Source organism: Undibacterium sp. GrIS 1.8 (assembly GCF_040544445.1).
In the GTDB taxonomy this organism is placed as follows: domain Bacteria; phylum Pseudomonadota; class Gammaproteobacteria; order Burkholderiales; family Burkholderiaceae_D; genus Undibacterium.
On sequence record NZ_JBEONQ010000012.1, the window covers coordinates 1 to 57,671 of the forward strand.

A 57,671-nucleotide genomic window follows, 5' to 3' on the forward strand; every position below is an offset into this window, starting at 1 on the left:
CCAATACTGGGATCGGCGGCATTACCCCGAAACAAAAGCTAGCACTTGCCGCTTAGCCTCTACTTATCGGCCGCATTAAAAATGGGGGGATTACCTAGGTACCAATGTATTGCATTTAAGCGCATAGTCGACTCTCTTTTTTACTAGCTCTACCTGCTTCTCAAATATGTCAGTTGGATTTTTAATTCGGTTAGCAATAAAAATTATCGCGTCAGGTATAGATACTTCATCCAAAAAATCAGGGACATTTTTTTCGATTGGATTGTTTCTGTCTTTCAATCGCATTCGGTTTTTTTTGGGAGCCATTTTTAATGCTAACATAATGTTTTCTCGTTCATTTAGAAAAATCAGGCTGCCTTATCAAAATCACCTAAAACAATACCATTTATTGTCAAAGCGTCAAGATAATCCGCCCATGCTTGCATCATTTTTCGCCTTTCTGGGAGGTGTTCTGCATAGTTATAGGCAGCGCGGACTTGGTCTCGCTCTCCGTGCGCAAGTTGTCGCTCGATAGCGTCTCGATTCCAACCTTGTTCATTTAGAAGAGTCGACGCCATACTTCTAAAACCGTGTCCCGTCATTTCCTCCGAGCTGTAGCCTAATCTGCGCAGGGCGCCGTTGATTGTATTTTCGCTCATAGGACGATCTTTTGATCTTGCTCCAGGGAATAGATACTTTTCATCTCCCGTTAATGGTTTGATATCGTTGAGTATTTTTAACGCTTGGGTAGAGAGTGGCACGATATGCAGTGTACGCATCTTCATTTTCTCGGCGGGAATGCGCCATTCAGATGTTTCAAAATTAAATTCTGTCCACTCTGCGTGACGCAATTCTCCGGGGCGCACAAATAACAGCGGAGCAAGTTGTAAGGCACATTTAGTAACAAAGGTGCCTTCATAGCCATTGATCACATGTAATAAACTAGCAACGGCTTTAGGCTCGGTGATTGTGGGATGGTGTTTTTGCTTCGTTGGGGGAATTGCGCCTTTGAGGTCTGCTGAAATATCGCGTTCGGCGCGTCCAGTAGCAATCGCATAACGAAAGATTTGACCGCAATTTTGCAAGATCCTATGCGCTGTTTCAATTGCGCCTCTGCCTTCTACTCGTCGTAGCGTTTCCAATAGTTCTGGAGCTGTTATGTATTTGATATCTTTCTTGCCTAGCCAGGGGAATATATCAGCGTCAAGTCGATTAATGATTTTTGACGCATGATTTGCCACCCAGTTTGGGGAGTATTTTGAAAACCATTCGCGAGCAACGGTTTCAAACATACTTGTTGCATCAATAATTGCTGCTGACTTTTTGGCTTTCTTATGTGCAAGAGGATCGATACCTTCTGCAACGAGTTTTCTAGCGGCATCTCGTTTATCACGCGCTTCCTTGAGGCTAACTTCGGGATATACGCCGAGAGCCATTAATTTCTCTTTGCCATGGAGCCTGTATTTGAGGCGCCAGTATTTAGAGCCATTCACAGCGACCTCTAAATAAATGCCTCGTTCGTCGGCGAGACGAAAGGGCTTCTCAGTTGGTTTTGCCGTGCGGACTTGGATATCGGTGAGTGGCATGGGGGTATATCTCCCTAAGATATGTCGAATTTTTCTGGTGTACCCCCAAATATTCCCCCTGATACCCCCGGATGTCAATGGATGACATTGAACGTTAAAACATAAAAAAACCGCAGTCTCCTAGGAGATTTGCGGTTTTTTGTATTGCTTTAAACATCTTAAAACATGTAATTGGTGGAGACGGCGGGAATCGAACCCGCGTCCAGAAGTACTCTACAGACAGTTCTACATACTTAGTGCTGCCATTTAATTTAATCCATACGACGCGGACGCACACGCTTCGGCTGGACGAGTTGCCTATTATTTAGCCATTAGCCAAGTAACCCGACTTATAGCGATTCCCTATGAATGACTCTACTGCTGTTGCCAGCCCGCCCTAGGGAAGAAACGGTGTAGAGTTAGCAAGCAATTAAGCTGCTAATGCGTACGAGTTATCGTTTGCAGTTAGATAGTTCTGATTGTATTTACGAGGTAGTCAGGCCTCGGTATGCCCTGCGCTGCTTTGCAACCCCTGTCGAAGCCAGGTCGTCCCCAAACAGAGTTGTATTGTAACGCGTAACTAGGCGATGCGGTAATAATGCGTAATCTAATTAACTGTTTGAGCATGCTTGGCACGAATCAGCTCCAGCAGCTCTAGAGGGGAATCGACTATGCCACCAGCTTTCCAGTGGGTTGGTTCTACTGCGCCACAATATCCCCACGCTGCAGCAACCGTGTACATGCCTGCGGCGTTTCCAGCCTGGATATCTCTCAAATCGTCTCCAACATACCAACAATTCTGAGGTTTGATCTTGATTCGGCGCGCGGCTTCTAAAAGTGGAGCCGGGTGTGGCTTAGGGTGCGCTGTGGTATCTCCAGAAATGATGCACGCTGCATTTTGTAAGCCAATCAACGGGATTAGCAAATCGGTAAGCCGAGCTGCTTTATTCGTCACAACTCCCCAAACGATACCTAACTCTTCTAATCCTTTTAACAAATTTTGGATGTTTGTAAAAAGCTTGCTTTGATCAGCGATGTTATTTGCGTAGTTTTCTAAAAACTCTACACGCATTGCGTCGTACTCTGGGTGGTCTGGAATTACGTCAAATCCGGCTTTGAGGAGACCGCGTGCGCCGGCCGAGGCAAAAGGGCGCAGGCTTACGTATGGACTTGGTAACAATTGACGTTTACTGCGCATTAGATTGACTGCTGCCGCTAGATCGGGAGCTGTATCAGCTAATGTACCATCGAGGTCGAACAAAACTGCGAGGGGAGCTTGCATAGATTAATTTACTCTTATATCTGTCACATTGTATTAATTTGCTGTCGAGGATCGTAAGTCTGGACTTGATAGCCGGAAGTGACCATCCGCTAAGCAGGACGAGTGCAGGCTACGAGATAGTTGACGCTAGTGTCAAGATTAAGGGAGTAAATTTTTGTCAGCGGGTTGTAACCCATGCCTCTGAATGTATCGACTTGCAGGCCAGCGTTGCGAATGGCTTGCGACAGCTCGGCCGGAGTAATAAACTTGGCATAATCATGGGTTCCTTTTGGGAGCAGTTGCAGTAAATATTCTGCACCGATGATCGCAAACAGATACGATTTAAGATTGCGGTTAAGTGTGGAGAAGAAAACTTGCCCACCTGGTTTTACTAACGCAGTACAAGCTTGGATGACGGATGCAGGATTAGGGACATGTTCCAGCATTTCCATACAGGTGACTACATCATATTGTGCAGGTTCACGAGCAGCAATGTCTTCCGCAGCAATCTTCTCATAACGTACGCTGACGCCAGATTCTAGTCCGTGCAAGTCTGCGACCTTTAATGCTTTCTCAGACAAATCGATGCCTGTTACGTTGGCACCTTTTTTAGCCATCGATTCCGCTAATATTCCACCGCCACAGCCGATATCAATTACTTTTTTTCCGATGAGCGGGATTCGACTATTAATCCATTCAAGACGAAGTGGGTTTATTTCATGCAAAGGACGAAATTCAGATGTGGGATCCCACCAGCGATGAGCTAAGTCACTAAATTTTTGAATTTCTGCTGGATCGACGTTTTGAGTTGACATAATATTGGGCAAATGACTTTGCCACCTTACTTATAAAAGCATTATTGTAGGGCATATTTCGTCAGCGCATATAAGCTGCAGCAGCAATGAAAAAACCCTACCTAGGCAGGGTTTTGAGTAATTAGCCGGCCCGAGGGCAAACAAATTATTTTACGTTACGTGTACCAACAACTTCGATTTCTACGCGACGATTTTGTGCACGGCCTTCAGCTGTTTTGTTGTCAGCAACAGGTTGTTTTTTGCCTTTGCCTTCAGTGTAAACACGATTAGCTTCAATACCTTTGCTCACCAAATAAGCTTTAACAGCTTCTGCGCGTCTTACCGACAGTTTTTGGTTGTATGCATCGGAACCAACAGAATCAGTGTGACCAACAGCAATAACTACTTCGAGGTTAATACCTTGAAGCTTAGATGCCATGTCATCCAATTTTGTTTTTGCTTCAGATTTCAACACTGCTTTGTCGAAATCAAAGAATGCATCTGCCGCGAAAGTAACTTTCTCGGAAGTTGGCGCAGGTGGCACAACTACCGCAGGAGCTGGTGCTACCACTGCTGCAGGAGCTGGTGCTGGTGCAACAACTGGTTCTGGCTTAACTAGGGGGGCATCGCAACCTGGAACAGCATCTGCTGGTGTCCAGTAACCTGTACGCCAGCACAAACCAAACGGATCACGAACAATAACGCCACGACCATCTTGAACGTAAGCACTGTTTGGTGTGCTTGCTTTGATGTCCGTCATGTCTTGCGCGGATGCTGAAAAAGCGGCTACTGAGGAAGCTGCGATAACGAGTTTTACTAAATTTTTCATATTTCTCCTCTCGGGTGAGATTTCTATCGCAGAATTAACTGCGCGAATTGCTGCATAAAATCGGATACTACCACGTGCTTGATTACAATACTATTTCAGTATCAATTTCTGACAATGAATTCATACTCTTACATCAATCATTTTGCCATAAGACAGATTGGCGAGCCAAAATTGTTAAATTAAGAAAGTAACATTTTGTGTGCGTGTCGTCTTTTAACAACCGACCTCGCCGCACGAATACGCTTAGACCTCATATCATTCGTTATTTTAACACCTAGATGTTTGTCTTGAAATCGCTTGGTCTTGAATGCTTAGCTTAAACGCAAAATTAAGTCCTGGTAAATATTTATACCTATTTATTGCGCAAATAAGTTCAAGGAGAGTCGTTACTATTTTTGTATTGTTCATTGATGATGCTTAGAAAGTGTTCAATATATAAAAAAGCACTCTAAGCAATTCGCTAATGCTCATTTAATATGGAATCTTGCGTATGGGCTTGCTTAGCAACGATCAATACTTACTATGATATAACTGATTATCACCTTGGTAGCTAAGTTCAAAAACCACATGAACAGCATGATTGGCATGTTAAAATCAATAGCTAAGCGTTGAAAATAGATGGCTAAATTTTCATATTCGAAGGTCTTTTAAGTTGTAGTTTTTAGGCACGAGTTTGATTGCAAGTCATTTTCAACCCATCGTTATTTAACCAAGCTCTAAATTGCCGGCCCGCCAATGGATCAATTCGCTAAAGAAACACTCCCGATTTCCCTTGAAGAAGAAATGCGCAAGAGCTACCTCGATTACGCCATGAGCGTGATCGTTGGTCGTGCCTTGCCGGACGTACGTGATGGCTTAAAGCCTGTGCACAGACGCGTGTTATTCGCCATGCACGAAATGAACAACGTGTATAACCGTCCATTTGTAAAATGCGCACGTGTAGTTGGTGAAGTCATGGGTAAATATCATCCCCACGGTGATGCATCAATTTATGACACTTTGGTACGGATGGCACAGGATTTCTCCTTGCGCTACACCTTGGTCGACGGTCAGGGTAACTTTGGTTCGGTGGATGGCGATAATGCTGCTGCGATGCGTTATACCGAGTGCCGACTAGATAAAATCGCCAATGAAATTCTGGCTGATATCGAAAAAGAAACCGTCGATTTTGTTCCTAACTATGATGGTAAAGAGCGCGAGCCGTCAGTATTGCCGACGCGCATTCCTAACCTGCTGATCAATGGTGCCTCCGGTATTGCGGTTGGTATGGCGACCAATATTCCGCCGCATAATATTACTGAAATCATTAATGGTGCCTTGCATGTCTTGCGCAATGCAGATTGCACAATTGACGAACTGATCGAAATTATTCCTGCGCCAGATTTCCCTACTGGCGGGATTATTTATGGTGTCTCTGGCGTGCGTGACGGTTACCGCACGGGGCGGGGGCGCGTAGTAATGCGTGCTAAGACGCATTTTGAGGAATTTGGTAAAGAAAATCGTACTGCTCTGATCGTCGATGAGTTGCCTTACCAAGTAAATAAAAAATCTTTGCTAGAACGAATCGCTGAGTTGGTGCGAGATAAAAAACTCGACGGTATCTCTGATATTCGTGATGAGTCAGATAAATCCGGTATGCGCGTTGTGGTTGAATTGAAGCGCGGTGAAGTACCGGAAGTTGTGCTCAATAATTTGTACAAGCAAACCCAATTACAAGATACTTTCGGCATGAACATGGTGTCATTGGTAAATGGTCAGCCAAAGTTATTGAACTTGAAGCAGATGCTGGATTGCTTCCTGTCACATCGTCGTGAAGTTGTAACGCGTCGCACTGTATTTGAGCTTCGTAAAGCTCGTGAGCGCGGCCACGTGCTGGAAGGTCTGGCAGTTGCGTTAGCAAATATCGATGACTTCATTGCCATCATCAAAGCTGCACCGACACCGCCATTGGCTAAGTTGGAATTGATGAATCGTGCTTGGGATAGCTCCATGGTGCGTGAGATGTTGATACGCACTGCTGCTGATAATCCTGCTGGTATCGATGCATTCCGTCCAGAGAATTTACCTAAGCATTACGGTATTCAAAAAGATGGTTTGTACAAACTGTCCGACGATCAGGCGCAAGAAATTTTGCAAATGCGTTTGCAACGCTTGACTGGTCTGGAACAAGATAAGATCGTTAACGAATACAAAGACGTCATGTCTGTCATCGCTGACTTGCTGGATATTTTGTCCAAGCCCGAGCGTGTTACCGTCATCATCACTGATGAGTTGACAGCAGCGCGTAATGAATACGGTGAAGGCAACAAAGACGTACGCCGCTCCGAGATTACACACAATGCCACAGATTTAGAAACCGAAGATCTGATCACGCCAGTCGATATGGTGGTCACGCTCTCACACACCGGTTACATGAAGTCGCAGCCATTATCGGAATATCGTGCGCAAAAACGCGGTGGTCGTGGCAAGCAAGCGACAGCGACAAAAGATGATGACTGGATCGAACAATTGTTCGTGGCAAATACGCATGATTACATCTTGTGCTTCTCGAACCGCGGTCGCCTCTACTGGTTAAAAGTTTGGGAAGTACCGCAAGGTTCTCGCAATTCACGCGGTAAGCCTATCGTGAACATGTTCCCATTGCAGGACGGCGAAAAAATTACAGTGATCTTGCCACTATCTGGTGACAACCGCAGCTTCCCTGAAGATCACTATATTTTCATGGCGACCAGTCTTGGTACCGTGAAAAAGACACCGCTGAACGATTTTAGTAATCCACGTAAAGCCGGCATTATTGCAGTCGATTTGGATGAAGGCGATTTCCTGATCGGTGCTGCACTGACTGACGGCAAGCACGATGTGATGCTGTTCTCAGATTCCGGTAAAGCGGTGCGCTTTGACGAGAACGACGTACGTCCTATGGGACGTACTGCACGTGGTGTGCGTGGTATGAATTTGGAAGAGGGGCAGCAAGTCATCGCATTGTTGGTTGCTGAGAATGAGCAACAGTCAGTCTTGACGGCCACTGAAAACGGCTTTGGCAAACGTACTCCAATTTTGGAATATACACGTCATGGTCGTGGCACTAAAGGCATGATTGCGATCCAGACTTCTGAGCGTAACGGTAAAGTTGTAGCAGCAACCTTGGTCGACACCAATGATGAAATTATGTTGATCACTACGGGTGGTGTCTTGATCCGTACACGGGTATCTGAAATCCGTGAAATGGGACGTGCAACGCAAGGTGTTACTTTGATCGCTGTTGAAGACGGCACCAAGCTGTCTGGTTTGCAACGCATTGTTGAAACTGACGTCGATGTCGATTCGATTATTGAGTTAGATACAGACAATGGCGCCGAAGGCGAACAAGCCGCAACGGAATAAGTAGTGACGATGATGACTGACGCTACCGACGCAACCGCCAATGTGATTGATACAGTGACCGATAGCGTGACTAATACCATGACCAATAACGGGACAGCGATTTACAATTTTTCTGCTGGTCCTGCCGTATTACCTAAAGAGGTGTTGCAGCAGGCAGCAGCAGAAATGTTGAACTGGCATGGTAGCGGCATGTCGGTCATGGAAATGAGTCATCGCGGACCAGAATTTATGTCGATTATTGCAGCAGCGCAAAGTGATCTGCGCGAGCTGCTGGCAGTACCGGATAATTACAAAATTCTGTTTCTGCAAGGTGGTGGTTTAGGTGAAAACGCAATTGTCCCCATGAACCTGATGGGGCGCAAGCCGCAGCCGGCAACTGCAGATTTTATTCACACGGGCTCATGGACTGCGAAGTCGATCAAAGAAGCGCATAAGTACGGTAATGTGAACGTTGCCGCTTCAGCAGAAGACAATGGACATACTGCAATCCCGGCACGTGAAAGCTGGAAGTTGTCTCAAGACGCAGCTTACGTGCATATCTGTACCAACGAAACGATCGATGGCGTTGAATACCAGTTCGCACCGGATGTGAATGCCGATACGGGCGGCGCGCCTATTGTGGCTGATATGTCCTCGCATATTCTGTCGCGCGTGATTGATGTTGCCAAATATGGTGTGATTTTTGGTGGCGCACAAAAAAATATCGGCCCCGCCGGTTTGACGATTGTTATTGTGCGTGACGATTTACTTGGCGATGCGTTACCAATTTGCCCGTCAGCATTTAACTGGAAAATTGTTGCAGACAATGATTCCATGTACAACACGCCGCCCACGTATGCGATCTATATTGCAGGCTTGGTATTCCAATGGCTAAAGCGCCAGGGTGGTGTCGCAGCGATGGAGCAAAAAAATATCGCCAAAGCGCAATTGTTGTACGACTATCTAGACGCCTCAAATTTTTACGTCAATCGGGTTGCTAAGGATTGCCGTTCACGTATGAACGTGCCGTTCTTTTTGAATGACGAAAGTTTAAATGCGGAGTTTTTAGCGCAAGCCAAGCAACACGGGTTGTTGCAATTAAAAGGACATAAATCAGTCGGCGGTATGCGTGCCTCGATTTATAACGCGATGCCGATCGAAGGCGTACAAGCCCTGGTTAGTTTTATGAAAGAATTTGCCCGCGCTCATGCATGAGCGGCGAGCAACCTGATAGCTTCTTTTCTTTAGCCCTTTCTTTGCATGGCACTCACCATCACCTGGAAACCGTGGCGCTAAAGACAACGACCAAAAGTCGGAAGAGAGGCTAGCATCATTGCCATCACGCTACGCTAACCAGCGAGAATGGTGTGAGTGTGACTGGTACAAGTGTGAAGTATACAGCGACGTTTTCAACAACTCGCTAAACGGTTTTTAGGTTTCTTATGAGCGATAACAAATTATTCCCTCTGCGTCAGAAAATTGACGCCATCGATACACAAATACTCTCGTTATTAAATGAGCGCGCACGTGTTGCGGAAGAGGTCGGCCATGTCAAGGCAGAGACCAATGCACCCGTATTCCGGCCAGAGCGCGAGGCGCAAGTTTTACGCAGCGTCGCTGAACGTAATCCCGGCCCCTTAGCGAGTCAGGATATTCAATTGATTTTCCGTGAAATTATGTCGGCTTGCCGGGCACTGGAACGTCGAGTAGTAGTGGCATTTTTGGGGCCGGTCGGTACTTTCAGTGAGCAAGCGGTGTATCAGCAATTTGGGCATGCGATTCAAGCTTTACCCTGCGTATCGATTGACGAAGTATTCCGTGCAACCGAGGCGGGTACCGCAGATTTCGGCGTCGTGCCGATTGAAAATTCAACGGAGGGCGCGATCAACCGCACCCTCGATTTACTGCTCCAGACCAGCCTTGCAATCAGTGGTGAATTAGCGATTCCGGTACAGCATAGTTTGATGACTAAAACTGGCACGATGGATGGTGTGACGCGGATTTGCGCGCACTCGCAAGCGTTAGCGCAATGTCAGGCCTGGTTGAATCAGCATTATCCTCATATCGAACGTCAAGCCATGGCATCCAATGCAGAAGCCGCCCGTATAGCCAGCGGTGACGCAACGATGGCAGCGATTGCTAGTGAAATCGCGGGACAGCAATATCAGCTTGGCGTAGTTAGTGCGCACATTCAGGATGATCCTCACAATCGTACGCGTTTTGCTGTGATTGGACGTTTGCAAACAACGCCGAGCGGTAAGGATCAGACCTCTTTGGTATTGGCCGTACCAAATAAAGCCGGCGCAGTTTACAACTTGCTTGCCCCATTATCCAAGCATGGCGTGTCAATGACGCGCTTCGAGTCGCGGCCAGCGCGCACCGGCAATTGGGAATATTATTTTTACGTCGATGTAGAAGGCCATGTAATGGATGAGAAGGTGGCTAAAGCCATGACGGATTTAAATAACAACGCGGCCTTCTTTAAGATACTAGGTTCTTATCCTTGCACTGTTTGATGAAATAAAGCTCGGTAAAAAGTTTTTTAAAATCTCTATTGTTAGATGTCCAGTACAAATAAGCCTCTCAAGCCAAAAATGCTCCAAGAGCCTTGCAAACAATGGACGACTAATTTTGAAGGATTTATAAAATCTCATTCTTGAGCGAATCGAGGCGCAGCTATTGCTTGCAAAACCATAAAGCCTTGCAACGCCGAAGTAGTGCTGCGCTGAGTTAGCAAACACGTTCTGGCGCTGTATCTCGATTAAAGATATTTTAGAAGTCCCTTTTTTGTAAATCCAGCCTGACGCTGGACAATTTCTGGAGCAGCTATGTCTACACAATTTGGTCCCGCCTATGTTCGCGCAATTGCCCCTTACCAAGGCGGCAAGCCTATCTCTGAAGTGGCGCGTGAATTTGGTCTAGACGAATCAAAAATCGTCAAACTGGCATCGAATGAAAATCCGCTCGGTGTACCGCAATCTGCGCAAGCAGCAATGCTGAAAGCTGCTGCTGATCTGGGGCGCTATCCTGATGCAAATGGCTTTGAATTAAAAGCCGCGATCATGGCGAAATACAATGTGCCGCAAGATTGGATTACCTTAGGCAATGGCAGTAACGACATTCTGGAATTGGCTGCACATTCTTTTGTTGAGCCAGGCCAGTCGGTCGTATTTGCACAATATTCATTTGCCGTGTATCCATTGGCGACGCAAGCCGTTGGCGGACGCGCGATTGTGGTTGCGGCGAAAGATTTTGGACATGATCTAGTCGCAATGGCGGCAGCAATTACTGCGGATACTAAATTAGTTTTCATCGCCAATCCTAACAATCCGACAGGGACGTTTTTGCCGGCGGCGGAGATCGAAGCCTTCCTGAAAAAAGTGCCTGTCGATGTCGTTGTCGTTCTCGATGAAGCGTATAACGAATTCCTCGCCGCCGACTTGCAATATGACTCTATCGCCTGGGTCAGACAGTTCCCTAATTTGCTGGTATCGCGCACTATGTCCAAGGCGTATGGCCTGGCTGGTTTGCGTATTGGTTTTGGGATTGCACAACCGGGCATCACTGATTTATTGAACCGTGTACGCCAGCCGTTTAACGTCAATTCAATGGCGCAAGCTGCTGCTGTCGCTGCCTTGAATGATGCAGAGTTTTTGCAAAAAAGCGCAAAACTGAATGCGGATGGTTACGTCCAGCTGACCAGCGCGTTTAAAGAGTTGAGTCTCGATTTTGTGCCATCTTTTGGCAACTTTGTATTAGTCAAAGTCGGTAATGAAGACAGCGCGGGCGCACGTATCAATCTGGAGTTGCTCAAGCGCGGCATCATCGTGCGTCCAGTCGGCAATTACGGCTTGCCGCAGTTCCTGCGTATTTCTATTGGTTTGCCAGAAGAGAATGCGGCATTTATCACCGCTCTAAAAGAGATACTGGCTGCCTGAAACATGATGACGAGTGACGACAAGTTGAAGTCGATAGCACCGCAAGACCAGCAACAGCACCGGCTGAAGCGGGTCGCCATCTTTGGCGTTGGTCTGATTGGCGGCTCATTCGCTTTAGCCTTAAAAAAGGCGGGCGCAGTTGAGCACGTGGTGGGCGTCGGTCGCAGCTTGGCATCCTTGCAGCGTGCGCAGCAACTCGGCATCATTGATGAGATTGCTGATTCCGCTGCCGCCGCAGTGCGGGATGCCGATCTGGTATTGATCGCTGCGCCAGTCGCACAGACGGCAGCGATCTTGTCCTCGATTCAGCCTTATTTACAGCCCAATACTATTGTGACTGATGCCGGTAGCACTAAGTCGGATGTAGTTGCCGCAGCACGGCAAGTGATGGGCAATCAGCTCGCGCAATTTGTGCCCGCGCACCCGATTGCAGGACGTGAACAAAATGGTCCGGACGCTGCGCTGGCCGATTTATATGTAGGCAAAAAAGCCGTGATCACGAGCTTGCCTGAGAACACGGATGAGGCGGTTGCCAGAGTCGCGTATGCGTGGCAGCAATGCGGCGCTATCATTCATCATCTCAGTCCGGCAGAACACGATGCAGTGTTCGCATCTATCAGTCATTTGCCACATTTGCTGGCGTACGCTCTGGTGGACGACATTGCGCGCAAGCCGCATGCGGATACTTTATTTCAATATGCTGCCAGCGGTTTTCGCGACTTTACGCGGATCGCTGGTTCGTCGCCAGAGATGTGGCGTGATATTACCTTGGCGAACCGAGCTGCCATGTTGCAGGAACTTGATTCCTACACGGCACGACTAGCAATTTTGCGTGAGCATTTAGTGAACGCCAACGCATCTGGGATCGAATCGATTTACAGTCATGCGCAGGCGGCACGACATAACTGGATTAAGGCGATAGAAGCCGCTGAGAAGCAGAACAAAGAGGGTGGGGATTGAGCTTCAGATGTTATGGCTTAGGTGCTGTGATTACCTGATTGATTTAATATACTCCCCTTATTTTTTTATAAAATAGCCTTATTGTCTAATAATTCTATGGACAACTTAAATATACCCTAGTGGAGTATGGATTGTGGGGGGTAAAAGTATTGTCAGTATTTGCGCAAAACTGCTTCGGCTGCGTTGCCGATTCTGGTCATGCTCCTACTTTTACTGATATAAGGCGGAGATTCCAAAGCGCTAAGCTATCAGGCTAATGTTTTGGTCGCTAGTCCTTGCCTGAGAAATTTGCCTAAGCCCTAATTACTTTTCACCAAAATTTAAAAAATAGCAGTTTCCTACCAGTTCTCGTTATCACCTAACATCTGTATGAGTCCATCAGCCAAATGAGTCAAGCCGCTAAACATTATCCACATTACCTCGATTTGCATCCTGTAATGCAGGCACAAGGCACAGTGCGTTTGCCAGGTTCTAAAAGTATTTCAAACCGCACCTTGCTTCTGGCCGCGCTAGCACAAGGCACTACGCAGATTTTGGAGTTGCTGGCGTCTGACGACACCTTAGTCATGCTGACGGCGTTGCAAAAGCTTGGCGTACATTGGACACAGGACGGTGCAACCCAGAATTACACCGTGACTGGCGTGGATGGTGTATTGCCGCAGCATCAGGCTGATTTATTTATGGGTAATGCAGGTACGGCGATCCGTCCGCTGGTCGCTGCTCTGGCAGTGATTGGTGGCGACTACACCTTGCACGGCGTCTCGCGTATGCATGAGCGGCCGATCGGTGATCTGGTCGATGCGTTAAACCAAGTCGGTGCGCAGATTGAGTACACCGGTAATCCTGGCTTCCCACCGCTGCACATTCGTCGCGGTCACATTCATGCGCATTGTTTGCAAGTCAAAGGTAATGTCTCCAGTCAATTTTTGACCGCATTGCTAATGGCAGCGCCGCTGATGGCGCGTGATCATGATGTAACGATTGAAGTGATTGGTGAGTTGATTTCTAAACCCTATATCGAAATCACCTTGAATCTGATGCAGCGTTTTGGCGTAACTGTGCAACGCGATGGCTGGCAAGCATTTACGATTGCGACAGGTCAGCGATATGTGTCGCCAGAGGTGATTCATGTCGAAGGTGACGCATCGTCTGCGTCTTATTTTCTTGCAGCAGGCGCGATTGCTGGCGGGCCAGTACGGGTCGAAGGCGTTGGTTTGCATAGTATCCAGGGCGATGTGCGTTTTGCAGAAGCCTTGGAGAAAATGGGCGCGACAATCACACGTGGTGACAACTGGATAGAGGCTAAATCGAATGGCGTATTGCAAGCCATCGATATGGATTTCAACCATATCCCCGATGCAGCGATGACGATTGCGGTTGCTGCTTTGTATGCCAATGGCACCACGACTTTGCGTAATATTGCCAGCTGGCGCGTTAAGGAAACAGATCGCATCGCCGCCATGGCGACAGAGCTGCGTAAGCTCGGTGCGCTGGTCGAAGAGGGTGCAGATTATATGACCGTCACCCCGCCTGCCGAGATTTTGCCTGCTACTATTGATACTTACGATGATCACCGCATGGCAATGTGTTTTTCCCTTGCTACTTTGGATGGCGCTGCTCGTCGCGGCGCTGCAATGCGTATCAATGATCCTAAATGCGTAGCGAAAACTTTCCCCGATTATTTCGAGGCGTTTGCCAAAATTAACCATAAGGAATTGTTTTGATGATGTCGATAGTGCCAGTAATTACGATTGATGGACCAACTGCCTCCGGCAAAGGTACGGTGGCGCACCGCGTTGCCAAGCAGTTAGGATTCCACTACCTGGATTCTGGCGCCTTATATCGCTTAACGGCTTTGTCGGCGCAGCAAAAACACATTGCCTTAGATGATGAAATTAGTCTGGCCGCATTAGCACGTGAGCTGCCGTGTCGTTTTGTACATGGCCATGTGTTGCTTGATGATAAAGATGTTACTGACGCCGTCAGAGCGGAATCTATTGGTGTTGCGGCTTCAAAAATCGCAGTATTGCCAGAGCTCAGAAAAGCCTTGGTCGATTTGCAAGTTGCATTCCGTTATGCGCCCGGATTAGTGGCAGATGGACGTGATATGGGGACGGTGATTTTTCCTGACGCAACCCAGAAAATTTATCTTACGGCAAGTGTTGATGCCCGCGCATCAAGACGATATAAGCAATTGATTGAAAAGGGTTTTTCTGCTAATATGGAAGACTTGATAAAGGATTTGACGGAACGCGATGCGAGAGATAGTGCCCGCACCGCAGCGCCGCTCAAGCCAGCATCAGGGGCATATATCCTCGACACATCAGCAATGGGGGTCGAGCAGGCGGTGCAAACCGTACTGGATTTATATGCTGCAACATGCAAATTAGCAAGCCAATAAATGTTCTAAAAAGCCTGCAAATGAATTTGATTCTCAATCAATTTATCTTTTGAAAATCAATGTTGAAGTGCCCAAGCTGATGCAAAGTCAGTGCGGGTTTGTTTAACCTAACCCAGTGTACACAGCGCTTTTGCCGTGTTCTGGATAACTCGAGTACCCTATGTCTACTGTTTTTATGTCCCAAGATTTTGCTACCGGTGCAGATAGCTTCGCAGCTTTATTCGAAGAATCCCTGTCACGTCAGGATATGCGTTCCGGTGAAGTAATCTCTGCTGAAGTCGTTCGTATCGACCACAATTTCGTGATCGTGAACGCTGGCCTCAAATCTGAAGCCTTTATCCCTGTTGAAGAATTCAAAAACGACCAAGGTGAGCTGGAAGTTAACATCGGCGATTTCGTTTCCGTAGCGATTGATTCGCTGGAAAACGGTTTCGGCGACACAATTTTGTCACGCGACAAAGCAAAACGTCTGGCCTCATGGCTCGCGCTGGAAAAAGCGCTGGAGTCTGGCGAGATTGTTACTGGTACCGTCAATGGTAAAGTTAAAGGTGGTTTGACTGTTCTCACGAACGGCATCCGCGCTTTCTTGCCAGGTTCTTTGGTTGATACACGCCCAGTTAAGGATACAACTCCTTACGAAGGCAAGACCATGGAATTCAAGGTTATCAAGCTGGATCGTAAGCGTAACAACGTCGTTCTGTCCCGCCGCGCTGTAGTTGAAGCGTCTATGGGCGAAGAGCGTCAAAAACTGATGGAAACCCTGAAAGAAGGCACAGTTGTTACTGGTATCGTTAAAAATATCACTGACTACGGCGCGTTCGTGGATCTGGGCGGTATTGACGGCCTGTTGCACATTACTGATCTGGCATGGCGTCGTGTACGTCACCCTTCAGAGGTGTTGACAGTTGGTCAAGAAATCACTGCAAAAATCCTGAAATTTGACCAAGAGAAAAATCGCGTTTCTCTGGGCGTAAAACAATTGGGCGATGATCCATGGACTGGTCTGTCACGTCGTTACCCACAACACACACGTCTGTTCGGTAAAGTAACCAATCTGACTGACTACGGCGCGTTTGTTGAAGTCGAGCAAGGTATTGAAGGTTTGGTTCACGTTTCCGAAATGGATTGGACTAACAAAAACGTAGCACCAAATAAAGTTGTTCAATTGGGCGACGAAGTTGAAGTCATGGTTCTGGAAATCGACGAAGATCGTCGTCGTATCAGCCTCGGTATGAAACAGTGCAAAGCCAATCCTTGGGATGATTTTGCGATCAACCATAAGAAAGGTGACAAAGTTCGCGGCGCGATCAAGTCCATCACTGATTTCGGCGTGTTCATTGGTTTGTCCGGCAATATCGACGGTTTGGTGCATTTGTCTGATTTGTCCTGGAACGAAACTGGCGAAGAAGCAGTTCGCGGCTTCAAAAAAGGTGACGAACTGGAAGCAATCGTTCTGGCAATCGATGTTGAGCGTGAGCGCGTTTCTTTGGGTGTTAAACAACTCGAAGGCGACCCATTCAATAACTACTGCGCAATGAACGACAAAGGTGCAGTCGTTGTTGGTACAGTTAAATCTGTTGAAGCTAAGGGCGCAGTGATCCAATTGGCTGATGATGTTGAAGGCTACTTGCGTGCCTCCGAAATCTCCCGTGACCGCGTGGAAGATGCCGGTACACACCTGAAAGTTGGCGATAGCGTTGAAGCCTTGGTATTGAACATTGATCGCAAAGCACGTGGCATTCAATTGTCTATCAAAGCAAAAGATAGCGTTGAAACACAAGAAGCAATGCAAAAAATGTCTTCTGACTCGAACTCCAATGCAGCTTCTGGCACTACAAGCTTAGGCGCGTTGTTGAAAGCTAAGTTCGATAATAAGAACTAAGCATCAACTTAGATACTGAGTTTTAGATGACAAAGTCTGAGTTGATTGCTCGCTTGGCAGAGCGATATCCACAGCTGGTTGCAAAAGATGTGGATGTCGCTGTCAAAACCATTCTGGATGCAATGTCCGATGTGCTGGCTAATGGTCAGCGCATCGAAATCCGTGGTTTTGGCAGCTTTGCCTTGAACAGTCGGCCTCCCCGCATTGGACGTAATCCTAAGTCTGGTGACAAAGTGATGGTTCCCGAAAAACGGGTTCCACACTTTAAACCAGGTAAAGAATTGCGTGAAAGAGTGGACGCCATGGTAGGGCAACCGATACAAGACGATTAAGAGAAGGTCGTCACTTCGGTGGCCTGCGTCTTAAAAAGTATGCAAAAAAATGAAAGCGGTATATCGGTCTGACCGATGTGCCGTTTTTTTTCACGTACAATTTCAAGCATGCGTTTGTTGAATCATAATTTGCATATTCATTTTTGATTGAATAGATAGATTCTGCTGTGATACAGCAAATTACTTGTAAACAACCGAGTTTGTGTTACGGTGTCAAAAACTCTATAAGAGCCCAGATAGGATACTGTTATGAAAATTATTTCCAGAATTATTACCCTCATTTTATTCATCGCTTTTTTTGGTTTTGCGATCAAAAATGATCAGATCGTTACCTTGCAATATTTCTTTGGTTACCAACAATCGGCACCTTTAGTGATCTTGTTGTTGGTCTTCTTCCTCTCTGGCGGAGTGCTAGGCATTTTGGCGATGGTACCCATGGTTTACCGTCATAAGCGCGATATCTCAAAACATAAAAAAACAATCGCAGAAATAGAAAGTGAAAGATTGGCCGCCCAACGCGCCAGTACCGAGGCACCTCAACCGGATAGTGTTCGTAATATTTAACACCACTAAAGCGATAATAAAAATATGGAATTTGATATCTGGTGGTTGCTTGGCATTCCCCTATTTTTTTCACTTGGCTGGATTGCTGCCCGGGTCGATATCCGTCAGCTTCTCTCCGAATCCCGTAGTTTGCCTCGAGGTTATTTTAGAGGTCTAAATTTTCTATTAAACGATCAACACGATAAAGCAATCGATGCTTTTATCGAGATTGTTAAACTTGATCCTGAGACGGTAGAGTTGCACTTTGCGCTAGGTAATTTATTCCGCCGTCGTGGCGAAACAGAACGCGCTATTCGTGTCCACCAAAACTTGTTATCCCGTCCTGATTTACCACTTGATCAGCAAACACAGGCAATGTTTGAGCTAGGTCAGGATTACCTCAAAGCTGGTTTATTAGATCGAGCTGAAGAAACTTTTAATCAGCTAGTTGCTGGTCAATATGCAATACAAGCCAGGCGCGCTTTGCTGGAAATTTATCAGCGTGAAAAAGAATGGGCAAGGGCGATTGAGGCAGCTTATGCATTACAAGAATCTGGTGCTGGCGGTCGACAAAAAGAAATCGCTCAATTCTATTGTGAGATTGCGCAGGACGAATTGGTACATACGCATCCTGATGCAGCATTAGCGATGTTAGATAAAGCCTTAGCAGCAGATCGTCATAACGTGCGTGCCGCAATTCTGATGGGGGATGTACATCTTACTAACGGTGATATAGAAAAGGCCTTGTTAGCCTGGCGCAGGGTAGAGCAGCAAAGTGTTCCTCATGTTGCCTTGGTAGCGCAAAGATTGATGGATGGATATCGCAAGCTTGAGAGACCTCAGGAGGGTTTGAATTTACTCAGAGGCTATCTTGCCGAAGCATCTTCAATCGATCTGTTGGAGGTCGTATTTAAGGCGACTCTGGAGTTGGATACAGTTAGCGCAGCAAATCAGTTAGTGAGTGACGAGTTACGTAGAACGCCGACCTTGTTAGGCTTGGATAAACTGCTTGATGCCCGTTTGATGTCAGCACCTCCCGAGATAATGCCTGAGCTATCGATGGTGAAAAATTTGGTACATGGATATGCACAAAAATTAGCACGCTACCAGTGTTCCCATTGTGGTTTTAAAGCGCGTCAATTTTATTGGCAATGTCCGGGATGTAGTCGCTGGGAAACGTATCCGCCACGTCGTACAGAAGAATTAAACGTAATGAATTAATTTTTTATTTTTGTAAAAATAAAAATGTAAAAACTTAAATAGGATTGTGATCACAACATGAAAATTACAATTATTGGTACGGGTTACGTTGGCTTAGTGACTGGTGCCTGTTTGGCAGAACTCGGTAACGATGTATTTTGCCTTGACGTTGATCAGCGCAAAATCGATATTTTAAATAATGGTGGGATTCCTATTCATGAGCCAGGCCTGGAAGAATTAGTGGCGCGTAACCGTGCTGCTGGCCGTATCCAGTTTTCTACGGATATCGAGGCTAGTGTCAGCCATGGTGACGTACAGTTTATTGCAGTCGGTACTCCACCGGATGAAGACGGTTCTGCCGACTTGCAATATGTCTTGGCCGCTGCGCGCAATATCGGCAAATATATGACTGGCTTTAAAGTCATAGTCGATAAATCTACTGTGCCAGTTGGTACGGCTGATAAGGTTTCGAGCGCTGTAAAAACGGAGTTAATTGCACGTAATTCAGATGGTCAATTCTCCGTTGTATCCAATCCAGAATTTTTGAAAGAGGGGGCAGCAGTCGAAGATTTTATGCGCCCTGATCGGATTGTGATTGGTTGCGACGATACGCCACAGGGTAATCAGGCACGCTCACAGATGAAGAAGCTGTATATGCCTTTTAACCGCAATCATGAGCGCACTTATTGGATGGATGTACGTTCTGCTGAATTTACGAAATACGCTGCTAACGCTATGTTGGCGACGCGTATCTCGTTTATGAATGAATTAGCCAATCTAGCAGATCATGTTGGTGCTGATATTGAGGCCGTGCGGCACGGGATTGGCTCTGATCCGCGTATTGGGCATAGTTTCTTATACGCTGGTTGTGGCTATGGTGGCTCTTGCTTTCCTAAAGACGTACAAGCCCTTGAACGTACGGCGCAAGACTATGGTTTAGATTTATTAGTTTTACAAGCCGTTGAAGCTGTAAATGAGCAGCAAAAATTGGTACTTGGTAAGAAAATCGTCAAGCGATTTGGTGATGACCTCAGCGGTAAGCATTTTGCGATTTGGGGTCTGGCATTTAAACCGAATACTGATGATATGCGCGCTGCTTCTTCTCGTGTTTTGTTGGCGGAATTATTGCGTAAAGGCGCCACTGTTGCGGTTTATGATCCCGTTTCTATGCCTGAAGCCAAGCGGGTTTTTGCACTGGATTTTGCTGATACTCCAGAATTATTAGAGAAAATTCGCTTTGCCAGTAATCCTATGGATGCCTTGGTAAAAGCAGATGCATTAGCGATTGTGACCGAGTGGAAAGCATTTCGTAGTCCAGATTTTGACCAAGTTAAATCGCTTCTGACGCAGCCTGTTATTTTTGATGGACGTAATTTATTTGAGCCTGCTGTGATGACCGAAATCGGTATCGAATACCATGGCATCGGTCGCTCAGTGTTGACGCGCGGATGATCAGTATGCTGGAATCTAAGCGTATTTTGGTCGCTGGCGACGTCATGTTGGATCGCTATTGGTTTGGTGACGTTAACCGGATTTCTCCTGAGGCACCTGTACCTATTGTTCGTGTTGAAAGACGCGAGGAACGTCTTGGTGGTGCCGCTAATGTGGCGCGCAACACGGTAGCGTTGGGTTTGCAGGCGGGTTTGTTAGGTGTGATTGGTGAGGACGAGGCGGGTCATATCGTTGAGGGCTTATTGACTCAGTCTGGCATTACTAGTTATTTAAGCCGTGATACAAGCATTTCTACCATCATTAAGTTACGCGTCATCGGCCGCCAGCAACAACTACTGCGAATTGACTTTGAAGAAAAACCTACTGAGCATGTACTCAAAGATAAACTATCCCGTTTTAACGCTCTGATTGCCGATTACGATTTAATTGTCTTGTCCGATTATGCCAAAGGTAGTCTGGTCAATGTGGCGGAGATGATTTCTGCTGCCCGTCTTGCTGGTAAGCCAGTATTGGTAGATCCGAAAGGAAGTGATTTTCTACGCTACACTGGCGCCACAATGTTGACACCTAATAAGTCTGAATTGCGCCAAGTCATTGGTGAGTGGGCAAATGAGGCAGAGCTGACAGAGAAAGTCCAGGCACTACGTCAAAAATTAGATTTACAGGCATTGCTGCTCACTCGCTCTGAAGAGGGAATGAGTTTATACACAGCAACAGAGGTAACGCATGTACCCGCTATGGCGCGTGAAGTGTATGACGTTTCTGGTGCTGGAGACACCGTGATTGCAACTATGGCAGCAAGTATCGCGTCTGGTATGAGCTTACAAGATGCCGTAATGCTTGCCAATCGTGCTGGCGGTATTGTGGTAGGTAAGCTAGGTACTGCTACGGTTTCTAAAGAAGAGTTATTTGCTTCTGTCAATTAATGTTAATTTAATGTTAATATTGTTTTGACTGTCAACCTGTATGGCCGCAAGTCGTTAATTGATACAGAACGAGACACATCGTTCTATCTGGTCTGGCAGTTAAATAGACGTAGTTAATTTACTTAATTCGGGAGTATTCATATGTTCAAGAAATTATTATTAGCAGTCGCAGCAATGGTCGTCTCTATGGGATTTGCCTTTGCTGATGTTGATGTAAATAAAGGTGATCAAGCTGCTTTGGATGGTATCAAAGGTATTGGTCCTGCCAAATCTAAAGCGATTATTGACGAACGTACTAAAGGTGGCAATTTCAAAGATTGGACTGATTTTGAAACTCGCGTCAAAGGTGTTGGTGCAAAAAGTGCAGTCAAATTGTCTGAGGCCGGTTTGACCGTCAACGGTCAGGCTAAGACTGGTGCGCCAGCAAAGCCTGCAGTAGAAAAAGTCGCTAAACCGATGAAAGCGGATAAAGCAGCGAGTGCATCTGCGGCTGCGTCGGTTGCGGTACCTGCTGCGTCTGCTAAGGCATCCGCATCAAAGTAAATTTAGTTTTATGCTTCCGTTTTATGTTTTCGGTATGTTAGTGCATTAAAGGTTTAAAAAAACAAAAACATCTCTTGCTCGCAGGAGATGTTTTTTTATTGCCGCAAATTCTACTGACAACAATACCGTGTGGTGAGCAGCAAGCTGCTACAGCGTTTAGAATGACGTTTTACATTAAATTGCTAACTAACGACTATGCCTTATCTGACGATTGAAGACACCATAGGAAATACCCCGCTTGTTATGTTGCAACGTATTCCCAGTGCGGAAATTAAACGACGTAATAATATTATTTTAGGTAAGTTAGAAGGCAATAATCCAGCAGGATCCGTTAAAGATAGGCCTGCGCTGTCTATGATTAAGCGCGCGGAAGAGCGCGGTCGAATTAAACCCGGTGATACCTTGATTGAAGCCACTAGCGGCAACACTGGCATTGCGTTAGCCATGGCTGCTGCCATGCGCGGATACAAAATGGTACTGTTGATGCCGGAGAATTTGAGTATAGAACGTCGTCAAAGCATGGCGGCATACGGTGCGCAGATTATATTGACCCCTAAAACAGGTGGTATGGAATACGCCAGAGACCTTGCAGAGCAAATGCAAAAAGAAGGTAAGGGCATGATTCTGGATCAATTTGCTAACCCTGATAATCCTTTGGCTCATTACGAAACTACAGGGCCAGAAATTTGGCGTGATACTGAAGGTCGGGTAACCCATTTCGTCAGTGCTATGGGAACTACCGGCACCATAATGGGCGTATCTGCCTATCTGAAAGAGCAAAATCAAGCCATACGCATTATCGGCGCACAGCCAGAGGAGGGATCTTTGATTCCAGGAATTCGGAAATGGCCAGAAGCTTATTTGCCTAAAATTTATGACAAGGCCAGAGTTGATCAAGAGGAGTCAGTGAGTCAGTCTGATGCTGAGCACATGGCTCGTCGTATGGCTGCAGAAGAAGGAATATTTTGTGGGATTTCAGCAGCTGGTGCTTGTGAAGTCGCTTTGCGTATAGCGCATACAGTTGAGAACGCAACCATAGTATTTATCGTTTGTGATCGCGGTGATCGTTATTTGTCTACTGGGGTTTTCCCAGCTTAAATTACAGCAGTTTGTCGATATGACAGACGAAAAAATACCGTAGATGTACTTGGGTACATCTACGGTATTCTCATATTGGCTAACGACACTTATGATGTCGTACCAAATTAACTATTATCCGCAGCGTCTTTTGGTTTGAATTGCTTGTCGCTGATACGGAATTTTGCGCGGCGATCACCCATCAACTCGCGTAAATCTTTGATGCTGACATCGCTAATTTCATGCATACGAATTAACAGTGATGCACCTACAGGCAAACGACGGTGACGGATTTTACTAATAACTGGTGGTGCTACTTCTAACGCTCTGGACAAAGCTGCGTCGTTTTTCAAGTGCAATTGTTTAATCAACGTATCCAGAAGATTATTCGGATCGTAGTCAATCTCATCGGATTCAAGCTGTGTCAGATTTGCCATAATTACCTCGCTATTTAGCTTATTTAAAGCAAAAAAAGTTGCCTCAATAAAAAATTAATCAAACGATAATATTGTATCTTTAAAATGCTTTTTCTTGCTAGAAAAATAGCAAAACATTGTTAAATCTCTTGACACATTGTCTTTTTACACATAAATGTATCATTCGATAATGTTACTGTAGTTTAAAACATACTATTTAGCAATATTAATCGGCGAAAATCTTATCGAGCTATAAAAAATTCTGAAAAGCAAGATTTTCCTTCTTGTTTATTTATTTCGTGCTGCTGCAATCACTTTCCCTAAATCGATCACAGACATCGCGTAAAAATAGCTCCGATTGTATTGCGTAATGGCAAAAAAATTATCCGTCGCTAACCAATATTCGGTCGGTTCATTTCCATTTTGCAAATTGACTAATCCATATAGCAAAGATTCGGGTGGATCTTGACTTGCCGTCGTTGCTACCGTCTTCAGTTCATCTAGCTTGTAACTCGCTCTTAATCCTTGCCCTAAAAAGCTGTCTAATAAACTGCTTTGCTCTTCTCCGATGGCTAAGCTCGCAGGGAATACGGTAGGAACATTTTTTTTCCAGCCATGCAGCGATAAGTAATTGGCGACGCTGCCAATCGCATCTGTTGGCGAACCTGACAGATCGATTTTTCCATCACCATCGAAATCAACAGCAAATTTACGGATACTGCTCGGCATAAATTGTGACCAGCCAATTGCGCCAGCATAAGATCCTTTAAAACTGAAAGGGTCAACCTGTGACTCACGGGAGAGTAATAGCATATTCTCCAATTCTGACCGGAAGAACTCCATACGCGCAGTACGTGTTGGTGTATCAGGATAGGCAAAAGCCAGTGTAGTTAGTGCATCCATGACGCGGAAGTTGCCAGTATTCCGGCCAAATACCGTTTCTACGCCAATCAAGCCTACGATGATATCTGGAGGTACGCCGTATTGAATCTCGGCACGATTCAGAGCATCAGCATATTTGTCCCAGAATGCGATGCCAGCATCAATCCGATACGCATCCACAAAACGTGCGCGGTAAGCTTTCCAGTTTTTTGGTCGCCCGCTTGGTGCAGGCTTCATTAACTGTATAGCTGATTCTATGTAGCGAGTTTTATCAAAGTTATTGACCAGCTCTGCTTTATCAAAACCATGTTTAACAACCATCTGGTCGATAAACTCGCCTACCTCTTTCCATTGAGCAAAATGCACAAATTCAGCACTATTAGCTGATTGCTCTTGCTCCTTAGATATTTTTTTGCTTGCCGCGTCAGCGTTGGGTGCAACAGAAAATAGGATGGTGATACTTGCGGCTAAGAAAAGTTGATTTGGAAATTTGCTCAGTTTAGTGCGTAAATTAGTCATAGAAATATAGTTGAAAACATTCAGATTCGTTCGGTCAGCGACATTGCGCTAAGAGTGTTTTAAGTTGAGGTAGTACGTCAGACATTGGCTGCCTCGTGTTGCCATATTTGGTTGCCGCGTATAGGGCTAAGAAGCCTTGCACGGGTGCATATTGCGTTTCCGGTAGTGTGCTTTTCAGGCGACTCGCATACGCAATCGGCCCCTCGTGCAACAAACGCGGATGTTTTTTATCTGCCAGCTTTTTACATAGATACAAGTATAGTTTATCAAGAGGCGCGATTTTAGGCCGATGGTATAAAAGTGGTAGTGCAATTAGTCCAATAAGCACAGTCCCAATTGCGAAAAAAATCAGCATCAACTTAGGCCAATCTAATTCTGCTAAACCTAGTGTACGTAAAAAATCGACTTGTTTTGCCGGATTGTAATTTAGCACCCATTGGTTCCAAGAATTGTTGACAGCATCTAATTGCATACGTAAACGCGACAGCAAAGATTTGCTATTGGCACCAAGATTCATTAAACCACTTAGTCCTCTTAATCCGTTCAGTCCGCGACTATTCACATTTAAGCTGATACGTTCTGGTGCGACTGCTGCGGTGGGGTCAACTCTGACCCAGCCTTGGTCTTGCAACCAAACTTCTGCCCATGCATGCGCATCAGATTGACGCACTTCCATAAAGCCATCTACCAAATTCATCTCGCCACCTTGGTAGCCAGTGACGACACGCGCTGGTATGTCAACAGCGCGCATCAACACTACAAATGCGCTGGCATAGTGCTCACAAAATCCTGCGCGGGAATTGAATAAAAAATCATCCACACTATTTCTTCCCAAGATGGGCGGTTCCAAAGTGTAGCTAAATTTTTCATTTCTAAAAAAATTTAACACGGCTTGAATTAGACGGCGATCATCCGGCGTGCGCTGCCGTAAATCCGCGGCAAACTCCAGAGTGCGAGGATTAAACCCTGGCGGTAACTCGACTTCTGATTGTAAATCCCGGGCACTAAGCTCTGGTTGCCATTTATATTGGGTTTGCGACGTTACCTCATACCGTAAGCGATTATTAATTGCTTGCGGTGCGTTCAATTCGCTTTGAGCATTCAGCGAGCTACCTACTTCATTTAGTGAGGCCGGTGCTGTGGGAAGATCTAGTCCAAACAGCCAACGCTGTCCTTGTGATTCCAGAATAATTTGTTGTCGTATTTTTGGTCCGCTAAAGTTGACTGCATTATCTCTGCGCCGAAATTTTTGTAAATCGTCATGAGTCCAACTTCTGCCATCGAAGTGACTCAAAACGATACCGCGCCAATATAAGATAGGCTTATCTGGTCCTGTATTATCTGGGAAGTCAGGGAATTTAACTCGGAACGCAATATCCTCAGATAGCGCTAACTTACTGATATTGCCAGGCGTCATCGAGTCCGATAATCCACTGCGACCGGTATTGGCATCACTAGGTAAGCTCCATAGCGGACCCTGTAATCGGGGGAATAAATAAAACGCAACAATGGTCAGGGGAATCGCCAGAGCCAGTATCAATAATCCTAATTTAATACGTTGCATCAAAGGCGGTACAACACCCGTGTAGTTGAAGGACAATTGCGCCGTCAGCAGTGCAACAACGGCACACAAAGCAAAAGCGGCACTTCCTATGGTTTGAGTATCTAAAAACTGTGTCAGCAGCAGGAAAAAGCTCAGATACAGCACCACAAATAAATCACGTTTGGCACGCATCTCTAATAGCTTGCAAGCCAGTAGCATCATCAGCATTGTGACGCCGGCATCACGTCCAAAGAAGGTATGGAAATGTAAGAATACGCCGCCCATCATCAAGCTGGCAATAGGTACCAATACCCAAGAAGGTGGCATGCGTCTGCCAGTCAAAGTGAGCCAGCCACGCCAGGCCAATAAGCACAGGCAGCTAACAGAAACCCACCATTCCGCTTGACTGGTATGGGGTAATAAAACCAACAAGCAGGCAAACATCAGCAATAAGGTATCGGCCTTATCACGGGCCAGCGGGAGTTTTCTCCAGCTTTTATGTAATGTAGAAATAGCCTTCGCCCCAGATTTGATTTGGGAGTCTGGTAAGTCAGGTAATGTGGCTGATATCGTCATCGCCTTGATCTCATGTTAAGCCACATACTAAGCTTCATATAGTGCTAAAGAGCGTAAGCAATCTAGCCGGTGTGCCTGTCCCGTGGCGGGGGCATAATGATTGTTACCAAGTCGAAAACCATACGGTTGTGCGTTGGCATCTGCTTCTAATACCCAACTGGTCATGCGTGCTAATTTCAGTTCCACATCCATGTTCTTTGGCAAACTAGCAAAATCAAGCATGATGTCGCTGGCAGAGCCGCCAGAAAATTGTTTTGTCACAAGCTGACCACCAGCGGCCACATCAACTTTGGCAATATGCTTCCAAGCCAGATGCTTAAGCGCGTCACCTGTTTGATATGCTCTGACGCCAGAAAAATCTTCACTGCCTGCATGGCCTTGCCCATCATTTTTTTCTGAGCCTTGATATGGCAGGGGTGGCGCATTTAGTTCTGGTCGCGGATACACCAGTGCTTGTACGTCGGGTAACCAGGTACTCCAGGCGCGCAGCAAACCAAGAGGAAACCAGGTCTGTAACCTGACTCTGGGAATGGGCAAATAACCGCGCGTTTCGCTAGAGCAGCTCAGCTGGATACTAGTGCGGCTAAATGCCGCGATATCGACCGCATGTTGTGCTGCATCTTTGCTGGAAAAACTTAACCAGATGGCATAGCGCGCATATTTGCGGCGATTGATTAAGTGCAGCGTAAATTGCGCATCTTCACCGGCAAATACGGGTTGTGCTGTGCCAGCGAGCAAATGCAAATGCGCCAGATTTCGGAAGCCTAAAAACACGCTCACCCAGGCACAGGACATCAGCACAAATGTCAGCGCCAGACCCAGGCTTAAATTGTAGTTGGTGGCAGCAATAAACAAAGTGATCAGCAGTAGCAAAAACATCCAGCCAGGCTTGCTTGGCAACGTGAATACTCTACGCTGGTTAAGAAATACCTCACCAGTTTCAGGCTTGTTTTCTAAAAACACCATTTTCCGAAAACGAGTTTGTAGGTTCGTGAATAAGTTCATTATTACTGATTAAAAAAGTTAACTAAGCAGGACTTATGCACAATTGTCCCAGCAAGGCGCTGCAACGCAGTTGGCGTGGGTTTGCGTGAGTCCTACTAAACTAATTATTAGTTGGCATCTATACCGCAACCCGCAACATCATTTGCTGTAGCAATTCACTGCTGGCATTGGTTTTGCCGCTGACCGATTTTAAAGGCCGCAAACGATGTGCGATGACGGGTATCAGTATTGCTTGCACATCCTCTGGCAGGACATGATCGCGTCCCTCTAATGCCGCCCATGCACGTGCTGCTTGCAGCAATGCGATAGAGGCTCGCGGGCTCATGCCATCAGCAAAAACATCACCCTGGCGAGTGGCATGTGCCAGTGCTTGTACATAATCGATTAAAGACGGTGAGGTATGAATATGTTTCAGTAATTTTTGCGCCTCAACTAATTCATTAGCTTGCATTACTGCGGTCAGGCTTTGTAGAAGACTACGGCGATCTTCGCCAAGCAACAGTGCGCGCTCTGCCGCTGCGTCGGGATAGCCTAGAGAAAGACACATCAGAAAGCGATCAAGCTGCGATTCTGGCAAAGCAAATGTGCCGACTTGGTGGGTAGGATTTTGTGTCGCAATGACAAAAAAGGGATGAGGCAGCGCACGGGTTTTGCCCTCCACACTGACCTGACGTTCTTCCATCGCCTCTAGCAAAGCAGATTGAGTTTTCGGTGTAGCACGATTGATTTCATCTGCCAGCAAGACCTGCGTAAATACGGGGCCAGGATGAAAAATAAACTGATTTTTTTCACGTTCAAAAATAGAAATTCCAACCACATCTGCTGGCAGCAAATCGCTGGTAAATTGCAGGCGATTAAATTGTAAGCCAAGTGAAATCGCCAGGGCATGCGCTAAGGTTGTTTTGCCGACGCCTGGCACATCCTCAATCAGTAAATGACCGCCCGCCAGCAGACACACCAAGGCCTGACGAATTTGTGTGTCTTTGCCGATAATGACTTGATTAACTTGTTTTGCAACGGCATGAACTTTTGAAAACATAGTGAGCACTAAGCCTTATTAAATGAATTTGCGTCAGTCTTATTAGTAGGACTTACGCAAAACCGCCCCAGCTGCGTTGCAGCTCCTAGCCTAAAGTACTGTCGTCGTCGCTACGCCTTGCTGGGACAATTTTGCGTAAGTCCTAATTAGGTGAGTTTTACTATACTAACCCGAGTGTAAACTGATTTAAAGCAATCACCATACAAGATCTACAGGATGTCGCATCATGAACCGTTTTAAAATGAGCGATGCTTAGCCTGGAACCGGAAATTGGTAAGCGGTGGCAATAAGCCGGCAATAAGCCCGTTTGCAAAATGCCGCAAATAGGTTGACACTAACGCCAAGAGACATATCAATCTACGAAGATCAAAAGAGCAAATAATGACGACCGCGTTTTATACCCACGCCGATTGCAAGCGGCATGAAATGGGATCATGGCATCCAGAATCTCCCGATAGATTACAAGCCATCGAAGATCAATTGATCGCCAGTCGTATTGACAGCTTGTTGGAATATCGTGAAGCGCCAGCGGCAGAAGAGGCTGACTTAGCGCGCGCGCATACCGCCAGTGCCATTTACCGGATTCGAGAAAACTGTCCCACGGCGCACTCAGAACATCAGCACTTTCCGCTAGACGCAGATACTTTACTCAATGCCTTCACCTGGCGTGCCTCGCTGCGTGCCGCAGGTGCTGCGATTGCCGCCACTAACGCGGTGATTGCTGGCGAGCTGGACAATGCATTTTGCTCTGTGCGTCCCCCCGGACATCATGCGACTTCTAGCGAGGCGATGGGTTTTTGTATGTTTAATAATGTCGCTGTGGCTGCTAAATATGCGATGGAGGTGCATGGGCTAGAGCGTATCGCGGTAGTCGATTTTGATGTCCATCATGGCAACGGCACGGAAGAGATTTTTCATAACGATCCCCGGGTGTTGATGGTGAGTTTTTTTCAGCATCCGTTTTATCCCTACTCAGGTACCGAGCATCCGGCGCCCAATATGCATAACATTCCAGTGCCAGCGCATACCTATGGCGATGTTGTACGCCAATTAGTGCTGGAGCAGTGGCTTCCCGCCTTGCATCAACATCGCCCGCAAATGATCTTTATTTCTGCCGGATTTGATGCACATAAAGAAGATGATATGGGTCAGATGGGCTTAGTCGAGGCGGACTACAGTTGGATGACCCGCAAAATTATGGAAGTCGCCAAAGAGCATGCGGGTGGCAAAATCGTTAGCTGCCTTGAAGGTGGCTACAACTTGTCGGCTTTGGGTCGCAGCGTGGTTGCGCATATTAAAGTGCTGGCTGAGCTGGATTGATGTTCAGATTCTTGCGCCAAACGTCTCAAAAACATCAAACCTCAGCATAAAAATGATAGGAATGGAGCGGATGACGAGCATAGCTAGAATTTTTCTAACGCTGAGTTTTTTGCTTTTTTGTATTGATGTTTGCTTTTTTCGTCAAAGCAAAACGCCATTCTTTTGCCTGGCATTAAATTAATACTGCTATATAGTATATTTTATTGTCCATACATTAATTGGCTTTGAGGTGCATTTTATGCCTATACTCCCATTAAAATGCCGATTTTTGATGATCTGAGCAAGTGTCAGACTTCGTTGTTACTTTCCTCGCCAAAAACTAAACAGGAATTCTTGTGCGCAAGTCCGTAAAATAGCGGTTTGAATTTAGCAAATAGAAGAATAAGCATGTCCATACAATGGTTCCCCGGTCACATGAACGCTGCCCGCAAAAAAGCGGCAGAAACCATGGAAAACACCGATCTGGTGATAGAAGTTTTAGATGCCCGCATTCCGCAAGCCAGTTGTAATCCTATGGTCGAACAACTGCGCACATTTCGTCAGCGTCCTTGTTTAAAAATACTCAATAAAAGCGATTTAGCTGATCCGCATGCCACCAAGTTTTGGCTGGATTTTTATAACAGCCAAAAAGGTGTACACGCAGTCGCACTGTGTTGTAAAAAACCGTCCGACGTCGCCAAAATTCCTGGTATTGCGCTCAGCATCGCACCGCATCGCGGCGTACCAACTAAGCCCTTGCGCATGATGATTATGGGGATTCCCAACGTAGGTAAATCTACTTTGATGAACGCTTTGCTTAATCGCCGCGTCGCCAATGTCGGTGATGAACCTGCCGTCACCAAAGTACAGCAGCGTTTGTATCTCGGTAAAAATATGATTTTGGTCGATACTCCCGGCATGCTCTGGCCAAAAATCGCCCATCCGACCGATGGCTTGATGTTAGCCGCCAGTCATGCAGTTGGTGTAAAAGCCTTGATTGAAGAAGAAGTCGCTACTTTTTTAGCCGAACAATTATTACAAAATTATCCTAAGTTTTTGACAGCCCGTTATGGCATCGTCACAGAGGGGATTGATGGCGTGAGTGTGATTGAGGGCGTTGCTAAAAAACGTGCTTACCGCCTCAAAGGTGGTGACTGGGATTTAGAAAAAGCGGCTCACACTTTGCTGCTAGATTATCGCAGTGGTGCTTTAGGACGAGTCAGTCTGGAGACGCCCGACAGCCGCGAACATTTGCTCGCAACCTATGTGCCACCAGTGTTGCTGGGGCAAGGTAAAACGACCGACGTATCACAAGGCGAGCAGGGCGAGTTGGACGAATTGCCGAGGCAGTAAGCCTGATCAACTGCGGCAGATTGAGCAAAGGTAGAACGATGTCGTCTTTTTTCTTGCGCTTGTTACTATGCCTGGGATTGAGTTACGCAGGTTGGATGGCGATGGAGTGGTTTGAGCCGGGTTATGGTCCGATTGGCCTAGCGATTGTCTCTGTCGTGTGGGGAATTTTGTTTGCGCCGTTTGTTATCGCATTAATACCCACGATCTGGTACTGGGCAAGACATTCGGTATTGAATCAATGGCAGGGAAAATACTATTCTTTTGAAAGTCATCACATACGATTCTACGTAGTCGACGACATCATTTGGTTGCCATTAAAAGATCTGCGTATGCTGATTGTTCCAGCCATCGGTGAGCGCGAATTAAGATTACTGGCTGAAGAATGCGCACCAATCCCCGGTCATAGACAAATTGGTGTGACGGAAGCTGGCTTACTGCGCTTACTCGCAACCCGAACCGAGCATCGCCGTGCAGATGCGCAGATGGTGCGCTTTAAATTGTGGCTGATCACCAGTGCCGTCCCCAACATTAAACGCTTGCCGGCATCCAGTGCTAATGCTTAGTAGCATTAGATGGACTTTGTAATCTCCCCTCAATGCCTTGCAGATTCTAGCCATTGATAATCTTACGGGCAAACGATTCCAGATAATCCATTAAGGAGTCGGTTGCTTTTAAGGCTTGCTCTTCATTGCCTTTTGCGATCGCTTTCGCCAGCATCAGATGGCAACGCGCACCTTCTTCTATATCGCCTTCATGCTGAAACGCATACCAAAAGCGACGGCATTTGATCACAAGTGGCACGACCGCCGCTACCGCAGACGGATTGCGACAGGCTTCGTGTATCACGTGATCTAAGGCTTGGTCGGCTGCCATATATGCACCTAGATCAGCGAATTTAGCCGCAACCAACATTTGATCTGCGCATTCCACCATGTCTTTACGGTGTTGCGGTGTGCTGCGACGGGCTGCGCTGGTGGCGATCAGACGTTCTATTACCCGTCTGGTTTCTATCAATGTCATGTGTTCTGCGGCTTCGATGTCGCTGACGATCAAACCGCGTCTTGGTAGTTGCAGAATTAGCCCATTGGATGACATCCGCATCAATGCTTCACGCAAGGGCGTGCGCCCCAAGCCTGTGATGTCAATTAATTCTGATTCTACAATCGGAGAGCCCGGCTTAAGTTGCAGGGTGACGATCATGCTTTCGATTGCGTCATAAGCGATATCCACCGCACGCAACTTGGGCGGTGCGGATTTTTGCGGTAGCGCTGTCGCCATCGCCGATTTGCTTGCTGTAGCTAGCATAGAGTTTTCCGAGTCAATATTTTATTTCTATAATAACGACATTTTTCCGAATTTTACTCAGTTATATTCTATTTTTTCAAAATTATTGCGCGTTATTGAGAGGCGAAAATGGAGCAAACTGAGCTTGTTTGGTTAAAAGTTTGCCCCATAATTAACTTTGAGCACTATTTTTTAGACAGTTCGCCTAAAGGTAGATCGACACATCCGGCCTGGTCGCTAAGGCTTTTTGTACGATAGCCGTCACCCGCTCACGCTCTGCACCAACAAGCGGCTGGCGCGGACGGCGTACGTTTTCATTACCAACACCGACCAGAGTTTCGACCAGCTTCAGGTTTTGTACCAACTTGTTGGATACGTCTAAATGCAGCAGCGGCATAAACCATTGATATAGCTTGAGTGCTTCATCATAACGTTTGGCTTGCATCAAGTTATACAGCGCCACTGTTTCTTTCGGGAACGCGACTACCAAGCCTGCCAGCAAGCCATCTGCACCGACTGCCAAGCCTTCAAATGATAGATCATCTACGCCCATAAATAATTGATAGCGATCGCCCAACACATTGCGCAGATCCGTAATGCGGCGAATATTGTCGGTTGATTCTTTAATCGCCACCAGCCACTCGCAATCAGCCAAATCCAAAAAATCTTCGGGTGTTAAATCAACTTTGTAAGTCACAGGATTGTTATAGACCATGATAGGCAATTGTGCCGCTTTGGCGATGGCACGCAGATTGTCTTTGGCTTCGCGGGCGTCGGCGGCATACAAGACGGATGGCATTACCATAAAACCTTGCACACCCATATCCGCGGCTTGCTGCACAAACCGTAAGGCATTGCTGGTGCGGGTCTCTGACACATTGACCAGCACTGGCAGCCGCTTATCCGCAACTTGCAGGGCAATCTTGGCGACTTCCAGTTTCTCATCAAACGAGAGGGTGCTGGCTTCTCCCAAAGAGCCGCAAGTGACCAAGCCATGGACACCGCTATCGATCTGAAAAGCATAATGCTTTTCCATTTCAGCATAGTCCAAATCCTCGTTATCTTTAAACTTGGTAGTTACTGCCGGAAAAACGCCACGCCATTTATTTGTGCTCATGTTTATATTCCTTCGCTGACTTAGTTAGTAGAACTTGGTTGAACTTGGTTGATTGAGCTTGCTTAGTAAAGCCTGGTTGCTTGAGTTTTGTTGAGCTAAATGAGTTTAGTACATGTTAATATTATTTAAAAATATTCTTAATATATTTAAAAAAAGATAAAAATTTTGTAAAAGTTAGTAATTATTTATTTAGTTGCAGTTGTTCCATGTAAAATGAATAATATTATTTAGTCTTTCATTAATATTACCATTGGTATTTATCATGATCATCGATCCTATGCCTATCATCTCCACTGAAGAAGCGCAGAAAAACCGTCACCAAATGGCAGGTCAGATCAGTGATGTTTTCTTCACTGAAGCGTTATTTGATGCGATGCCAGATGTGGTTTTTTTCGTTAAAGACCTGGCTGGTCGTTATATTGTGGTAAATCAGACACTCGCCACACGTGCTGGTTATAAAGATAAAGCGGCCTTAATTGGTCATACCGCCACCGAAGTTTTTTCTGCCTCTTTAGCCGTTAATTATGATGAACAAGATCAAATGGTACTTAGCGATAATCAAGCTTTAAATGATCAATTAGAACTTCACCTGTACCCCAACCTTGACCCTGGCTGGTGTCTCACCCAAAAAATCCCACTGCGCGATGCTAATAATAATGTGATCGGTCTTACCGGTATTTCTCGTGATTTAGCGATGCCGGATCAACGCCATCCTATTTATCACCAGATCGCCGCTGCTGTCCGGCATCTGCATAGCCATTATTTTCAGACAGTACAAATGGCAGATTTGGCGCAACTAACTGGTTTGTCGATTACCCAGATTGAGCGTTATTTCCAAAAGATTTTCTCACTGACGCCACGTCAGATGATGATCAAAATTCGTTTAGATGCTGCATCCCAGATGCTGGCTGATCCTAGCAAGAGCATCACTGACATTGCAGCAGATTGCGGCTACCAAGATCACAGCGCTTTTTCTCGTATTTTTAAAGCCACTGTCGGCATGACCCCAAGTGAATACCGCGAGGTTTTGCAACGTCAAACTATTCGCCAAGCCAGAGCCTGACCCAAATACTCCCTTCGTCCGGCGGTTTCAACGACGAAGTGCTATTCGTCGTATCCCATAGCAAATTCATCATCGCACTCCTTAGCGCATCCCCCAAACAAAGGGATCGCGCTCATCCAGTAATAAAGTCGCCTCAGCATTCACAAAAGCTTTACCGCGAATGCTAGGTAAGATTTTTTCTATATTATTTGAGTCTGCCCTTTTCCCTGCATCTGTCTCTGCTGTGTTCTGACTAGCTTTCATCGTTTGATAAGACGCTTCAAACACACTGCCTATAATGCTCTCCTGTCGCCATATTGCACTCTCTACCAACTTGCCATCTGCCGCCAGGCAAGCCAGTTTGGCGCTGGTGCCGGTGCCACAAGGCGAACGGTCGTATGCTTTGCCTGGACATAAAACAAAGTTTTTGCTGTGATTATTGGCTGAATCTGGGGTGCCAAATAATTCGATATGGTCAATCAACGCGCCATGCTCACCGGTAATCTCATTTGCCTCCAAGGCTTGCCTTACCCGCCAGCAAAAATCGGTAAGCGCATCGATATTTTTTGCTTGTAACTCCTGCCCATGATCAGCGATCAGGAAAAACCAATTACCACCCCATGCCACGTCGCCCCTTACAAGACCGTGGCCAGCGACTTCAATCATGACTTCTTTGCGGTAACGCCATGCCGCGACGTTATGCACAGTCACGCTATCGTCAGCATGTAGCTCAACTTGCACAACGCCAACAGGCGTGTCAATTTGATGTTGCCCAACGCTGATCTTGCCTTGGTACGCCAGACTCGCCACAAAGCCAATCATGCCGTGACCACACATGCCAAGATAACCCACGTTATTAAAAAAAATCACGCCAGCAGTACACTCGGGGTTGTCGGGGACGCAGGCCAAAGCGCCAACCATCACATCAGAGCCTCGTGGTTCGCAAGTGGTCGCAGTGCGGTAATGATCAAATTCAGTTTTAAAGCGAGTGACGCGCTCAGCCAAAGTGCCTGTACCCAGATCAGGTCCACCAGCGACGATTAACCGGGTTGGCTCGCCACCGGTATGTGAATCAATAATGGATATTTTTTTCATGTGCACAGAATACTCAGATGTTGGCGCATTGTCTTGACGGATTGCCTCTTGCTTATTGTTGAAATCTGCATAGTCGGCGTTATTTCGGTTTTGGTGTAGTTTAAAAAATCATGATGGTCGTGACAATACTGAACGATATACAGCTTGGTTTGATCCATGTTGAATATCTCCAATTGAATATACTCCCCACTGATTTTTATAAAAATGCTCTATTGTCCATTAAATATATGGGCAAATAAAATATACTTATATGGAGTATATTTTTAATGGTTCGGTACGGATTGCCGATTGATCAAAATAAACCTCAGCCTTGATGCGATTACTCATGCGGATTTGCAATTATTTTCGGGCATTTCTGACTAAGCGCATAAAAGTAGCCGGATAAAGATGGGATAGGATGCAGCAAAATTGCCATGCGATAATGCGAACTGCTTATTTGAAACCACCGCCCAAAACCGCATGAATTTAGTCACTCGACAGCGCGAAACCCCCAAGCCTGATCCCATCAAAAAACGGTTGATTGCTGGCGTGATGATTTCGCTATTGATTCATGCATTGATATTGTGTGTACAGTTTGGCGTGCCCGGTCTGGGTTTGCCAGGAGCAGCAGCGCCGGAGCAAAATAATCTCGCCCCCGCAGCTGAATCAGAATTGACGATCCAGATTGCAAATCCAGAACTTAATACCAGCGCCGCAATCCCGCCGTTGCAGGTGCCACAGCCACCTGTGTCAACACCGCCGGTAGCCTTGGCAGCAGAGACTGGCATACGTTTGATAGCGCCTGCGGTTGCAACGCCAGCAGCACCAGTGCCCACATCATCCAAGCCAGCGGTAGCCAAGGCCAAAGCAAAAAATGGCCCTAAAAAAATCGTAGCACGCGCAATTCCGGTGACGCCTAAAGCTGAGCAGGAACAATCGCCAGAAGATCCGGTACGTGTTATTGCCCAAAATGAGATGCGGGATGACAGCTTTGTCGTGCCGTTCCCCAGCCCAGAAGACCCGGAGCACAAGCCCGATCCAGAGTCCCGGCAAAAAATTACTAAACCTGTCGCTCCCATTGCACCTGATCCTATGCTGGATGTCGCCAGTGTGGCTAGTGTCGCCGAGCAGCCAGACCCAGCGATACAACAAGCCGCAGAGCGGGCAGAGGCGGCCGAGTTAGCAAAGTTGGCAGAAGAGACCAAGCGGGCGCAGCTAGCCAAGCAAGAAATCCGGCAACAAAAACAATTGAAAGAAGAGCAGGCGCGCTTGCAATCGGAAGCACAGCTTGCAGTCCAGACTCCGCAAAATGTGGCGATCCAAAAACTACAAGTAGACAACCGCAAACAAGCGGAAGTCAGCAAGGCGGCAGAGATAGCATCCAAGTTAGAAGAGCAAAAATTAGCCGAGCTCAAGCAAGCCGAACTAAAGAAAATTGAACAAAAAAATATAGAACAGCAGCAAGCCGCCCAGCAATTAGCACAGCAAGTAGCACAGCAAATAAGCCAGGACGAAGCCAAACGCACCCAACAAGAGCTAGCACGTCTGGAGCAAGTGCGCCAACGAGAACAAGCGATTCAGCAAGAGCGTCAGCAAAAGCAAGCAGCAGAATTACAAGCCCAACAGCAGGTCATTGTGCAAGCCAACAAGCAAGCCGCCGAGCAAACGGCTAGGCAAGAAGCACAGCGCATTGCACAGCAAACCGCACAGCGAGAACAAGAAAGCAAGCAAGCTCAAACCGCTCAGGCCAGCACAAAATTTGAGCCGCGTACCTTGCCTGCGATCGGTAATAACAATAATCACGGCGATAGCATTGCCAGCCGTGCAGATAGTGGCGACCGTAGTGGTGATAAATCAGGCGAAGGCAACGGCATCAAAGACGGCGACCGTAATGGTAACGGCAGTGAAAAAGGTTTCGTCCTGCCTAAAAATTTATTCAGCAGCGATCTCGCCAACAAAGCGCTGGAGCAATCACGCGGCTTAGGTCTGTTACGTGGCCGGCCACCAGTCCCCATCTTTGGCGATGACGACAAATCACGTCGCCGCGCAGTCGGTAGTGAATACAGCAAAGATGTTCCATTACGCATGTATGTAGAAAGCTGGCGTCAAAAAATCGAGCGCAATGGCAGCCTTAATTATTCACAAATTTCTAAAGACAAAGCCCGTGGTTATCCCGTCGTATCGGTCATCATCCGCAGCGACGGCAGCGTAGAAGACATCGTCCTCATCAGTTCTAGTGGTCGTGCAGATCTGGACGAAGCGGTACGCCGCATCGTCAAAGTCAACGCCCGCTACGCATCCTTCCCCGCCAACGTGGCAGAAAAATATGACACCATCGAAATACGCCGGGTCTGGAATTTTGAGGAGGCGTTAAGGATTACTGAGGAATTGCGGTAGATTTGTTGGCGATGTTTAGATTGGATGTTACGAGTGATTGTTTTAAATGAAATTACATTAAATCCCTAAAGGGACGAATGATGCATCGCTTAATCAGTTCGCTTTGCTTTGCCGCAGTTATCGGTGTGACGGTGGCGACCTCTAGTGCATGTGGTATCGGTTTGTTCGAAGGAACCAGCACATGGTGTGGCTTACCGCTTTACTGGATTTTTGGATTTCCTGTCGCGATTATATGTGCTGTTATTTTTGGTTTTCCTGCTCAATTACTATTTCGCCGTTTGGGCTTGCGCCGTTGGTGGCAGTTTGAGTTGGGAGGTCTATTGTTTGCGATGCTTTTCTGGTACTTGAGCGCAAATCCATTTACATCCGCGCGCTGGATTCAATCGAGATTTTTCGATTCCCTAAATTACCTTGGGTCTGGTGCAGCGGCAGGTTTCGCTTTCTGGTGGCTTTCTATTCGACGGGAACGGCAGAACGCTCTTTAAATAGAGTAACTAATGAATAGGCGAGTGGAATTGTAACCAACCATTAATCGCCAGCCAAGTCATCACATGCGCTTTGCCGCTGGTTACCCACGAGGGATCTTTTAGTAAGTCCGGTAGTTCATGCCATCCTACGCGTAGCAGATTGCCTTCCCAATTTTCTTGCAGTTGTTGCAGCGCTTGCGCACTGACGCTTATGCCGATGGCGGCGCATTGGACGAAGCCTGTGGTTTTTTCTTTGACTAGCGATAGCGGGCGCGATGAAGGCCAAGCTTGTTGTAGCTGTTGTAGTGGAATGGTGATTCCGGTTTCTTCTTTTATTTCTCTTTGTATTGTCGCCAGCAGGCTTGCTTGTCCGTTGCTCCGGTCTTGTCCGGGGTGGAATGCGCCGCCGATGATGTGCAGGCAGTTTGCGTGGGTGGCGACATCGGCTGCTCTGCGTTGCAGAATGATTTCTTGCGTGTCTTCGCAAATCAATACTGCGCTGGCGCTGAGGATGGCGGGTCGCTGTCCCTCGGCGCGTAAGGCACACAGTTCGGAGAACTGAATTTCTTGTACTTGTAGTCGTCTGGGGTTTGCTGATGATGGTGCGTTTTGAGCTTGTTCATCTAACCCTGATACGACGATGACATGGGGATCATCTGGTTTGCCTGACTGATGTAGTTGCCTTGCGAATTGATGCGCTTGATGTTGTTGCTGCTCCGTGAGTATTACTTTGCAGATGATTTCAATTGTTGGCTCTGCTTCTAAAAAAGCGATCAGTTCCAGTTGATCCCGGAACTCGTGGCGTAGCCGCTGCTGTAATACTAAAAGAGGGTGTGACATAGTCGTGGCAAAGAGAGTGGGGCGGTGTTTTCTGACGGGTCTTAGGCGAGTCTTATAGTAAGTCTTATAGCGAGTCTTATGGCAATATAGGCAGATTCACTAGAAGAGGCAATCACGATGCGTATTTTGATCACGGGTGGTACCGGTGTAATCGGGCAGCGCTTATGCCCAGCGTTGTTGGCAGCGGGGCATGAGTTGACTGTATTAAGCCGCAGCCCAGCAAAGGTGCAGCGTTTGTGCGGTGCTGCGGTAAAGCCGATGGCGTCTTTGCAGGAGTGGTTGCCAGCGGTCCATTTTGATGTTGTCATCAATCTTGCCGGCGAGCCTATTATTGATGCGCGCTGGACCGAAAAACGTAAGCAGTTATTGTTAGATAGCCGGGTCGCATTGACCCGCGAGTTGATCGCTTGCATGCAGTTTGCTGCACAAAAGCCAGCACTGTTTTTAAGCGGATCAGCGATTGGTTATTACGGCGATACGGGTGATCGCATCATTGATGAAACTGCAGAGCTCGCTCAAGATTTTGGTGCCCAGCTGTGCAGTGCATGGGAGCATGAAGCCAATCAAGCCAGTGCGATGGGGATTAAAACGATACTTTTGCGTACCGGTCTGGTGTTCGACGCACGCGGCGGCATGCTGCAAAAAATGCTGCTGCCGTTTAAGCTGGGTTTAGCGACACGATTAGGGCAGGGGCAGCAATGGATGAGCTGGATACATATCGCCGATTACGTCGATGCTGTTTTGTTTTTGCTGGCCCATCCTGATGCTGAGGGCGCGTTTAATATGGTGGCTCCGAATGCAGTGAGGAATGCCGAATTTACACAAACGTTCGCCAGCGTATTGCATCGTCCGGCAATCTTTGCTGCGCCTGCATGGTTGCTCAATACCGCCATGGGTGAGATGTCCTTGCTGCTGTTGGGTGGTCAGCATGTCGTGCCAAAAAAGTTGCAAGCACTTGGGTTTGCGTTTAACTATCCAAGCTTAGATCATGCATTACAAGCCTTGGTGACTGAGGGTTGAGCGGTAAAAAAGTGTATTTGAAAATAGTCAAAATTTGATAAAAATAAAATGAATGCAGCGACTAAATCTTGTACGGGGTTAAGTACCCAGCAGGGTACAACCCAGACTGCAAAGCGTAGCAGTTGTACGCGTTGTCTGCGTCCGCAAAGCACTTGTATTTGCCATTGGATTGTCGCTATTAATCCCCAAGTTGAGATCGTGATTTTGCAGCATCCGCTAGAAGTACAAAATGCAAAAGGTAGCGCACGCTTGCTACATTTAAGTTTGACCGGAAGTCAAATTTGTATCGGTGAGAAATTTGAAGAATCTTTGCTTAAATCCTTACTGGATGTACCCGGAAAAAATAGCATATTGCTGTACCCGGAAACGCCGCAAGATCAGGGAATAGGTGTGATGCCTGCGCCTGTTTTTGATGTTAGATTATTGGCGCAGCCTGACAAAATACGTTTGATCGTGCTGGATGGCACCTGGCGTAAAAGTCGAAAAATGTTGTACCTTAATCCGCTGCTGCAAACATTGCCTCGTCTGCCTTTGCGGGACACGGCAACGTCGTTATACCGGATTCGCAAAGCACATAAGCCGGATCAGCTTTCTAGTTTGGAAGCGACTTGTTATGCATTGATGATGTTGGAGAATACATCGGAAAAGTACCAGCCTTTGCTGGATGCATTTGATGGATTTGTAGGGCAGCAAGAAGCGCTTAAGACATCGCACTATTCTGCTTCCGATGCTGTTTTGATTTAAGTTTTTTAGCTAATTTAATCCCTCTGACGCCTCACCTCTGCGCACACAATGTTTGCCGCCTTGCTTGCCTGCATACATCGCGGCATCGGCACGTTTGAGTAAGCTGATCGGATCGTGCCCATCTTGTGGTGCCAGCGCGTAGCCTATGGTTAAGCCGACGCTGCAAGTTTGCTCACTTAAGACAAACGGGCTGTCAAAAGCATCCAGCAATTTAAGTCCCAGATCGTTTGCTTGCTGTACGTTATTGAGCCCACTCGACATGACCACAAATTCATCCCCACCGAGTCGTGAAACAAGATCTGAGGTGCGCAAATTAGCTTGCAAGCGTTTGGCGACAGCGATTAGTAGTTCATCGCCAATGTCGTGACCGTATTGATCATTGACTTGTTTAAAGCCATCCAGATCGAGCATATATACGGCGAGAATTTTTTCTGCGGATGCTTGTGGCAATAGGTTGCCTAGGCTGGTATTTAAGCCACGTCGGTTAGGTAGTCCTGTTAATGGATCGGTATGTGCTAACGAATGCATGGTGTCACGTTCTTTACTCACGTTTTGGGCTTCCATATGGATCGCTTTGGTACGTAAGCCAAGTACGCGCATAAAAATCAGCATGTCAAAAGTTGCGCCAAACTGGAATGAGTGCATGGTCCAAAAATTAGCCGGAATTTGTCCTTGAATAACCCCGATGAGGATCGCGGTGGTGATGAAATAAACCGCCCAGCCGCTTAAGAAATACATCCCCACTTTATCGCCTCTGCGGGCACGGGTGATTGCGCCCGGTATGCCAAGTACAGCGGGCGCTAAGCCCAAAGTGCTGATGATGGCTGTGACCGTGTAAATATTGATCAGATCAAACGTGTAAAGCACGGCAAAAAAGACGGTCAGGCACGCGCCTGTTTTCATTAAAAAACCAAAGTGCCGATAGCGATCTTTACTCTGTAACGCCTGCTCGATAAATAGAAACGATCCACAGGCAGCGATCAATGCAGATAGGCCGCCTGCATGGAGTTCCATCCAGACATTGTCGGTCCAAACGTACTGCGCGCCCACACCAAATTGCAGTAATGAAAATAGTAAGCTGCCGGAGATCAGCAGAGCGTATTTAATAAACAGATATTCGCGCAGACTAAACCATTGAGCAACGCTATAGAGCAAAAGACAAAGTGCGATACCAGTCAAAATGCCTTGCAGCATTTGCTCGTCCATTGCGCGTGCATGGAAGGTGGAGGGCTTGCTCAGGGTGATCGGCAAGATCATCGGACCTATCGTTTCTACCCGCATAAACATCACGTAGTCCAAGCCTGGTTTTAGCCGTAAACCGGAGGCGTGAGAGCGGCTGGTGATCGGGCGTTGGGAATAGGGTTGCATATTTCCTAGCAGCCGATGTTGCACCATATCTTGGCCTTGCATCAGATAGACATCAATTTTGTTTAGGACTGGATAGTCAATGTCTAAAGCCCATAAGCCATCACCATTGGCGGCAACAGTTAAGGGCAGGCGTAACCAAACTACATCTTTGCGCAAGCCTAGGGTATCCGTTGCTGTCAGAGGGATGGTAAATTGATTGCTGAGCGCGATGGCGTCATTCAGACTTAGTTTGCCGCTGGCATCTGGCAAGAAGGTGATTGCAGACCAGGCATGGATCAGCGGAGTGCTATCGGTTAACAGCAGCGGTGCTGTTTGCTGGGTTGTTTGGTGATTGCTAATGGCTTTTCTGAGTTTGCCTGGGGCACTGGCCGGACTCTGAGCAAACGCGGAATTTGTGGCGCCTGCTGAACTTATATTGGCATTATCACCAACATAGCCCAAGCTGAGTGCAGCAAGCAAAATGAATAAAATACAGTGACGCAGCACCTGAAATTGGTGCATTGAAGGATGCCGGTATTTAGGCAATAAGGACTTAGCAAATCTATGCAATTTACTTGTCATGAGTTGCAGATGGATGTGGCAAAAAAGCCAGTGAGAATAAGTACGTCAGTTCAGCGGAAAACCAAGTTAAGAGTATCGTGTCGCTGAGGTTTTTCTGTCAAGCAGCATTTTTGCCAAAATCGCAGCGAATATTGTCGTGTTAACCACTCGTCATCCCCCAAAGCCTTGTCGATAAAATAAGTTCATTCTGTCGCTTGTAGATGTTTTGGGATGAACTAAAATCGCTTCCACAACTCTGTTAAGGATGACGCAACGGATCTTGATGCAGGCTGCGGACTATATAGATACTTTGGGTGAGTATATTTATATTGTCCATATAATCATTGGACTATAAGGTATTTTTCATAAAAAATCGTGGGAGTATATGAGTAATTGCTACTGTTGGCATATGAGAATGGGCGAAATCTAGCTACTTGATTTCGCCCATCTCGCCCTGGCTTGCATTGCTCTGCATTCCCTTTTTTTACCCTCTTCGTGTCTCCCTGGGATTGCCTCTCTGTTTATGCAAAGCCTGACTTAACTTGCTGTGGAAGAGGGCTGATCTTCTGCCTTAGTATCTACCTTAGTGTCTTACTTAGTTGCAGGTTTACTCAAACGCGCTTCTAAAGCGTTCATCCATGCAGGTGCTTTGGGGTCGGTTTGCCAGTCTGCCATCGTTGAATTTACCGAATATAAAAGATGCTCAGGCAGTTTTAAAGGCCGAGTCTGATCCATCAGAATCTTGCTCATCAATTGCTTACCCAGCAGGCGAGTAATCAAGCGTGAGATTGAGAACTCTGGCAATAACAGCCGCACCACGGTATCGGTCATCCTGATCAGTAACATACCCAAACTAAACACCATGCGCGACAGCAAAGACACCCGGCCATCAATACCAATATCTTTTGCTGTTCTGGTGCCGCATAAATAACGTGTCATTAATACAGGAAAAGGTTTAATCAAGCGGATAGGTATGATTGCTTCCATCGTATTCATCAATGCCATACCAAGGCCGGGGCGAGGATCGGGATCAATTGGATCTGCGCGACCACGGGCTTGCATCTGATTGAACAGGGCTTCTGCTTGTTCCATAGTCTCAGCCATTAATTCGCGTCGAATCCCTAAAATGTGGCCTACCACATTCCATGTATGCAAATAGGCCAGCTCGTCTTCTTGAACTAATCCTAAGCCCAGTGTGCGCAGACTACGCAAAAATACATAACCAAAGGTGAGCAGGGTATAAGCCAGCTCTTCCTGATTACAAGGCAGACCGTCTTCGCCTAACTTCCAGCCGTGTGAGAACAGTGCCTGGTACATATTGTTGGAGGTCTCTGGCAATGCGCCCGCGGCTAGTGGCGGTATGACGCCGGCATCATTTTGATTTTGATGATTACCCAACGCCAGCACCAGATCGGCAGGATTGCCATGCAAAATCAAGTTACGTATGGTGGCGTGAATCAGGCGTACTTTAAGGATCTGTGCGACGCCGCTGCCGTCTGGTTTGGTCAACCCACCCGCCAACATGACAGGGAAGATCATCGCCGCAGTGGAGCGTACCCGGTACTCAGTGTGTTTCTCTAATTGTCCTGCAATATGCAATACCGCCGACAGGTCGGGTATGACATAGCATTGCGGCAGGCTAGAGCAAAAAAGCAAAGAGCACGACAACATGCCGTAGTCGATAAACAAGGTCTCGGCACGATGTATTTGCGCCAGATCTGCCCATGGCGGTAGCGCACGCCCTTCGTGCAGATAGCTTTGTAAGTTGGCGCTGATATCGGCTGGCGTGGCTGGGTTGGCAGGTGTCCAGTGATAGATGGCGGCGTTGGATTGCCATTGCTCAAATTGTTGATTGATGATGCCGATTTTTTGCCAGTGCATGGCATGTACTCGCAAAAAATCGATTCCTGTGGCCGCATCCCAAGGGCCGAGAATCGCGGCAATGGTATTGTCTGCCAAGGGGTCCGCCTGATATTGGGCTTGGTCTAATTCGGCATCGCTGACTTTACTTTCTGACGGCGGCACTGGTTCTATCGTCCACTGCCACCAGCCAGCAAAGGCGCACAGCAAAGGTATGCCCATCACAAATACGGTCATGCTACGGATTTCTACAGGGTAGCCTAGCAATAACTGGAAGATCATCCCACTGGCGTATAAACCCATCGGCAACAGTGCCTCTTGTTTGCTAAACGCCACACCGGGTTTTTTAATCGCATCCCGAGTGGAAAGGCGGAAGGTCAGTAAAATCATCGACGACACAAAGACCCAGCCAAAAAATCCCTGAATAGTTTCGCCAAACCACCAGCCATCAGTTTTGGTCATGATCCAGGCTTTGAGTACGAATACCATATACGGGTCTGCGCCCAGATCAAATGCAGTCACCAGCATCGCTGCTAAAAACGACATGAACAATATATTGCCGGACGCGGAGGAAGTGTCCAGCGGCGTGCGCCAGACAATCAAGTTGCTGATCACATAGCAAGAGTAGGTCAGCGCAAACCACATTAGCGGGATCACCATCGGCACATCACCTAAGCGCCAGCCCAGCACCTCGGTGTAGGTGTAGCTACCAAAAAACCAGCCATGTGATGCTCCCATTTGCTCGGCAAACCAGCCAAAACTCAGGGCAATCGCGACAAACTTGAGTGCTGCTTTGCCACCAAGCAAATGGATGGCATTGGCCCAACACATTGCAAACATGAGAACAGAGCTACAAACAATCGCAATCGTAGTGTCGTTGTGGGTGCGTAAAGCGGTAGCAATTAAAAAACCTGCGAATAGAAAGTAACTAATAGCGGGTAGACGTGCTGACAGTGATTTCATCATGGCTCTATGGTCTTGTAAGTCGTTATTGAAATAATGTCCGGACTTGCAGCAAACTGCTTTTGCGTCACTCGGTTAGCAACTTTGCTTAAGCCCTACATCTGAACACGGATGAGAATGCATTAGAGAAATCTTGCGTTGTACAAGTATAAATTTCTCTGTTAAGAATATTACTCTAAGAACATTATTTATTTTCAACAGATTGACGTTGTATTTACACAGATGCGTTGTCTTGCCTGAATAGTTTTATCCTCTTTCGATTTGCCCGGCACGGCATGGAATAACCGAAAATAAATATACTCCCCATTAAATTATAAAAAATATACTTATTGTCCAATGATTATATGGACGATTTAAATATACATACTATGAGTATATTCATTCTTGGTTTGCAGCCGTATGATTTCATGCTATCCCCTAACTCTGTACACAGTTAATCTTACAAAATAAAAAAGCTCCACAGTTTTCACTGTGAAGCTTTTTTGCTTAGCTTTTGCTTACCTAATGTGGCGTATTGCACGCCACGTTCAGCGAAGTTATTCCTTGCGGAATTACATCATGCCGTCCATACCGCCCATGCCGCCCATACCACCCATGCCGCCGCTCATACCACCAGATTTGTCATCTGGTAATTCGGCAACCAAAGCATCAGTTGTCAAGATCAAGCCAGCGACAGACGCTGCATTTTGCAAAGCAGAGCGTGTTACTTTTGCTGGGTCCAGAATACCCATTTCGATCATGTCGCCATAAGTATCGTTAGCAGCGTTGAAACCGAAGTTACCTGTGCCGTTAATGATGGCGTTGACAACAACGCTTGGCTCGCCACCGGCGTTAGCAACGATTTCACGCAATGGCGCTTCGATCGCTTTCAACACCAGTTTGATACCGGCTTCTTGATCTGGATTGTCACCTTTGATGACGCCAGCAGCTTGACGTGCGCGCAACAGAGCAACACCACCGCCAGGAACAACGCCTTCTTCTACCGCAGCGCGAGTCGCGTGCAGAGCATCTTCAACGCGGGCTTTTTTCTCTTTCATTTCAACTTCAGTTGCAGCACCAACCTTGATCACAGCAACGCCGCCTGCCAACTTGGCAACGCGTTCTTGCAGTTTTTCACGGTCGTAGTCAGAAGTTGCTTCTTCGATTTGCGCGCGGATTTGTTTAACGCGTGCTTCGATACCAACAGCTTGACCAGCACCATCAATCACTGTCGTGTTTTCTTTACCGATTTCGATACGTTTAGCTTGACCCAGATCAGCCAAAGTCGCTTTTTCTAATGTCAGACCAACTTCTTCAGCAATTACTTGGCCGCCAGTCAGGATAGCGATATCTTCCAACATCGCTTTACGACGATCACCAAAACCAGGCGCCTTAACAGCGGCTGTTTTCAGAATGCCACGGATGTTGTTGACAACCAGAGTGGCCAATGCTTCGCCATCGACATCTTCTGCGATGATCAGCAATGGACGACCTGATTTAGCGACTTGTTCCAAGATTGGGAGCAAATCACGGATGTTCGAGATTTTTTTGTCGAACAACAGGATGAACGGATTTTCCAGAATCACGGATTGTTTTTCCGGGTTGTTGATGAAGTACGGTGACAGGTAGCCACGGTCAAACTGCATACCTTCAACGATGTCCAGCTCATTGTCTAAAGATTTACCATCTTCAACAGTGATTACGCCTTCTTTGCCGACTTTGTCCATTGCTTTTGCAATGATGTCGCCGATGTTTGCATCGGAGTTAGCAGAGATAGAACCAACTTGAGCGATCTCTTTGTTGGTTGTAGTTGGCTTGGACAACACTTTGATTTCAGCAACGATGGCTGTAACCGCTTTGTCGATACCGCGCTTCAGATCAGTTGGGTTGAAACCAGCAGCAACGTATTTGAAACCTTCGCGAACAATCGCTTGTGCCAATACAGTTGCTGTTGTTGTACCGTCACCAGCGTTGTCAGAAGTGCGTGAAGCAACTTCTTTCACGAGCTGCGCGCCCATGTTTTCTAATCTGTCTTTGAGTTCGATTTCTTTAGCGACTGAAACACCATCTTTAGTCACTGTAGGTGCGCCGAAAGAGCGTTCCAGGACAACGTTACGACCTTTAGGGCCCAGTGTTACTTTAACTGCGTTAGCAAGGATGTTAACGCCATTAACGATCTTAGCGCGTGCATCATCGCCGAAAATTACTTGTTTAGCTGCCATGTTAAATCTCCAGAATCTTGAATGGAATATTGTTTTCAGTCTGCATTACAGAGTAAATAACAGACTGAATTACAAAAAATGAATTACTTCTGAACGACTGCGAAAACGTCTTCTTCGCGCATTACCAGAACTTCATTGCCGTCAACTTTGACTGCTTGACCAGAATATTTGCCAAACAGGACGCGGTCGCCCACTTTGACTTCTAATGGACGTACTTTGCCGTCGTCGAGTTGTTTGCCGTTACCAACCGCCAAAACTTCACCTTGATCTGGTTTTTCAGCCGCCGCGTCAGGCAATACGATGCCAGATGCTGTTTTTGTTTCTTGATCCAGACGCTTGACGATAATGCGGTCGTGCAGGGGACGAAGGTTCATACAAACTCCTTGTGATTAGCTAAAAATAGCAATGGTTTTACAAAATAATGTAAGACACTGTGCTGCGATGCTCTGCAACGTTACCGGTGTCTCACGGACAAAGATGATATTTAAATAATGGTTGCTACAAAAATAAGTACAGGTCAGAGATTGTTAGCACTCTCTCCCGACGAGTGCTAATTATATGGGCGGAAGACGCCTATTTCAAGGCTGATTGAAGTGAAATATTAAAAATACTTTAATAATCAGATGCTTATCGATGATGAAGTTATGTTGAATTTTTTTTAATTTTGATTTGGAATCAAAAAGTCATCAAAAATATCCGTTTAGCACGACTCTACATGGTGCAAAAAGAAAATCGACAACGATGAAAAAAATCGGGATAGCGAATCTATTCGATTACGCTACCCCGATTATATTTATGCCGTGATTACCGCAGGATGATTACGCTAGTTTGAACGGCAATTCGCGTAAGCGTTTGCCAGTCGCTTTAGCAATCGCATTTGCAAAAGCCGGCGCCAGCGGAGGTAATCCAGGTTCGCCCATACCGGTCGGTGCATCCGCACTTGGTACGATATGCACGCTGACTTTTGGCATTTCTGTAATTCGTGGCACGACATAATCACCGAAATTACTTTGTTCCACCACGCCATCTTTTAGAGTGATCGCCGCACCCGGTAAGCACATCGATAAACCCATCAACGCACCGCCCTGGACTTGAGCTTCGATACTCTTAGGATTAACGGCAAGATTGCAATGGATGCCTGCTGTGACGTTATGCAGTGTCGGTGTGCCATCTTTGACCGAGGCTTCTACGACATAAGCCACGACCGTCTGGAAGGATTCATGCACTGCAACGCCCCACGCATGACCTTTGGCTAAGGTCTTTTTACCATAGCCGGACTGAGCGACGGCTAATTGTAAGGCGGCTTTATGACGCGGATGCTGATCGCCGATCAGGCTTAAACGATAAGCGACCGGATCTTGCTTGGTCATTGTTGCAATCTCGTCGAGCAAGGTTTCCATCACGAAAGCGGTATGAGTAGAGCCGACGCTGCGCCACCACAATACCGGCACATTGACTTTGGGATGATGTACTGACAGACGCATAGGAATTTCGTATGGCTCTTTCATCCCTTCCAGTGCGGTGGAGTCAATCCCGTCTTTAACCATCATGGCTTCAAACGGTGTGCCAGCCAGAATCGATTGTCCTACGACCACATGATCCCAACCGGCGATTTTTCCCTTGGCATCAAAACCGATTTGTGCCCGATGCACATGCATAGGCCGGTAGTAACCGCCTTTGACATCATCTTCACGACTCCACAACGTGCGAACCGGCGCGGTCAATCCTGCGGTCTTGGCGGCTTTGGCAACAGTGCATGCTTCTGCCACAAAATCGCTGGTCGGCACTGCCCGGCGACCAAATCCACCGCCTGCCATTTGCGTGTTGACCTTGACGTTTTGCGGTGGGATTCCCAATACTTTTGACGCTGCAAGACCGTCTATGCCTGGCATTTGTGTTCCTACCCATAGTTCTACTTTGTCACCATTGATCGCCACGGTGCAATTGAGTGGCTCCATCGGCGTATGCGCTAAAAATGGGAAGACGAATTCAGCATCGATCTTCATTGGTGCTGCCGCCATGCTTGAAATATCGTCGTTAAATTTCAGCTTACCAGTTTGTTTCGACAGCTCTTTGTAGCTCACTAATAATTGCGCACTATCTGCTTTTTCAACAGCCGAGTTATCCCATTGGATTTTGAGTGCGTCACGGGCTTGCTTGGCAGACCAGTAGCCATCGGCAATCACGGCAATACCCTCTCCACCACGATCAACCGGGATGCGGATAACGGCCTTCACGCCGCGCATTGCTTTGGCGGCTGTGTCGTCTACGCTGGCAATTTTTGCACCGAATACCGGAGGGCGGGCAACGACCGCTGTCAACATGCCAGGCAGATGGGTATCGATCCCGTATTGTTGCGAGCCAGTCGATTTTGCTCTGGCATCAAGGCGCCCGGTAGGTTTACCGATCAGACGGAAATTCTTCGGATCTTTGAGCGTCACTTTTTCTGGTACCGGCTGGCTCATCGCTGCTTCTGCCAGTTCACCGTAACTTAACTTTTTACCGCCCGGGCCGATCACGACACCATTTTGTGTTTTTAAACTGCTGGCATCTACATTCCATTGCTTCGCTGCTGCAGCGACCAGCATGGCGCGTGTACGCGCGCCTAGTTCGCGATACTGTGTGTACGAATTTTTGATCGAACTGGAACCGCCCGTTAAATGAATTCCAAACACAGGATCAACATAGGCAGGGTTGCTGTCACCATGCACACTCTTGACTTTGCTCCAGTCGGCATCCAGCTCTTCTGCCAGTATCAGCGGTAAACCAGTCTGCACACCTTGTCCAAAATCGAGCCGGTTGATGGTGATCGTGGTCGTACCATCTTTATCAATCCGGACAAACGCCGCTGGTTGTTCGATTGCTTTCAGTCCGCCGGCTTTCGCTGTAACCGAATCTTGACTGTTTTGTGCGTTGCCGATGAGCGGATATACGCCGAGAGCAAAACCGCTGATGGTCGCAACTTTTAAAAAACGGCGACGTGGCAGGTCAGCTTGTGCGCTGACAGCATTGTTTGCGCCGGACTCTTGCTCGAACATGGCTTGCAATTGTTTTGGTAATTCATTACTGATATCAAAATGCATGATCGTCTCCTGGTTCAGGCAAGGTGGGTGGCTGCATCATGGATTGCAGCGCGGATACGGACATAGGTTCCACAACGGCAGATATTGCCCGCCATTGCGGCATCAATATCGGCATCGCTCGGTTTTTTATTCGACTTCAGAAGCGCTGTCGCGCTCATGATCTGTCCGCTTTGGCAGTAGCCGCACTGCGCGACGTCATGCTTCACCCAGGCGTCTTGCACTACCTTGCCAACTTTGTCGCCGGACATGCCTTCGATCGTCGTGATCTTTTGTCCTGCCACTGCAGAAATCGGCGTGACGCAAGAACGCGTAGCTTGCCCGTTGATATGCACGGTGCAGGCGCCGCACAAAGCCTGACCGCAGCCAAACTTGGTGCCAGTCAGACCCAGCGAATCGCGTAAGGCCCACAACACTGGCGTACTGGGATCGGCATCGAGAGTATGTTCTTTGTTATTGATATTGAGAGAGGTCATGGCTTGCTTCTCCATTAGGTTGATATCGGGGGAGTTGTACTGAGGCGACAGATAAAAGGCACGCTGACAAGTACAAAAGGCTGGCTACGTCGTTGATGAATCAACGCTTATTTTGAGCTAGTTTGGGAATCTTTGCTGATGATATTAAGAAAGTTGATACTTTGTGACTTACGGACTTGCCTTCGTGCTGATCTGACCCAAAAACGTTCCTGCTAATTTGTAACAAATGAAGACTTCCGTAAGCAGGCTTGACGAGTTTTATCGCGTATTTGTTATTTCTTCTTTACATAATCAAGCAATCACCGATGAGAGTGCATTTGCGCTTGTCTAGCAGTTACTAAAAACGGTGTGACATCTACTTACAAAGTGCGAATAGGCAATTAGGTTCAAGTTATCTATTGTTTCAATGTGTGAAAACAAGATCGAAACTAATAGAACGTTTAGAAAACAGCCCATCGCAACGGAGGCAGTACATGTCAGAGAACACGAGTTTGACGGATATATCCGCGCCGATCGCATCAAACAACCCACCTGAGTCAACGGACGATAATAATAAAGCCAGGATAAATCTATCTAGTACGACTCTTGCTAATGGCGTACTTGCAGGATTGTCAGCATTATCAGCCTTGTCACTAAGCGCTTGCGGTGGCGGTGGCTCAGGTGCTGTCGCAACATCTTCTGGCACGAGTTCTGGACCCGTCAGTCCGCCTGTTACTCCTCCAGTAACACCACCGGTCACACCGCCCGTCGGCATTACTGCCGCCCAGGCTGCGCGCTTTTTAGTGCAGGCGTCGATGGGTGCGAACAGAGCACAAATCGCGCAGGTACAGCTACTTGGTTATTCTGGCTGGCTGGATGCGCAATTCGCCTTGCCTGCATCGACTGCTCGGTTTGATTGGTTGGTAACTAAGGGGTTTAATGCCGCTACTTATCAGAACTCAGAAGCGGGTTTTGATTCTGCTGCCTGGTCCAAGCTACTTTCATCTCCCGATACATTACGACAGCGCCTGACCTTTGCTATTTCTGAAATCACGGTAGCGGCGATTGATGGTTTGATCGGCGGTGGCTGGCGCGCATTTTCGGCGGCTGCGTATCTTGATTTATTAGAAGCCAATGTGTTTGGTAATTATCGTACTTTGTTGCAGCAAATTTCGACCAGCGCTGCGATGGGACAGTTTCTGACTTTTCGCGGTAACGTTAAATACAATCCGGCCACCGGTGCGCTGCCAGATGAAAACTATGCACGCGAATTAATGCAGTTGTTCAGTATTGGTTTGCTAAAGCTAAATCAGGATGGTTCGGTGCAGCAGGTCAACGGCGTCTCGCAAGAAACTTATGTTCTGACCGATATCACCGGGTTGGCAAGAGTGTTCACAGGCTGGGACTTTAATCTGGATGCGTTGAAAACCAACACGCCAGATTTTTTACGCCGGCCAATGACACAAATACCCGCTCGTCACGAGCTGGGTGAAAAAGATTTTTTGGGCATCACTATCCCGGCAGGTACCAATGGTGTCGATAGTTTACAAATGGCTCTGGATGGCATTTTCGCACATCCCAATATTGCGCCCTTTATCAGCCGCCAGCTACTACAGGGCTTAGTTACAAGCAACCCAAGTCCGGCGTATATACAACGTGTTACGACGGCATTTAGTAATGACGGCACCGGTGTCAAAGGTAATTTAAAAGCAGTCATCAAAGCAATTTTGCTAGATACCGAGGCGCGTAGTGATGCCGGAATTACCGATCCCAACTTTGGAAAATTGCGTGAGCCGATTTTGCGCTTTACCGCCTGGGCTAGAGCATTTAATGCCAGCTCGGCGACCAATGCCTGGCAAATTGGCGACACTACAAATCCCGCCACCGCATTAGGACAAAGTCCTTTGCGCTCGCCATCGGTATTTAATTTTTTTCGCCCCGGTTACGTCCCACCTAACACGGGATTTGACAGCGCATCTTTAGTCGCGCCAGAGTTTCAGATCACGAACGAATCAACCGTCATCGGCTATGTCAATTATATGCAGCGTGCGGTCAGTACCGGGATTGGCGATGTAAAAGCCGATTACAGCAGCTTATTACCATTGGCAGACAACGCGCAATCCTTGCTGGACGAATTGAACTTGGTTCTGGTTGCCAGCCAGTTGAGCAGCACGACATATAGCCTGATTCTCAATGCGATTAATGGCATGCCAAGCGGTAGCGACGCGGTGCGGTATAACCGGATTTATGCAGCGCTGACGATGATCCTGGCGTCGCCAGATTTCATTGTACAAAAGTAGTCCATCTAAAAATAGCAAAGGGAAATCATGAAAAACATTATTCGGATGGATGCATCACGCCGGGCATTTTTAAAAAAGGCCAGCGCCTTGTCATTAGCTGGTGTCGCTACGCCATGGGCGATTAATTTAGCCGCGATGGCAGAGGCCTCAGCAGCGAATGCGACCGATTACAAAGCGACCGTTTGCATTTTTTTATACGGTGGCAATGACTATGGCAATACGCTGATACCTTATGACACCACCAACTACTCTTTGTATCAACAACTGCGCCCAACCCTGTGTTACGCCCGCGACAGTTTGAGCTCCACAATTCTGGTGCCGAAAGTCGCCCCCGTCGATACCGCAGGCGTGAGCCGGCAATATGCGTTGGCACCAGAGCTGGCACCATTGCTACCGATTTTTAATGCAGGGAAAATGGGCGTGATGCTGAACGTCGGCACCTTAGTACAACCGACGACCAAGCTGCAATACACCAATAAATCGGTGTTATTGCCCCCTAAATTATTCTCACATAATGACCAGCAATCGGTATGGCAATCGTCGGCGCCAGAAGGTGCGGTGTCTGGCTGGGGCGGACGCATGGGTGACTTGTTTGAGTCCAGCAATGGCAACACGACTTTTACTTGCGTCAACGTATCTGGCAACGCAGTATATTTGTCGGGTAACACGGCGGTGCAATATCAGGTTTCTACCAGCGGTTCTGTCCCCTTAAATGCCAGTACCAAGCCCTTGTTTGGATCAGCCGCATGCTCGACTGCGCTGCAAACACTGATGACCCAAACGGGTGGCAATTTATTCGCGACGGAATACAACCGCGTGACCAGACGATCTATGGATGCCAACCAAGTCCTGACTAGCGCCTTAGCGGGTGCGCCGGCTTTAACGACAGTTTTTCCGACGAATAATAATTTGGGTGATCAGCTCAAAATGGTGGCAAAAATGATTTCTGCTGCCAGTAGTTTGGGCGCAAAAAGGCAAGTGTTTTTTGTGTCTATGGGGGGCTTTGATACGCATGATGGTTTGCTCGATATCCACCCCGGTTTACTGACCAGTGTGGCAGATGCGATGTCGGCATTTTATAAAGCGACCCAAGAATTAGGTGTGGCGAACAATGTCACCAGTTTCACCGCGTCTGATTTTGGGCGAACATTAAGCGGCAATAACGACGGTTCAGATCATGGTTGGGGCAGCATGCATTTTATGATGGGCGGCGCAGTCAATGGCCAAAGCTTTTATGGCACACCACCGATTGTTGCTAGCGACGGGCCAGACGATGTAGGCCAAGGACGCTTGTTGCCAAGTACCTCGGTAGACCAGTACGCGGCAACGCTGGGTAAGTGGATGGGCGCGTCGGATTCTGACTTGCTGACGCTATTGCCGAACCTGCATAATTTTGACGCGACTAAACGTAATCTTGGATTTGTGTAGATGGCTAGGGACTGAATTCAAGAATGAGTTGATAAGTGTAGATAACATCATGCTAGAGTCTTGTCTTAGCGACTTCCTGTTTTAAAGGGACGCTTTATTTTGACCACAAGGGTGATGACAAATGGCAAAGAAAGAAGAAATAGATCCAGAAACCGCTGCCCTCATCGCATGGTGTACTGAGGTAGAAGGTTTTCTGGTCAAAGGCGGCGCGACTTTGCGTCAGGCACAGGATCATATTGAAGAGGAGATCGATTGGTTTACTGATTTATTCTTTGATGGTTTGACGCCAGAGCAAGCGGCTAAAGAAGCATTGAGCGAGTAATCCAAATAAAGGGAGATTTTAATATACTCCCCTTATTTTTTTATAAATATGCCTTATTGTCCAGAGATTATATGGACGATTAAAATATACTAATATCCAGTATATGTAGATTGTCAGCGAAAAATAGTGATCGCTGCGCTCCCTCAAGTAAGAATTTTTAGTGACACAACTTGTCGTCACCACTGACAAAAGTTCGTTCCTAATTATTCAACACCACGCTGATGCACTTGCCAGGCTAAATTAGCACCGCATAAATCCTCTATCGCCGTCCCTACAGATTTAAATACCGTGATTTGCTGATCATCACTGCGCCCTGCATGCTGCTGGCTGACCAACTCTGCCAGCTCGGCGACGATGGCGCTGCGTTGTAGGCTGCCGTTTTGCAAAGTTTGGGTCAGGTCGCCGGCTTCTGCAATCGCACCTTCGTAGGTGTCGACAAACACAGTTGCTTTGGACATCAGCAGATCGTCAACCTCCCGCATGCCAGGAGTAAAACCGCCGACCAGATCGATATGAGTTCCGGCTTTGACCCATTCACCCAGCACAATCGGCGTGGTGCTGGTGGTGGCGCAACTGATCACATCTGCTTGACTGACAGCGCTTGCCAGATCGGTGGCGATGCTAAGCCGGATATGCGCAGGTAATTCTGTCTGCGCTTGAATAGCCTTGAGGGTTTGCGTCGCTTTATCTGCCGATCGTCCCCAGACCGTAATTTGTTTGATCGCTCGTACTTGGCTATGGGCGCAGGCAAGGTAAGGAATTAAGCTGCCCGTACCAACCATCAACAGATGTTCACTATCAATGCGGGACGCATAGCTGGATGCTAGCGCAGATGCGGCTGCCGTACGCCGTAACGTCAACTCCTCACCATCTATCAATGCCAGCGGCACGCCACTCACAGTATCAAACAATATAAATACCGCATGCACAGAGGGCAGCAAGGTATTTTGCGGAGCCACTGTCACCAGCTTCACACCGGTCGTGCCTTGTGGCTGCCAGACTGGCATTAACAGCAAGGTAGAAACCGGCTGTTCAGACAAACTATATACATGCCTTTTTGGCGCAATGATATTGCTGGCAAATGCAAGTTTTAAAGCAGGTATCAGATCAGCATAAGTCAAAGTCTGTTGTAGAGTTTGCTTGTTGATGTAGGGAATGGTGCTGGGAATGTTATTGGACATGATATGAGACACAGATAGCAGCCTTATTCGCGATTGGATCAGTCGCCTTGGTTGTGACAGTAATCCTTCATTCTAGCAATATCGGAGACAGGTAATAAAAAAGACTGGGCAATAAAAAAGCCCGAACGACTCGGGCTTTAACTGACATTTAATTCGATCCAACTTACTTTTTACAGCACAGTGACTTTGACATCAATATTGCCGCGGGTTGCATTTGAATATGGGCAAACTTCATGCGCCTTAGCAACGAGGGCTTCCGCAGCTGCGCGATCCATGCCAGGGATGGAAACATTTAACGCAACTTCTAAACC

Annotated in this window: 48 protein-coding genes and 1 other RNA gene (1 of these 49 running past the window's edge); 26 read left to right on the plus strand and 23 right to left on the minus strand. The window is 47.1% G+C overall.

Going from position 1 to position 57,671, the window contains the following annotated elements; genetic code table 11:
• Positions 1–90 precede the first annotated feature (90 nt).
• The 6 genes from AAKU64_RS07425 to ompA form a co-directional block, all read right to left on the minus strand.
• Positions 91–321 (minus strand): hypothetical protein, encoded by a 231-nt coding sequence (locus AAKU64_RS07425; RefSeq protein ID WP_354331732.1) that lies wholly within the window; start codon positions 319–321, stop codon positions 91–93.
• A gap of 26 nt (positions 322–347) precedes the next feature.
• Positions 348–1,565, minus strand: coding sequence for a tyrosine-type recombinase/integrase (locus AAKU64_RS07430; RefSeq protein ID WP_354331730.1), 1,218 nt, complete (start codon positions 1,563–1,565; stop codon positions 348–350).
• Positions 1,566–1,737: 172 nt separating this feature from the next.
• Positions 1,738–2,098: a transfer-messenger RNA gene (gene ssrA, locus AAKU64_RS07435) on the minus strand.
• A gap of 53 nt (positions 2,099–2,151) precedes the next feature.
• Positions 2,152–2,826 carry an HAD family hydrolase gene (locus AAKU64_RS07440; RefSeq protein ID WP_354331728.1) on the minus strand — a complete coding sequence of 225 codons (675 nt, stop codon included), beginning with the start codon at positions 2,824–2,826 and terminating at the stop codon, positions 2,152–2,154.
• 89 nt (positions 2,827–2,915) lie between these two features.
• The gene (ubiG, locus tag AAKU64_RS07445; protein ID WP_354331726.1) at positions 2,916–3,620 is read right to left on the minus strand and encodes a bifunctional 2-polyprenyl-6-hydroxyphenol methylase/3-demethylubiquinol 3-O-methyltransferase UbiG; all 705 of its coding nucleotides are present in this window, start codon (positions 3,618–3,620) and stop codon (positions 2,916–2,918) included.
• Positions 3,621–3,765: 145 nt separating this feature from the next.
• A complete protein-coding gene (ompA, locus tag AAKU64_RS07450; RefSeq protein ID WP_354331724.1) occupies positions 3,766–4,428 on the minus strand; it encodes an outer membrane protein OmpA in 663 nt (220 codons plus the stop codon).
• 735 nt (positions 4,429–5,163) lie between these two features.
• On the opposite strand from ompA, the gene gyrA reads away from it, so the two are divergent.
• The 15 genes from gyrA (at position 5,164) to cysM (ending at position 23,066) form a co-directional block, all read left to right on the plus strand.
• Entirely contained in the window at positions 5,164–7,812 is a 2,649-nt protein-coding gene (gyrA, locus tag AAKU64_RS07455) for a DNA gyrase subunit A (RefSeq protein ID WP_354331722.1), read from the plus strand.
• A 78-nt stretch (positions 7,813–7,890) separates the two neighbouring features.
• Positions 7,891–9,006 carry a 3-phosphoserine/phosphohydroxythreonine transaminase gene (serC, locus tag AAKU64_RS07460; RefSeq protein ID WP_354331738.1) on the plus strand — a complete coding sequence of 372 codons (1,116 nt, stop codon included), beginning with the start codon at positions 7,891–7,893 and terminating at the stop codon, positions 9,004–9,006.
• A 227-nt stretch (positions 9,007–9,233) separates the two neighbouring features.
• Positions 9,234–10,307: a prephenate dehydratase gene (pheA, locus tag AAKU64_RS07465; RefSeq protein ID WP_354331721.1), complete on the plus strand. Its 1,074-nt coding sequence runs from the start codon at positions 9,234–9,236 to the stop codon at positions 10,305–10,307.
• Between the two features lie 312 nt (positions 10,308–10,619).
• Positions 10,620–11,729 (plus strand): histidinol-phosphate transaminase, encoded by a 1,110-nt coding sequence (hisC, locus tag AAKU64_RS07470; protein WP_354331720.1) that lies wholly within the window; start codon positions 10,620–10,622, stop codon positions 11,727–11,729.
• Positions 11,730–11,735: 6 nt separating this feature from the next.
• Positions 11,736–12,689, plus strand: coding sequence for a prephenate dehydrogenase (locus AAKU64_RS07475; RefSeq protein WP_354331736.1), 954 nt, complete (start codon positions 11,736–11,738; stop codon positions 12,687–12,689).
• A gap of 386 nt (positions 12,690–13,075) precedes the next feature.
• Complete coding sequence (aroA, locus tag AAKU64_RS07480; RefSeq protein WP_354331718.1) at positions 13,076–14,413, plus strand: 3-phosphoshikimate 1-carboxyvinyltransferase; 1,338 nt, start codon at positions 13,076–13,078, stop codon at positions 14,411–14,413.
• On the plus strand, positions 14,413–15,090 hold the full coding sequence (gene cmk / locus AAKU64_RS07485) for a (d)CMP kinase (RefSeq protein ID WP_354331734.1): 678 nt from the start codon (positions 14,413–14,415) through the stop codon (positions 15,088–15,090). The genes aroA and cmk overlap by 1 nt, the downstream gene beginning before the upstream one ends.
• A gap of 160 nt (positions 15,091–15,250) precedes the next feature.
• Positions 15,251–16,972 carry a 30S ribosomal protein S1 gene (gene rpsA, locus AAKU64_RS07490; RefSeq protein WP_322119719.1) on the plus strand — a complete coding sequence of 574 codons (1,722 nt, stop codon included), beginning with the start codon at positions 15,251–15,253 and terminating at the stop codon, positions 16,970–16,972.
• Between the two features lie 26 nt (positions 16,973–16,998).
• Positions 16,999–17,304 carry an integration host factor subunit beta gene (locus AAKU64_RS07495; protein ID WP_322119718.1) on the plus strand — a complete coding sequence of 102 codons (306 nt, stop codon included), beginning with the start codon at positions 16,999–17,001 and terminating at the stop codon, positions 17,302–17,304.
• Between the two features lie 249 nt (positions 17,305–17,553).
• Positions 17,554–17,868: a LapA family protein gene (locus AAKU64_RS07500; RefSeq protein WP_322119717.1), complete on the plus strand. Its 315-nt coding sequence runs from the start codon at positions 17,554–17,556 to the stop codon at positions 17,866–17,868.
• 24 nt (positions 17,869–17,892) lie between these two features.
• Positions 17,893–19,068, plus strand: a complete 1,176-nt coding sequence (lapB, locus tag AAKU64_RS07505; RefSeq protein WP_354331715.1) for a lipopolysaccharide assembly protein LapB — start codon at positions 17,893–17,895, stop codon at positions 19,066–19,068.
• A 57-nt stretch (positions 19,069–19,125) separates the two neighbouring features.
• Positions 19,126–20,499 (plus strand): UDP-glucose dehydrogenase family protein, encoded by a 1,374-nt coding sequence (locus AAKU64_RS07510; protein ID WP_354331713.1) that lies wholly within the window; start codon positions 19,126–19,128, stop codon positions 20,497–20,499.
• Between the two features lie 5 nt (positions 20,500–20,504).
• Positions 20,505–21,425, plus strand: a complete 921-nt coding sequence (gene rfaE1, locus AAKU64_RS07515; RefSeq protein WP_354331711.1) for a D-glycero-beta-D-manno-heptose-7-phosphate kinase — start codon at positions 20,505–20,507, stop codon at positions 21,423–21,425.
• A 141-nt stretch (positions 21,426–21,566) separates the two neighbouring features.
• The gene (locus tag AAKU64_RS07520) at positions 21,567–21,968 is read left to right on the plus strand and encodes a ComEA family DNA-binding protein (RefSeq protein ID WP_354331709.1); all 402 of its coding nucleotides are present in this window, start codon (positions 21,567–21,569) and stop codon (positions 21,966–21,968) included.
• 195 nt (positions 21,969–22,163) lie between these two features.
• The gene (gene cysM / locus AAKU64_RS07525; protein WP_354361955.1) at positions 22,164–23,066 is read left to right on the plus strand and encodes a cysteine synthase CysM; all 903 of its coding nucleotides are present in this window, start codon (positions 22,164–22,166) and stop codon (positions 23,064–23,066) included.
• A gap of 107 nt (positions 23,067–23,173) precedes the next feature.
• On the opposite strand, the gene AAKU64_RS07530 is transcribed toward cysM, so the two are convergent.
• From AAKU64_RS07530 to AAKU64_RS07550, 5 genes are all read right to left on the minus strand, one after another.
• Positions 23,174–23,482: a hypothetical protein gene (locus AAKU64_RS07530; protein ID WP_322119711.1), complete on the minus strand. Its 309-nt coding sequence runs from the start codon at positions 23,480–23,482 to the stop codon at positions 23,174–23,176.
• A 267-nt stretch (positions 23,483–23,749) separates the two neighbouring features.
• On the minus strand, positions 23,750–24,862 hold the full coding sequence (gene mltB, locus AAKU64_RS07535) for a lytic murein transglycosylase B (RefSeq protein ID WP_354331705.1): 1,113 nt from the start codon (positions 24,860–24,862) through the stop codon (positions 23,750–23,752).
• Between the two features lie 34 nt (positions 24,863–24,896).
• Positions 24,897–26,981 (minus strand): transglutaminase TgpA family protein, encoded by a 2,085-nt coding sequence (locus AAKU64_RS07540; RefSeq protein WP_354361956.1) that lies wholly within the window; start codon positions 26,979–26,981, stop codon positions 24,897–24,899.
• A gap of 27 nt (positions 26,982–27,008) precedes the next feature.
• Positions 27,009–27,986, minus strand: coding sequence for a DUF58 domain-containing protein (locus AAKU64_RS07545; protein ID WP_354361957.1), 978 nt, complete (start codon positions 27,984–27,986; stop codon positions 27,009–27,011).
• Between the two features lie 118 nt (positions 27,987–28,104).
• On the minus strand, positions 28,105–29,025 hold the full coding sequence (locus tag AAKU64_RS07550; RefSeq protein ID WP_354331699.1) for an AAA family ATPase: 921 nt from the start codon (positions 29,023–29,025) through the stop codon (positions 28,105–28,107).
• Between the two features lie 381 nt (positions 29,026–29,406).
• Between AAKU64_RS07550 and AAKU64_RS07555 the strand changes: the two genes are divergently transcribed.
• From AAKU64_RS07555 to AAKU64_RS07565, 3 genes are all read left to right on the plus strand, one after another.
• Positions 29,407–30,345 carry a histone deacetylase family protein gene (locus AAKU64_RS07555; RefSeq protein ID WP_322119706.1) on the plus strand — a complete coding sequence of 313 codons (939 nt, stop codon included), beginning with the start codon at positions 29,407–29,409 and terminating at the stop codon, positions 30,343–30,345.
• 387 nt (positions 30,346–30,732) lie between these two features.
• The gene (gene ylqF, locus AAKU64_RS07560; RefSeq protein WP_354331697.1) at positions 30,733–31,677 is read left to right on the plus strand and encodes a ribosome biogenesis GTPase YlqF; all 945 of its coding nucleotides are present in this window, start codon (positions 30,733–30,735) and stop codon (positions 31,675–31,677) included.
• Between the two features lie 38 nt (positions 31,678–31,715).
• The gene (locus AAKU64_RS07565; protein WP_354331695.1) at positions 31,716–32,240 is read left to right on the plus strand and encodes a hypothetical protein; all 525 of its coding nucleotides are present in this window, start codon (positions 31,716–31,718) and stop codon (positions 32,238–32,240) included.
• Positions 32,241–32,286: 46 nt separating this feature from the next.
• Here the strand turns inward: AAKU64_RS07565 and AAKU64_RS07570 are convergent, their stop codons facing one another.
• Both AAKU64_RS07570 and AAKU64_RS07575 read right to left on the minus strand, forming a co-directional pair.
• Complete coding sequence (locus AAKU64_RS07570; protein ID WP_354331693.1) at positions 32,287–32,982, minus strand: GntR family transcriptional regulator; 696 nt, start codon at positions 32,980–32,982, stop codon at positions 32,287–32,289.
• 184 nt (positions 32,983–33,166) lie between these two features.
• The gene (locus tag AAKU64_RS07575; protein ID WP_354331691.1) at positions 33,167–34,078 is read right to left on the minus strand and encodes a dihydrodipicolinate synthase family protein; all 912 of its coding nucleotides are present in this window, start codon (positions 34,076–34,078) and stop codon (positions 33,167–33,169) included.
• 277 nt (positions 34,079–34,355) lie between these two features.
• Here AAKU64_RS07575 and AAKU64_RS07580 point away from each other — a divergent pair, with 277 nt between their 5' ends.
• The gene (locus AAKU64_RS07580) at positions 34,356–35,141 is read left to right on the plus strand and encodes a helix-turn-helix domain-containing protein (protein ID WP_354331689.1); all 786 of its coding nucleotides are present in this window, start codon (positions 34,356–34,358) and stop codon (positions 35,139–35,141) included.
• An 81-nt stretch (positions 35,142–35,222) separates the two neighbouring features.
• Here AAKU64_RS07580 and AAKU64_RS07585 read toward each other — a convergent pair whose 3' ends face one another.
• A complete protein-coding gene (locus AAKU64_RS07585) occupies positions 35,223–36,215 on the minus strand; it encodes a proline racemase family protein (RefSeq protein ID WP_354331688.1) in 993 nt (330 codons plus the stop codon).
• A gap of 459 nt (positions 36,216–36,674) precedes the next feature.
• Between AAKU64_RS07585 and AAKU64_RS07590 the strand changes: the two genes are divergently transcribed.
• Positions 36,675–38,591, plus strand: a complete 1,917-nt coding sequence (locus AAKU64_RS07590) for a TonB family protein (protein ID WP_354331687.1) — start codon at positions 36,675–36,677, stop codon at positions 38,589–38,591.
• An 80-nt stretch (positions 38,592–38,671) separates the two neighbouring features.
• On the plus strand, positions 38,672–39,076 hold the full coding sequence (locus AAKU64_RS07595; protein WP_354331685.1) for a hypothetical protein: 405 nt from the start codon (positions 38,672–38,674) through the stop codon (positions 39,074–39,076).
• Positions 39,077–39,085: 9 nt separating this feature from the next.
• Here the strand turns inward: AAKU64_RS07595 and AAKU64_RS07600 are convergent, their stop codons facing one another.
• On the minus strand, positions 39,086–39,898 hold the full coding sequence (locus AAKU64_RS07600) for an NUDIX domain-containing protein (protein ID WP_354331683.1): 813 nt from the start codon (positions 39,896–39,898) through the stop codon (positions 39,086–39,088).
• Positions 39,899–40,015: 117 nt separating this feature from the next.
• On the opposite strand from AAKU64_RS07600, the gene AAKU64_RS07605 reads away from it, so the two are divergent.
• Both AAKU64_RS07605 and AAKU64_RS07610 read left to right on the plus strand, forming a co-directional pair.
• Entirely contained in the window at positions 40,016–40,918 is a 903-nt protein-coding gene (locus tag AAKU64_RS07605) for a TIGR01777 family oxidoreductase (RefSeq protein ID WP_354331681.1), read from the plus strand.
• Positions 40,919–40,966: 48 nt separating this feature from the next.
• Entirely contained in the window at positions 40,967–41,662 is a 696-nt protein-coding gene (locus AAKU64_RS07610) for a tRNA-uridine aminocarboxypropyltransferase (RefSeq protein ID WP_354331679.1), read from the plus strand.
• 9 nt (positions 41,663–41,671) lie between these two features.
• Here AAKU64_RS07610 and AAKU64_RS07615 read toward each other — a convergent pair whose 3' ends face one another.
• The 6 genes from AAKU64_RS07615 to AAKU64_RS07640 all read right to left on the minus strand — a co-directional run bounded on the left by AAKU64_RS07615 (position 41,672) and on the right by AAKU64_RS07640 (position 52,150).
• Positions 41,672–43,591: a diguanylate cyclase domain-containing protein gene (locus tag AAKU64_RS07615; protein ID WP_354361958.1), complete on the minus strand. Its 1,920-nt coding sequence runs from the start codon at positions 43,589–43,591 to the stop codon at positions 41,672–41,674.
• Positions 43,592–44,161: 570 nt separating this feature from the next.
• A complete protein-coding gene (locus AAKU64_RS07620; protein ID WP_354331676.1) occupies positions 44,162–46,396 on the minus strand; it encodes a carotenoid biosynthesis protein in 2,235 nt (744 codons plus the stop codon).
• 548 nt (positions 46,397–46,944) lie between these two features.
• A complete protein-coding gene (gene groL / locus AAKU64_RS07625; protein WP_354331674.1) occupies positions 46,945–48,594 on the minus strand; it encodes a chaperonin GroEL in 1,650 nt (549 codons plus the stop codon).
• A gap of 83 nt (positions 48,595–48,677) precedes the next feature.
• Positions 48,678–48,968 (minus strand): co-chaperone GroES, encoded by a 291-nt coding sequence (gene groES, locus AAKU64_RS07630; protein ID WP_322119693.1) that lies wholly within the window; start codon positions 48,966–48,968, stop codon positions 48,678–48,680.
• 444 nt (positions 48,969–49,412) lie between these two features.
• On the minus strand, positions 49,413–51,677 hold the full coding sequence (locus AAKU64_RS07635) for a xanthine dehydrogenase family protein molybdopterin-binding subunit (protein ID WP_354331672.1): 2,265 nt from the start codon (positions 51,675–51,677) through the stop codon (positions 49,413–49,415).
• 14 nt (positions 51,678–51,691) lie between these two features.
• The gene (locus AAKU64_RS07640; RefSeq protein ID WP_354331670.1) at positions 51,692–52,150 is read right to left on the minus strand and encodes a (2Fe-2S)-binding protein; all 459 of its coding nucleotides are present in this window, start codon (positions 52,148–52,150) and stop codon (positions 51,692–51,694) included.
• 473 nt (positions 52,151–52,623) lie between these two features.
• Here AAKU64_RS07640 and AAKU64_RS07645 point away from each other — a divergent pair, with 473 nt between their 5' ends.
• From AAKU64_RS07645 to AAKU64_RS07655, 3 genes are all read left to right on the plus strand, one after another.
• Positions 52,624–54,429, plus strand: a complete 1,806-nt coding sequence (locus AAKU64_RS07645) for a DUF1800 domain-containing protein (RefSeq protein ID WP_354361959.1) — start codon at positions 52,624–52,626, stop codon at positions 54,427–54,429.
• Positions 54,430–54,456: 27 nt separating this feature from the next.
• Positions 54,457–55,857 carry a DUF1501 domain-containing protein gene (locus AAKU64_RS07650; protein WP_354331666.1) on the plus strand — a complete coding sequence of 467 codons (1,401 nt, stop codon included), beginning with the start codon at positions 54,457–54,459 and terminating at the stop codon, positions 55,855–55,857.
• A gap of 121 nt (positions 55,858–55,978) precedes the next feature.
• Positions 55,979–56,179 (plus strand): hypothetical protein, encoded by a 201-nt coding sequence (locus AAKU64_RS07655; RefSeq protein WP_322119688.1) that lies wholly within the window; start codon positions 55,979–55,981, stop codon positions 56,177–56,179.
• A gap of 203 nt (positions 56,180–56,382) precedes the next feature.
• On the opposite strand, the gene lhpI is transcribed toward AAKU64_RS07655, so the two are convergent.
• Together lhpI and AAKU64_RS07665 are read right to left on the minus strand one after the other, a co-directional pair.
• The gene (gene lhpI, locus AAKU64_RS07660; RefSeq protein WP_354331664.1) at positions 56,383–57,360 is read right to left on the minus strand and encodes a bifunctional Delta(1)-pyrroline-2-carboxylate/Delta(1)-piperideine-2-carboxylate reductase; all 978 of its coding nucleotides are present in this window, start codon (positions 57,358–57,360) and stop codon (positions 56,383–56,385) included.
• 170 nt (positions 57,361–57,530) lie between these two features.
• A protein-coding gene (locus tag AAKU64_RS07665) for an organic hydroperoxide resistance protein (protein ID WP_322119686.1) crosses the window boundary here: on the minus strand, positions 57,531–57,671 show its end. Its footprint extends 279 nt past the window's final position; only the last 141 of its 420 coding nucleotides appear in the window; its start codon lies beyond the right edge, outside the window; it ends in the stop codon at positions 57,531–57,533.

Excerpts from the sequence above, each read along its gene's own strand:
- AAKU64_RS07610 (WP_354331679.1), top strand. The coding sequence starts at position 40,967 with ATGAATGCAGCGACTAAATCTTGTACGGGGTTAAGTACCCAGCAGGGT.
- lapB (WP_354331715.1), top strand. The coding sequence starts at position 17,893 with ATGGAATTTGATATCTGGTGGTTGCTTGGCATTCCCCTATTTTTTTCA.
- ubiG (WP_354331726.1), bottom strand. The coding sequence starts at position 3,620 with ATGTCAACTCAAAACGTCGATCCAGCAGAAATTCAAAAATTTAGTGAC.
- AAKU64_RS07540 (WP_354361956.1), bottom strand. The coding sequence starts at position 26,981 with ATGACGATATCAGCCACATTACCTGACTTACCAGACTCCCAAATCAAA.
- AAKU64_RS07500 (WP_322119717.1), top strand. The coding sequence starts at position 17,554 with ATGAAAATTATTTCCAGAATTATTACCCTCATTTTATTCATCGCTTTT.
- AAKU64_RS07580 (WP_354331689.1), top strand. The coding sequence starts at position 34,356 with ATGCCTATCATCTCCACTGAAGAAGCGCAGAAAAACCGTCACCAAATG.
- hisC (WP_354331720.1), top strand. The coding sequence starts at position 10,620 with ATGTCTACACAATTTGGTCCCGCCTATGTTCGCGCAATTGCCCCTTAC.
- AAKU64_RS07635 (WP_354331672.1), bottom strand. The coding sequence starts at position 51,677 with ATGCATTTTGATATCAGTAATGAATTACCAAAACAATTGCAAGCCATG.
- AAKU64_RS07585 (WP_354331688.1), bottom strand. The coding sequence starts at position 36,215 with ATGAAAAAAATATCCATTATTGATTCACATACCGGTGGCGAGCCAACC.
- aroA (WP_354331718.1), top strand. The coding sequence starts at position 13,076 with ATGAGTCAAGCCGCTAAACATTATCCACATTACCTCGATTTGCATCCT.
- AAKU64_RS07600 (WP_354331683.1), bottom strand. The coding sequence starts at position 39,898 with ATGTCACACCCTCTTTTAGTATTACAGCAGCGGCTACGCCACGAGTTC.
- AAKU64_RS07475 (WP_354331736.1), top strand. The coding sequence starts at position 11,736 with ATGACGAGTGACGACAAGTTGAAGTCGATAGCACCGCAAGACCAGCAA.
- groES (WP_322119693.1), bottom strand. The coding sequence starts at position 48,968 with ATGAACCTTCGTCCCCTGCACGACCGCATTATCGTCAAGCGTCTGGAT.
- serC (WP_354331738.1), top strand. The coding sequence starts at position 7,891 with ATGACCAATAACGGGACAGCGATTTACAATTTTTCTGCTGGTCCTGCC.
- pheA (WP_354331721.1), top strand. The coding sequence starts at position 9,234 with ATGAGCGATAACAAATTATTCCCTCTGCGTCAGAAAATTGACGCCATC.
- rpsA (WP_322119719.1), top strand. The coding sequence starts at position 15,251 with ATGTCTACTGTTTTTATGTCCCAAGATTTTGCTACCGGTGCAGATAGC.
- groL (WP_354331674.1), bottom strand. The coding sequence starts at position 48,594 with ATGGCAGCTAAACAAGTAATTTTCGGCGATGATGCACGCGCTAAGATC.
- AAKU64_RS07590 (WP_354331687.1), top strand. The coding sequence starts at position 36,675 with ATGAATTTAGTCACTCGACAGCGCGAAACCCCCAAGCCTGATCCCATC.
- AAKU64_RS07510 (WP_354331713.1), top strand. The coding sequence starts at position 19,126 with ATGAAAATTACAATTATTGGTACGGGTTACGTTGGCTTAGTGACTGGT.
- AAKU64_RS07530 (WP_322119711.1), bottom strand. The coding sequence starts at position 23,482 with ATGGCAAATCTGACACAGCTTGAATCCGATGAGATTGACTACGATCCG.
- AAKU64_RS07550 (WP_354331699.1), bottom strand. The coding sequence starts at position 29,025 with ATGTTTTCAAAAGTTCATGCCGTTGCAAAACAAGTTAATCAAGTCATT.
- AAKU64_RS07520 (WP_354331709.1), top strand. The coding sequence starts at position 21,567 with ATGTTCAAGAAATTATTATTAGCAGTCGCAGCAATGGTCGTCTCTATG.
- AAKU64_RS07605 (WP_354331681.1), top strand. The coding sequence starts at position 40,016 with ATGCGTATTTTGATCACGGGTGGTACCGGTGTAATCGGGCAGCGCTTA.
- rfaE1 (WP_354331711.1), top strand. The coding sequence starts at position 20,505 with ATGCTGGAATCTAAGCGTATTTTGGTCGCTGGCGACGTCATGTTGGAT.
- cmk (WP_354331734.1), top strand. The coding sequence starts at position 14,413 with ATGATGTCGATAGTGCCAGTAATTACGATTGATGGACCAACTGCCTCC.
- AAKU64_RS07440 (WP_354331728.1), bottom strand. The coding sequence starts at position 2,826 with ATGCAAGCTCCCCTCGCAGTTTTGTTCGACCTCGATGGTACATTAGCT.
- AAKU64_RS07545 (WP_354361957.1), bottom strand. The coding sequence starts at position 27,986 with ATGAACTTATTCACGAACCTACAAACTCGTTTTCGGAAAATGGTGTTT.
- AAKU64_RS07620 (WP_354331676.1), bottom strand. The coding sequence starts at position 46,396 with ATGATGAAATCACTGTCAGCACGTCTACCCGCTATTAGTTACTTTCTA.
- AAKU64_RS07425 (WP_354331732.1), bottom strand. The coding sequence starts at position 321 with ATGTTAGCATTAAAAATGGCTCCCAAAAAAAACCGAATGCGATTGAAA.
- gyrA (WP_354331722.1), top strand. The coding sequence starts at position 5,164 with ATGGATCAATTCGCTAAAGAAACACTCCCGATTTCCCTTGAAGAAGAA.
- AAKU64_RS07495 (WP_322119718.1), top strand. The coding sequence starts at position 16,999 with ATGACAAAGTCTGAGTTGATTGCTCGCTTGGCAGAGCGATATCCACAG.
- AAKU64_RS07650 (WP_354331666.1), top strand. The coding sequence starts at position 54,457 with ATGAAAAACATTATTCGGATGGATGCATCACGCCGGGCATTTTTAAAA.
- AAKU64_RS07575 (WP_354331691.1), bottom strand. The coding sequence starts at position 34,078 with ATGAGCACAAATAAATGGCGTGGCGTTTTTCCGGCAGTAACTACCAAG.
- AAKU64_RS07640 (WP_354331670.1), bottom strand. The coding sequence starts at position 52,150 with ATGACCTCTCTCAATATCAATAACAAAGAACATACTCTCGATGCCGAT.
- lhpI (WP_354331664.1), bottom strand. The coding sequence starts at position 57,360 with ATGTCCAATAACATTCCCAGCACCATTCCCTACATCAACAAGCAAACT.
- AAKU64_RS07555 (WP_322119706.1), top strand. The coding sequence starts at position 29,407 with ATGACGACCGCGTTTTATACCCACGCCGATTGCAAGCGGCATGAAATG.
- ylqF (WP_354331697.1), top strand. The coding sequence starts at position 30,733 with ATGTCCATACAATGGTTCCCCGGTCACATGAACGCTGCCCGCAAAAAA.
- AAKU64_RS07595 (WP_354331685.1), top strand. The coding sequence starts at position 38,672 with ATGCATCGCTTAATCAGTTCGCTTTGCTTTGCCGCAGTTATCGGTGTG.
- AAKU64_RS07615 (WP_354361958.1), bottom strand. The coding sequence starts at position 43,591 with ATGACAAGTAAATTGCATAGATTTGCTAAGTCCTTATTGCCTAAATAC.
- AAKU64_RS07645 (WP_354361959.1), top strand. The coding sequence starts at position 52,624 with ATGTCAGAGAACACGAGTTTGACGGATATATCCGCGCCGATCGCATCA.
- AAKU64_RS07570 (WP_354331693.1), bottom strand. The coding sequence starts at position 32,982 with ATGCTAGCTACAGCAAGCAAATCGGCGATGGCGACAGCGCTACCGCAA.
- AAKU64_RS07565 (WP_354331695.1), top strand. The coding sequence starts at position 31,716 with ATGTCGTCTTTTTTCTTGCGCTTGTTACTATGCCTGGGATTGAGTTAC.
- ompA (WP_354331724.1), bottom strand. The coding sequence starts at position 4,428 with ATGAAAAATTTAGTAAAACTCGTTATCGCAGCTTCCTCAGTAGCCGCT.
- mltB (WP_354331705.1), bottom strand. The coding sequence starts at position 24,862 with ATGACTAATTTACGCACTAAACTGAGCAAATTTCCAAATCAACTTTTC.
- AAKU64_RS07430 (WP_354331730.1), bottom strand. The coding sequence starts at position 1,565 with ATGCCACTCACCGATATCCAAGTCCGCACGGCAAAACCAACTGAGAAG.
- AAKU64_RS07655 (WP_322119688.1), top strand. The coding sequence starts at position 55,979 with ATGGCAAAGAAAGAAGAAATAGATCCAGAAACCGCTGCCCTCATCGCA.
- cysM (WP_354361955.1), top strand. The coding sequence starts at position 22,164 with ATGCCTTATCTGACGATTGAAGACACCATAGGAAATACCCCGCTTGTT.